Below are 56221 nucleotides of genomic sequence, written 5' to 3'. Positions count from 1 at the left end.
ACGTCGACGGTACCGCCGTGGACAGCACCGTCGTGGACGCCGCCTCCGTCAACCGGATCGTGCAGCAGGCCGCCGCGATGGGCCAGCGCATCTACATCCGGCCGGCCGACAGTTCGGCCTCGTAACACCTGACGTTGTGAAGACGAAGCGCCCCCGCACGGAACGTCCGTACGGGGGCGCTGTGGTGCGCGGGGGCGCGGAGGTCCGCCGGGGCCTCAGGCGTTCTGGATGACCTGGGTGACGCCGTTGATGATCTGCTGGACGGCGATGGCGGAGAGCATCATGCCGGCGAGCCGGGTCACCAGGACCACGCCGCCGTCCTTGATCACGCGGATGATGACCAGCGAGTAGCGCATGGTCAGCCAGAGCACCACGTGCATGGCGACGATCGCGGACCAGACCGAGAGCTGACCGCCCACGCCGTCGGCGTGCTGCACCGCGAGGATGACCGAGACGATCGCGCCGGGCCCGGCCAGCAGCGGCATGCCCAGCGGTACGAGCGCCACGTTGACGTCCTTGGTCTGCGTCGGCTCGTCCGTCTTGCCGGTCAGCAGGTCCAGCGCGATGAGCAGCAGCAGGAGTCCGCCCGCGATCATCAGTGCGGGCACGGAGACATGCAGATAGTCGAGGATCTGCTGACCGAGCAGACCGAAGACGGCGATCACACCGAACGCGACCGTGACCGCCTGGAGCGCCATCTTGCGCTGCACCTTGGCGGGGCGTCCCGCGGTGAGGGCGAGGAAGATCGGCGTGATCCCGGGCGGGTCCATGATCACAAATAGGGTGAGAAAAAGGGATCCGAAGACAGCGACGTCGAACACAGTGAGCCTTGCGAGAGAAGAGCGGGCGGTACGGAGGGGGCGCGGGTCCGGGCAGCGTCCGTCGCGGTGCGTCGAGCACGGCGGCGGCACGCACGGGGGTGCGCGGGGAGTGGGACGTGATGCGGTGGAAGCGAGTGGGCCCTAGCGGCGGCCGGCTCCACCGGCGCCCGGCACCGGGAAGGCTCCCGTGGCGCGCCGGGTGATCTCGCCGTAGATCTCGGGGTCGGTGGTGCACGCGCCGAGTTCGACGGTCTTCCGGCTGCCGTGGTAGTCGCTGGAGCCGGTCGCGAGCAGCCCCAGGTCGCGGGCGAGACCGCGCAGCCGGGCCCGGGCGGGCTCGTCGTGGTCCATGTGGTCGACCTCGACGCCGTCGAGGCCGGCCTCGGCGAGGGCGGCGATCGTGGACTCGGGGACCACGGCGCCGCGTTTCGCGGCGGCCGGGTGGGCGAAGACGGTGACCCCGCCGGCCGCCTTCACCAGGCGGACGGCCTCGAAGGGGTCGAACTCGTGCTTCTCGGCGTACGCCCGGCCGCCGTTGCCCAGCCACTCGGGCGTGAAGGCGTCGGAGACGGTGCGTACGACGCCGAGTTCGACGAGGGCGGCGGCGACGTGCGGGCGGCCGACCGAGCCGTCCCCGGCGATGCGGGCGACCTGCTCCCAGGTGATGGGGACGTCGAGGGCGCGCAGCTTGCGGACCATCTCCTGGGCGCGCGGCACGCGGTCGTCGCGGACGAGCTCCCGGGCGCGCTCCAGCTCGGTGTCGGCCGGGTCGAAGAGGTACGCCAGCAGGTGCATGCCCACGCCGTCGACGCGGCAGGAGAGTTCGGCGCCGGTGACGAGGGTGAGCCCGTCGGGCAGCGCGTCGATGGCCTGTTTGTGGCCGCCGACGGTGTCGTGGTCGGTGAGCGCGACGACGTCCAGGCCCGCGGCGGCGGCGTTCGCGACCAGCTCGGCGGGGGTGTCCGTGCCGTCCGACGCGGTGGAGTGGGTGTGCAGATCGATGCGCACGACGCTGGACTCCGGGGCTCGCGGGCGGACGGGGGGACCGCTCAAGGATAACCGTCGCAGACCCGGCATCGGGCCGGGAAAGCCCCCTGCCCCACGTGATCTAGCGCTCGCCCGACGCCTGCCGGGGCGGGGCGTCGGGGGCGGTGAGGAGGCGCGGGGTGAGCGCGCCGCAGGGCACCAGGTCCACCTCTCCCCCGGCGTCGCGCAGATCGGTCAGCACCAGCTCGTCGTACATCAGGAGCCCCGACTGCTCGGGCCACAGGATCGCCCAGAGCCAGAGCCCGCGCGCCTCGCCCGCGAAAACGGCGCGGTCCTCCGGGGCGTTCTTGACGTGCCAGAGCGGGGTGGGGCGGCCGGCGGCGTGCACCTTGGCGTCGGGGGCGGAGTCGATGTTCAGGTGGTGGCCGGGGTCAGGGCCCTCGATTCCGGCGTACCGGGCGCCGAGTCCGACGCCCAGCTCCTCGGCGACCAGCAGCAGTTCGCCCATCCCGCCCAGCGGACCGGGTCCGGAGCACGCCACGGCGCTCGCGCGTCCGCCGCTGCGGTCGTCGCCCGCGCTGGCGACGCCGGTGAACAGCCAGCCCACGGGGAGCGGCCAGGGCATCCAGACGGGGACCTGCGTGCGGTGCACCACCACGCCGAGGCCTTCGACGCTCGGCGGGATGACCGGCTGCATGGGGTGGACCTGGCCGTGCGCGGAGCACTGCCAGGCGTCGGCGAAGAGACCGGGCGCCCTGACCCGGCCACCGCACTTCGGGCAACTGGGTTCGCCCCTCATAAGGACCAACCGTCCTCCCCGCCGGTCCTCCCGTCAAGGACGATCACCCGTCCGCAGCGTGGCCCTGACCTCGGAAAATAGATGTAGTTTGCATTTATTAGATTGCCTAACTTATTCTGTGCATAACGCATCGACCTTGTGAGGCCGAAGGAGAAGGAGAGAGAGCCCATGCGGGAAGCGGATCCGTTCGACGAAGGGGCGACAGGGGCCGGCATCCTGCGCCAGCCGAAGGCCGTCTGGGCCACGGCCGGCGCCTCGGTGGTGGCCTTCATGGGGATCGGCCTGGTGGACCCGATCCTGCCGTCGATCGCCCGGGGTCTGGACGCCTCGGCGAGCCAGGTGTCGCTGCTGTTCACCTCGTACTTCCTGATCACCGCCTTCGCGATGCTGGTCACCGGCTTCGTCTCCAGCCGCATCGGCGGCCGCAGGACCCTGCTGGCCGGCCTCGCGCTCGTCGTCGTCTTCGCCGCGCTCTCCGGCACCTCCTCCTCCGTCGCCGAACTGGTCGGCTTCCGGGCCGGCTGGGGCCTGGGCAACGCCCTCTTCGTCTCCACCGCCCTCGCGGTGATCGTCGGAGCGGCGGCGGGCGGCAGCGCGGTGGCGATCCTGCTGTACGAGTCGGCGCTCGGCCTCGGCATGGCGTGCGGGCCGCTGCTCGGCGCACTGCTCGGGGACGCCAGCTGGCGCTACCCGTTCTTCGGTACGGCGGCGCTGATGGCGATCGGCTTCCTCTGCATCGCCGCGTTCCTCAAGGAGCAGCCCAAGCCCGCCGTCAAGACCTCACTGCTCGATCCGGTGAAGGCGCTGGGCCACGGCGGGCTGGCCTCGGTGGCGGCCTCGGCGTTCTTCTACAACTACGCCTTCTTCACGATCCTGGCGTTCACCCCGTTCGTGCTGGACATGACCCCGTACAAGTCGGGCGCGGTCTTCTTCGCCTGGGGCCTGCTGCTGGCCGTCTTCTCGGTGCTCGTCGCACCGCGCCTCCAGCGCCGCTTCGGCTCGCTCAAGGTGCTCGGGGCCTCGCTGGTGCTGCTCGCCGCCGACCTGCTGGTCCTCGGATACGGCAGCCACGGCACGGCGATCGTCGCCACGATCGTCTCCGGCGCGTTCATCGGCATGAACAACACCGTCTTCACCGAACTGGCCCTCGGGGTCTCGGACGCGCCGCGCCCGGTGGCGAGCGCCGGATACAACTTCGTCCGCTGGTTCGCCGCGGCGGCCGCCCCCTTCCTCGCCCCGAAGATCGAGGAGTGGACCGACCTCCACACCCCGTTCGTGGTGGCCGCGCTCGCCGCCCTCGTCGGAGCGGCCGTCGTGGGCGTACGGCGTACGGCGCTGACCCACGAGGCCGAGGAGCTGGAGCCGGTCCACGCGCAGGAGGACGGGGTGGCCGCCTTCGCCGACTGACGCCCCCTCAGGACGGTCGGTCAGTCCAGCGGTACGGACGTGCGCAGCGGGTCGCGCAGGTCCGTACCGTGCGTCAGCCACCGCTCCTGGAGCTCCTGCGCGCCACGCACCCGCTTCCAGGCGGCCTCGTTGTGCGTCATCGGCAGCAGCGGCAGGAAGCGCACCGGGTCCATCGGCTCGTCCAGCTCCAGGTCCTCCACCAGACCGCCGGACTCCGCGACCAGCACCGAGGTGAACGGCGCCCCGGTCCACAGCGGCTCGCCCAGGTCCAGCGAGGCGCCGGCGGCCACGATCAGCCCCTCGACCTGCGGGGAGGCGGCCAGCACGGCGAGCGGGCGCAGCACCTGGTCGGTGTCGGCGAGTCCGCCGCGCACGGACAGGATCAGCTCGGCACGGGGGCCCTTCACCGGGTCGGCGAGCGGGGAGGTGGGGTCGGCCATCGGCTGCCCGGACATGCCGAGCGTCGCGTAGCGCACGATGTCGCCGTCGAGGAAGCGCAGCACCTCGATGCGGTCCGTGCCGAGGAAGGTCACATCGGCGCGGGCGTCCGGTTCCCCGAGGGCGGAGATGAGCCGTGCCTCGACCAGAGCGAGAATTTCTGCCATGCGGCGAGCATAGATCGCGTAGGGAATGGGCAAAGTACGGGATTGGGCCTTGGGCGGCTGATAGCCTGGCCGCCGGTCGGGACAGCACGCAGAAGCGTCGCTCTTCTTCGTCCCGACGACACGTCGTCCCCCACGGGGGACCGGCCGGAGGAGGTGGGGACTGCTATGGATCCAAGTCGACCGTGCAGTACCGACCGCTCTTCCGCGCCTCGCCTTTCCCGTTGATCCGACGCCTCTCGTCGGTCGCCCGGAGCCGACATCGCCGTCGTGTCCGGACGACTCACCGACACCGGTGCGCGTGACGGAAGAGCCCTTCGTTCCTGCCTGCTTGTAGCGCCTTTTGCCTGTCTGTAGCGAACGCCGTCATCGCGCCCGCGCGGTGGAGCCCGCTTTGCGGACGTGAGCACACGTCCCCATTCCGGGCTGTTCCACGCCCTCGCCGACGGCCCTCCGTGAAGGAGCCAGCCATGTCGATGATCCGTGACCTGCGCGCCGCCGTGCGCCCGTCCCTGCGCCCGTCCCTCCGCAAGAACACCGCCCCGTACAGCGCGTACGACACCACCCGCGACCCGTCCGCCTCCTCCGCCGTCGTCGACTGCGCGGTCTACCGCGACGGCCGCCGGCTGGTGACGCCCGCCGCCCCGACGCCGCACGAGGCGATGCTCCAGGTACGGGAGGAGGGCGGCTTCGCCTGGATCGGTCTGCACGAGCCGACCGAGGCCGAATTCGCCGGTATCGCCCGGGAGTTCGGGCTGCACCCGCTGGCCGTCGAGGACGCCGTCCACGCCCACCAGCGGCCCAAGCTGGAGCGGTACGACGACACCCTGTTCACCGTCTTCAAGACGATCCACTACGTGGAGCACGCCGAACTGACCGCGACCAGCGAGGTCGTGGAGACCGGCGAGGTGATGTGCTTCACCGGCCGGGACTTCGTCATCACCGTCCGGCACGGCGGCCAGGGTTCCCTGCGCGCCCTGCGCCACCGCCTCCAGGACGACCCGGAGCTGCTCGCCAAGGGCCCCTCCGCCGTGCTGCACGCCATCGCCGACCATGTGGTCGACGGGTACATCGCGGTGGCCGAGGCGGTGCAGGACGACATCGACGAGGTGGAGATCGATGTCTTCTCCACCCCGGCCAAGGGCACCCCGCGCGGTTCGGACGCGGGCCGGATCTACCAGCTCAAGCGGGAGGTGCTGGAGTTCAAGCGGGCCGTCTCGCCGCTGCTGCGGCCCATGCAGCTGCTGAGCGAGCGGCCGATGCGGCTGATCGACCCCGACATCCAGAAGTACTTCCGCGATGTCGCCGACCACCTCGCCCGGGTCCAGGAGGAGGTCCTCGGCTTCGACGAACTGCTGAACTCGATCCTCCAGGCCAATCTGGCGCAGGCGACCGTCACCCAGAACGAGGACATGCGCAAGATCACCTCCTGGGCGGCGATCATCGCCGTGCCGACGATGATCTGCGGCGTCTACGGCATGAACTTCGACTACATGCCCGAGCTGGAGTGGAAGTACGGCTACCCCATCGTGCTGGGCGTCATCGGGGCGGTCTGTTTCTCCATCCACCGCATCCTCAAGCGCAACGGCTGGCTCTGAGCCCGCGCGCCGGGTCGCGGCCGGTCTAAGCTCGCGCCCATGACTGATGCCGCCGACCTGCTGGAGAGGGCCCTCGTCGAGGAGGCCACGAAGAAGTCCGGGCTCGTCTGGGTGCGGGGCACCGGGCCGGCCCGTGCCGTGTGGCACATCTGGCACGAGGGCGCGGCGCTGCTGGTCGGCGGGGGCCCCGGCGAGCAGCCGCTGCCCGAGGGGCTGGCCGACGGCGGCCGCGCCGAGGTGACCGTACGGAGCAAGGACAAGGGCGGCCGGATCGTCGCCTGGACCGCGACCGTGGACTTCCTGCCGCCGCGCTCCGAGGAGTGGGAGGCGGCGGTCGCCGAGCTGAAGGGCAAGCGGCTGAACGCGCCGGACGCCGAGTCGCTGACGGAGCGGTGGGCGAGCGGGTGCACGGTGGTGCGGCTGACGCCCGGAACGGTCGGCGTCGCGCTGCCGGACACCTCGCTGGCGGCCGTGCCGCTGCCGACCTCGGCCACCACCCGCCGGCCCGTCCCGGCCGCGCTCCCCCGGCTGCTGCTGAAGCGGCGCGGGAAGCGCTGAGCCGGATCCGGACCGGGGCTCCGGACCGGGGCTCCGGACCGGGGCTCCGGATCAGCCGGAGGACTTGGGGAGCTGGCCGCCGTAGTCGACGGTGTCGTCCTCCTGCGGGGCCTCCAGCGGGAAGGCTTTGCCCCAGTCGGCCAGGGTGACCGTGCCCCCGCCGCCGCCCCGGGCCACCCGTACCGGATACGGCTGCTCCTCCAGCGATACGTCGAAGGCCCCGCCCTCGCCCTTGCCGCCCAGGATCTGGATGGTGCGCTGCCCGGCGACCGTGTCACGGCCGCCCTTGTTGACCGTGCCGTGCAGCGCGAGGAGCCCGTCGAGCAGGACCTTCTTGTCGGTGAAGCCGCGCAGCTGGCGGTAGCTGGGGTCGCCCTCGGGGACCTTCACGTACTTGCCGCCCAGCTTGTCGGCGGCCGCCACATCGGCGGACCCGCCCGCCTCGGCGCTGCCCTCGTGGGACCAGAACTCGGCGGGCGCCTTGAGGAAGAGCTCGTCCTCGACCCGCAGCAGCGCGAAGCTCTGCTTCTTCGAGGTCACCGAGCCCATGCCGCCCCGTGCGTTGAGCTTCATCTCCAGCCGGTAGGTGCCGCCCTTGCTGACGAGCGTGCCCGACAGCCGTACGGCACTGGCCGCGTCGGCCGCCGCTCTGGCCTTCTTGTCGATCTCGGCGGCGGTGAGTCTGGCGACGCCGTTGGTCCCCTTGTCCGGGTCCTCCTCCGTGCCGCAGGCGGCCAGGGCCACGGTGAGCCCTCCGCACAGCACGAGAGCGAGGGCGGTCCGGCGATGGTTCCGCACGGCCGGGGCAAAAGAGGTCACGGGCGCACTGCCTCTCAACTGCGATCGGGGGTGGCAGACGGCAGCGTACCCGGGCGGAGCGCACCCTCCGGCGGCCAGCCGTACGGACGGGTCCGCCGGGGCGCGGTGCGGCGGCACGGGCTAGCCTGATCCCGGCGCACGACTGTCCGCGTACGGCGAAACGCGCTGGTCGCGGAGGCGGTCGCGGAGAAGCGCGAAGAAGTACGGAGAGGGAGGCGGCACATGGCGGCAGGAGCCCCCAGGGTCTTCGTCTCGCATCTCTCCGGGGTGCCCGTGTTCGATCCGAACGGGGACCAGGTCGGCCGGGTCCGGGACCTGGTGGCGATGTTGCGGGTCGGCGGACGGCCGCCGCGCATCCTGGGTCTGGTCGTCGAGGTGGTCAGCCGGCGGCGGATCTTCCTGCCGATGACCCGGGTGACCGGCGTGGAGTCCGGCCAGGTCATCACCACCGGTGTGGTCAACATGCGCCGCTTCGAACAGCGGCCCACCGAACGGCTCGTCCTCGGCGAGTTCCTCGACCGGCGGGTGCGGCTGGTGGACGGCCATGGCCAGGAAGGCGAGGAGGTCACCGTCCTGGACGTGGCCATCCAGCAGCTGCCCGCCCGCCGCGACTGGGAGATCGACAAGTACTTCGTCCGCAAAGGGCGCGGCGGGGCGCTGCGCCGCAAGGGCGAGACGCTGACGGTGGACTGGTCGGCGGTGAGCGGCTTCTCGCTGGAGGAGCACGGGCAGGGCGCGGAGAACCTGGTCGCCACGTTCGAGCGGCTGCGCCCCGCCGATGTGGCCAACGCCCTGCACCACCTCTCCCCCAAGCGCCGGGCCGAGGTGGCCGCCGCGCTGGACGACGACCGGCTCGCCGACGTCCTGGAGGAGCTGCCCGAGGACGACCAGGTGGAGATCCTCGGCAAGCTCAAGGAGGAGCGGGCCGCCGACGTCCTGGAGGCGATGGACCCGGACGACGCGGCCGACCTGCTCTCCGAGCTGCCCGAGGAGGACAAGGAGCGGCTGCTGACCCTGATGCGGCCGGACGACGCCGCCGATGTGCGCCGGCTGATGGCGTACGAGGAGCGCACGGCGGGCGGTCTGATGACGACCGAGCCGATCGTGCTGCGCCCGGACGCCACGGTGGCCGACGCGCTCGCCCGGGTCCGTCAGCAGGACCTGTCGCCGGCGCTCGCCGCACAGGTGTACGTGTGCCGCTCGCCCGACGAGACGCCGACCGGGAAGTACCTGGGCACCGTGCACTTCCAGCGGTTGCTGCGCGACCCGCCGTTCACGCTGGTCAGCTCGATCGTCGACAGCGATCTGGTGCCGCTGCCGCCGGACACCCCGCTGCCGACGGTGACCAGCTATCTGGCCGCGTACAACCTGGTCTCGGCGCCCGTCGTGGACGAGAGCGGTTCGCTGCTGGGCGCGGTGACCGTGGACGACGTCCTGGACCACCTGCTGCCCGAGGACTGGCGCGAGACCGATTTCCACGGCGAGGAGGGCATCCGGCATGGCCGGTGAGGAGCGGTCGAAGGCCGCCTCGACGGGCGCGTCCGGCCTGGTGCGCCCGCCGCGCACCCGGCTCGACCAGCCGAAGGCGCCGGGGCTGAAGCTGCTGCCGGAGTACGACCCGGAGGCGTTCGGCCGGTTCTCCGAGCGGATCGCGCGGTTCCTGGGCACCGGACGGTTCATCGTCTGGATGACGCTGATCATCATCGTCTGGGTGGCGTGGAACGTCTGGGCGCCGAAGGATCTGCGCTGGGACGAGTACCCGTTCATCTTCCTGACCCTGATGCTCTCGCTCCAGGCCTCCTACGCGGCCCCGCTGATCCTCCTCGCGCAGAACCGGCAGGACGACCGCGACCGGGTCACCCACGAGCAGGACCGCAAGCAGAACGAGCGCTCCATCGCCGACACCGAGTACCTCAGCCGGGAGATCGCGGCGCTGCGGATGGGCCTCGGCGAGGTCGCCACCCGCGACTGGATCCGCTCGGAACTCCAGGACATGGTGAGAGACATGGAGGACCGGCAGATCCTCCTCACGTCCGAGAGTGACGAAGGCGACCGCTGAGGGGCTACCCGCCCGTAGGGCCCAGCGCCGTAACATCGTCGGTATGGCTACGGAAGACGCGGTGCTTGAGGCACTGTCGACAGTGAACGACCCGGAGATCCACCGCCCGATCACCGAGCTGGGCATGGTGAAATCGGTCGAGATCGATCCTGACGGTGTAGTCGCTGTCACGGTGTATCTCACGGTCTCCGGTTGTCCGATGCGCGACACGATCACCCGGAACGTGACCGACGCGGTCGCCCGGGTCGAGGGCGTCTCGCGGGTCGAGGTGACCCTCGACGTCATGAGCGACGAACAGCGCAAGGACCTGGCGAGCTCGCTGCGCGGCGGGACCGCCGAGCGTGAGGTGCCCTTCGCCCAGCCCGGCTCGCTGACCCGGGTGTACGCGGTCGCCTCCGGCAAGGGCGGCGTCGGCAAGTCCTCGGTGACGGTGAACCTCGCCGCGGCGATGGCGGCCGACGGGCTGAAGGTCGGCGTCGTGGACGCGGACATCTACGGGCACAGCGTGCCCCGGATGCTCGGCGCGGACGGCAAGCCCACCCAGGTCGAGAACATGATCATGCCGCCGTCCGCACACGGGGTGAAGGTCATCTCCATCGGCATGTTCACCCCGGGCAACGCGCCGGTGGTCTGGCGCGGTCCGATGCTGCACCGAGCGCTCCAGCAGTTCCTCGCCGATGTGTTCTGGGGCGACCTGGACGTCCTGCTCCTGGACCTGCCGCCGGGCACCGGCGACATCGCGATCTCGGTGGCGCAGCTCGTGCCGGGCGCCGAGATCCTGGTCGTCACGACCCCGCAGCAGGCGGCGGCCGAGGTGGCCGAGCGGGCCGGCTCGATCGCCGTGCAGACCCACCAGAAGATCGTCGGCGTGGTGGAGAACATGTCGGGCATGCCGTGCCCGCACTGCGACGAGATGGTCGACGTGTTCGGCTCGGGCGGCGGCGCGCGGGTCGCCGAGGGGCTGACGCGTACGGTCGGCGCCGAGGTGCCGGTGCTCGGCTCGATCCCGATCGACGTACGGCTGCGCGAGGGCGGCGACGAGGGCAAGCCGGTCGTCCTGTCCGACCCGGACTCCCCGGCGGGCAGCGCGCTGCGCTCGATCGCGCAGAAGCTGGGCGGCCGTCAGCGCGGCCTGTCGGGCATGTCGCTGGGCATCACCCCCCGCAACAAGTTCTGACCCACCCGGACACCCACCCGGCCCGTCCGGACGCCGCCAACCAGCCCGTCCGGACGCCCACCCAGCCCGTCCGGCGCTTGAGGACATCTTTTCCGCCCCAGCGCCGGACGAGGCCGAGCCCAACCAGCCCGTCCGGCGCTTGAGGACGTCTTTCCCGCGCGGCGCCGGACGAGGCCGAGCCCACCCAGCCCGTCCGGCGCTTGAGGACGAAGCGGCCCGCCGGACGCCCCCGGCCTACTCGTACGACGCGATGTCCTTGATCACCGCGAACCCCAGACCGTACGCGCTCATCCCCCGCCCGTACGCCCCGATGTGCACGCCCTCGTGGGCCGACCCGGCGAGCACCCAGCCGAACTCGGACTCGCGGTAGTGGAACTCCACCGGGACACCGTCCACCGGCAGGGAGAGCGTCGACCAGGGCGCGTTGCCGAGGTCGTCGGCGAGGGTGAACGCCGTCTCGGTCTGCTGGTCCAGCCAGTCGTCGCGCAGGGAGTGGTCCATCTGCGGCGGCCAGGTGTACGCCAGCAGTCCGGAGCCCGCGAGCCAGGCCGCCGAGGACACGGTGGTGGCGTCCAGCACACCCGTACCGTCACCGCTGCGTCTCACCGGGCTCGCGGCCACGGTGATCACGGCGGCGAACCGCTCCTTGTCGGCGGAGCCGTCCGTCTTCACGGAGGGCTCGTCGCCGTGCCCGACCGCCCCGTGCTGCACCGTGCCGTCCGCCGCGGTGCCGACCTGCATCAGCCAGCGCGGGCCGGTGAAGGCCTCGTCCAGCCCGTACCAGGAAAAGGGCGCTTTCAGGTAGCCGTCGACGGTACGCCGGGCCGCCGGCACCTCCTCCGCCGTGGCCGTGCCCGGTACTCCGTCCGTATCAATCCGACTCGTCGTCTCCATCTGCGCGGCCGCCTCCTCGATCAGTCATGATCCGGAGCGGCCCGCCCCCCGCGGGCTTGGGCGTCCTCGCAACCGGACAGATGGAGAATAGCCATACCGTCCGGACGAGTCGGGATTGACCGGGGCCGGGTGGCGCGTCAGGTGGCGTCCGCGTCGAACGGCGGGCGCTCGGGCTGCGCCTGCGGCGGCGTCTTCTTCAGCAGGTCAGGAGCGGTGTCACCGGTCTTGGTGAGGCTGGTGGTGGCGCCGTCCGCCGACGCGCCCGCCGAGCCGTTCGCCGCACTGTTGGCGGTATCGGAGCCGGCCGGGGTACGCCCGTTGACCGCGTCGGTGACGTCGGCCAGGTCCTTGCGCAGGTCGAAGCTCTCGCGGATCTCCTTCAGCCCCAGGTCGTCGTTGCCGTCCATGAGCTGCTTGCGGACGAACGTCTTGGGGTTGAGGTCCTCGAACTCGAAGTCCTTGAACTGCGGGCCCAGCTCGGAGCGGATGTCTTCCTTGGCGCTGTCCGAGAACTCGCGGATCTTGCGGATGGTGCGCGTGACGTCCTGGATCAGCTTGGGCAGCTTGTCGGGGCCGAAGACCAGCACGGCCAGCACCCCGAGCGTCAGCAGCTCCAGTGCGCCTATGTCATTGAACACCTTGCTGCTCCTCGTGTTCTCCGCGTGTTCTCCGTGCGATCGCGGCCCGGGGCTCCCAGCTGCCCGGACCGCTCAAAGGTACCTGTCGAAGGTGTCCGGGCGGTACCTCGCGGTGCCGCGGGGCGGGCGGGCGTGCGACCACGGGCGCGGGCGGCCGGCGGAGCCGCATCAGCTGCCGCTCGCCGAGCCGAGCTTCAGGGTCACGGTCCGCTCCTTGCCGCCGCGGGTCAGCTTGAGGTCGAGGTCGTCGCCCGGACGGTGGGCCCGGATCTTCACGATCAGCTCCTCGCCGCTGTGCACCCGCTGGCCCTCGACCTGGGTGATGACGTCCCCGGACTTGATGCCCGCCTTGTCGGCGGGGCCGTCCTTCGCGACGGCGGGAGTGCCGTCGGCGCCCTTGGTGCCGACCTTGGCCCCGTCGCCGGTGTACTTCATGTCCAGCGTGACGCCGATGACCGGGTGGGTGGCCTTGCCGGTGCTGATCAGCTCCTCGGCGACGCGTTTGCCCTGGTTGATGGGTATGGCGAAGCCGAGGCCGATGGAGCCGGACTGGCCGCCCGCCTCGGGGCCCCGGCCGCTGTCGGCGGCGCGGATGGCGCTGTTGATGCCGATGACATGGGCCTGGGTGTCGACCAGGGGTCCGCCGGAGTTGCCCGGGTTGATCGGGGCGTCGGTCTGGAGGGCGTCGACGTAGCTGATGTCGCTGCCGTCGCCCTTCTCGCCGCCCGCGGTGATCGGCCGCTGCTTGGCGCTGATGATGCCCGAGGTCACCGTGTTGGACAGGTCGAAGGGGGCGCCGATGGCCACCACCGGGTCGCCGACCTGGACGTTGTCGGAGTTGCCGAGCGGCAGGGGCTTGAGGCCGGAGACCCCGCGGACCCGGACGACCGCGAGGTCGTAGCCGCTGTCCTTGCCGACCAGCTCGGCGGAGGCCGTCTCGCCGCTGCTGAACGTCACGGTGATGTCGCCGCTGGATCCGGCCGGGGCGACGACGTGGTTGTTGGTGAGGATGTGGCCCTGGCCGTCGAGGACGAAGCCGGTGCCCGTGCCGGACTCGGCGGTGCCGCTGACGTGCAGGGTGACCACGCTGGGCAGGGCGCTGGCGGCGATGCCCGCGACGCTCTCGGGGGCCCGGTCGCCGCTGTCGCGGGTGGCCTGCGGCAGCTCGACGGTGGTCAGCCCGCCGTTGCGCTCGATGTACGCGCCGACCCCGCCGCCGATGCCGCCGGCGACCAGGGTCAGCAGGAGCACCCCCATGAACGCCCCGCCCCGGCGCTTCTTCCTGCCGCCGGGCTCCATGCCCTCGGGAGGTCCGGGCCGGGTCAGCGGCTGCCCCGGAGCGCCCCACGGGTCGTACTGGAGCCACTGCGTGTGCTGCTGCTGCGCGGGCGCCGGCCCCGGGTGCGGCGGCGGAGGTGCGAAGGCGTCGTTGGGTGCGGGCTGCGGGGCTGCGAAGGCGTCGGCGGGCCGGGCGTGCGGGGGCGTGAAGCCGCCGGCGGGCGTGGCGCCCTGCGGGGGTGCGAAGGCGTCGGCGGGTGCGGGCTGCGGGGGCGGTGCGGCTGCCGGGGCGGGGGTCTGGGGGCCGGCGGCGTTCGGCGCGGCGTACTGCGGGGGCGGTCCTCCGGCGCCCGGCGGTACGACGGTGCCGTGGGCCGGGGTCGGCCGCTGCACCGGCGGAGCGGGCGCCCAGGGGCCGGGGCCGCCGTAGGGCGGAGTGCTGTACTCGTCGGGCTCGTGCAGCGGCTGCCCGGACGGGCGGGGGCCCGGGACCTCCTGGCCGTGCTCGTCCGGCCGCCCGGAGCCGTCGGAAGGCCGCGCCGGAACCGGAACCGGAACCGGGGCCGGGGTCTGGCTCCGGGCGGCCGGCTCGCGGTCCTCGACGGCCGGGCCACGGTCCTCGGCGACCGGCTCGCGGTCCTCCGCGGCCGGCGTACGGTCCTCGGCGGCCGGGCCGGCCGCCGAGGGGCGGCTCCACCACTTCGCCTGCGGCCCGGTGGGCTTCCCGTCGTCCATGCTCTCCCCGCAACTGGCCTCTGTACGCCCCACCGAGGCGTCCCTCACCGGAATTCAACCAGGTTTGCGAATCCCCGCGCAGGGTCCGGTCAGCGCCGGGGGGAAAGCGGGCTCGCCAGATCGTTGGTGGGCGAGCCCGGGGTCGGCCCCGAGGCGAGCGGGGAGGGCGTGGACTTCGGCACCGCACCGCCGCCGAGCGCCGCCGCCAGCAGCGGGGCCGCGGACGTCGTCGGGCGTATCAACGGCGGCACGGACACGTTCAGCACAGGAAGGGTGAAGGGGTGTACACCCGCGGCCGGGCCGCCGAACAGGTGCGGAACGGCCGGCGCCTGCCGGTTCGGCGGAGGGGTGACGGCCGGAACCACCGGGGTCGTCCCGGTGAGCGACGGGGGCACGCCGTTCAACCCGGCCATGGCCGTGCCGGACACGGGCCGCTCGGCCGCCGGGCCGTCGCCGGTCGCCGCGAGGGCGCCGCCGCCCCGGCGGCTGACCGCCGTGGCGCCGCTCTCGGCGCGGGTCTCGGCGTCGAGCGGGGTGACGGTGTTCCCGGTGCCCTCGGCGCGCAGGGGCGATTCGGGGCCGGAGTCCAGCGGCAGGGTGCCGCCCAGCGCGATGGCCGCGAGGGAGACGGCGCTGGCCGCGGCGAACGCGAAGCGCCGTCCCCGCCAGGGCGAACGGTCCGCGTCGCGGGCCACCTCGTGTATCCGGAAGGCCGAACCGGAAGCGGCGCCGCCGCGCAGCACGGCGGTGGAGCCGTGGGTGGCGGGGAGGTAGCCGAAGCCGTCCAGCGGGGAGGGCGCGGTGTCGGCGCGGGTGCTGCCGGCGGAGGGCCGCAGCCCGGGGAAGAACTCGTCGGCGAAGGGGCCCCGGCCGCCGAACGGTCCGCCGGAGCCGGTGTCGTCGCCGCCAGGACCCCCGGGAAGGCCCTGCAGGCGGGCCAGGAACCCCTCGGAGGGCGAGGGTGAGGCGGACATGGCGAAGGCGCTCTTGAGGCGGCGCTGGGCATCGGCCTCGGCCTTGCACTTGGCGCAGGTCGCCAGGTGGGCCAGGACCCGCTCGCGGGCGTCGTGTTTCAGCTCGCCGTCGACCAGCGCGGCGAGTCGGTCCCCCAGGTGTGCTTCCGCGGGGGTGGGTCCTGTGCCGCTCACGCCAGTCCGCCCTCCCCCGCCAGGACCGCGTCCGCCAGGGAGCGCTGCTCGGCGCGGGCCTCGGGCGAACGGTGCTTGAGCGCCTTGCGCAGATGCGAGCGGCCGCGGTGGATCCGGCTGCGGACGGTGCCGAGCTTCACCCCGAGGGTCGCGGCGATCTCCTCGTAGCTGAGACCCTCGATGTCGCAGAGGACCACGGCCGCACGGAATTCGGGCGCGAGGGTGTCCAGCGCCTGCTGCACGTCGGCGTCGAAGTGGGTGTCGTTGAAGACCTGCTGCGGGGACGGCTCACGGCTGGGCAGCCGCTCGGCCGCGTCGTCGCCGAGCGAGTCGAAACGGATGCGCTGCTTGCGCCGGACCATGTCCAGGAAGAGATTGGTCGTGATGCGGTGCAGCCAGCCCTCGAAGGTGCCGGGCGTGTAGGTCGACAGCGAGCGGAACACCCGGACGAAGACCTCCTGGGTCAGGTCCTCGGCGTCGTGCTGGTTTCCCGTCAGCCGGTAGGCAAGGCGGTACACGCGACCGCTGTGCGTGCTGACGATCTCTTCCCATGAGGGCGGGGTCCACGCCTGAGAATCCGCATCAGAGGCGAAGGTCGCGGTCGGTGCGGAGTCTTCGGAAGAACGGTCAGCAATGTTGGTCACGGATTTCGGCTCACCGGCCGACCTGAGCAGGCGCCTCAGCACCCCTCCCCGGTCCACAGGCGCAGCCGCACCTCCCCTATCGGCTCTGGTGGTGTCCAGTGGAGCCCCTACCATAGCCACCTCGCCCGTTAGCTCCGGATAAGCCTTTTTCCCTGATGGGGCCGGGCGTCACCCGGGACTTCGCCGCAGCTCGCCGGTCCGATCCGCGGACCCGGTCACTGCGCTTTCCCCACTCCTTGCACAACGCCCGGTCCCATCTGCGGGTTCCCGGGTCCAGCGGATACAGTCACCGTTGCGCCAACTACGGGGACAGGAGAGGGTCATTACCGCCAACCGGCAGACGAGCTGGGCGTTCGCCGACGCCTTTGTCGCCGAGGACGAAGCACTGCACGTGGCCCGGGAGCGGGCTCGCGAGCTGGGGCTTCGCCCGGTGTCACCGGGCACCGGCGCCGCGCTGCGCCTGCTGGCAGCCGCCGCGGACGCCAAAGCGGTGGCGGAGATCGGCACGGGCACGGGCGTGTCCGGCATCTATCTCCTGCACGGAATGCGGCCGGACGGGGTCCTGACCACGGTGGACCCCGAGCCCGAGCGTCAGCAGTTCGCCCGGGAGGCGTTCCGCGAGGCGGGCTTCGCCACCAACCGGGCCCGGTTCATCCCCGGCCGCGCCCTGGACGTCCTGCCCCGGCTCGCGGACGGCGGTTACGACCTCGTCTTCTGCGACGGCGACCGGCTGGAGAGCCTCGATGTGCTCGCTGAATCGTTGCGCCTGCTGCGTCCCGGCGGTCTGGTCTGCTTCGAGGGCGTCTTCGCGGACGGCCGCACCGTCGACTCCGCGGCCCAGCCGGCCGAGGTGCTGCGGCTGCGCGAGCTGCTGCGGGCGGTGCGCGAGAGCCAGGAGCTGATGTCGACCCTGCTGCCGGTCGGCGACGGACTGCTCTGCGCGGTCCGGCGCGGCTGAGCCGCGCGGGACCCGAAAACCACAGGCGGGCGAACGCACGACTGCCCGGCACGGAGACCGTGCCGGGCAGTCGTGAAGGTGATGGGCGTTCCGCGTCAGCCGACGACCTTCTTCAGCGCGTCGCCGAGGGCATCGGCCTCGTCCGGAGTCAGCTCGACAACAAGCCGACCGCCGCCTTCGAGCGGAACGCGCATGACGATGCCCCGCCCCTCCTTTGTCACCTCGAGCGGGCCGTCGCCCGTCCGCGGCTTCATGGCCGCCATGCTCGTTCCCCTTCCTGAAACCAGCTCATCGCAACCGGCGGCCCCATGACAGGCGCTGCCTCACCGGCATCGAACACATTGCTTCTTCGCCATTATCCCGCATCAAGGACCCCGATGACCAACATCGGTCTGCATCGCTTGCGCAACGCGCTCTCGCAAAACCACCCAATTCGGCGATCCGGCTGCGATACTGCGCCGCCCGGGCCCCCCAGGTGAGGGCCAATTGTTAGACGCAGGTCACATCCCTGCCCCGGTCCGCGTCGGCCATGCTTGCCTGCAAGGAGCAACGATGCCCGAGCAGCGAGGGGACACCGGAATGGCCGACGAGCAGGCGAACACCGTTCTGTACGACGTGAGCGAGGGGCTCGCGACGATCACGATCAACCGGCCCGACGCGATGAACGCGATGAACACCGCGGCGAAGGTCGCGCTGCGCGACGCGCTGCGGGCGGCGTCGGCGGACGCGGGCGTGCGGGCGGTGCTGCTCACGGCCACCGGGCGCGCCTTCTGTGTCGGCCAGGACCTCAAGGAGCACGTCGCCACGCTGACGGCCACCCGCGAGGCGGGCGGCGGGAACGCGCTGAGCACGGTGCAGGAGCACTACAACCCGATCGTGCGGGCGATCACGGAGATGGCCAAGCCGGTGGTCGCCGGGGTGAACGGCGTCGCGGCCGGGGCCGGATTCGGTTTCGCGCTGGCGGCGGACTACCGGGTGGTCGCGGACACCGCCTCCTTCACCACCTCGTTCGCGGGCGTCGCACTCACCGCGGACTCGGGCGTGTCCTGGACGCTGCCCCGGCTGATCGGGCAGAGCCGCGCCGCCGATCTGCTGTTCTTCCCGCGGTCGATCTCCGCGCAGGAAGCGCTGGAGCTGGGGATCGTCAACCGGGTCGTCCCGGCGGCCGAGCTGGCCGAGCAGGCGGCCGCGGTGGCCCGCACCCTCGCGGAGGGCCCCACGGTGGCGTACGCGGCGCTGAAGGAGTCGATGGCGTACGGCGCCGGGCACACGCTCGCGGAGACCCTGGAGAAGGAGGACGAACTCCAGACCCGGGCGGGCGCGTCGCAGGACCACACCATCGCGGTGGAGGCGTTCCTCGCCAAGGAGAAGCCGGTCTACCTCGGGAAGTAGCCGCGGGCTCAGCCCGGTGCGCTGCCGCCGCCGCGCGCCACGCAGTCCACGAGGTGGTCGTCGACCAGTCCGCAGGCCTGCATCAGCGCGTAGGCGGTGGTGGGGCCGACGAAGCGGATCGAGCGCTTCTTCAGCTCCTTGGCGAGCGCGGTGGACTCCGGGGTGACCGCGGGGACGTCCGACAGCGCGCGCGGGGCGGGGCGGCCGGCCGGGTCGGGGGCGTAGGACCAGATCAGCTCGTCCAGCTCCCCGGCCGGCCACCCGGCGAGCACCTTGGCGTTGGCGAGGGTCGCGTCGACCTTGGCCTTGTTGCGGATGATCCCCGGGTCGGCCAGGAGCCGCTCCCGGTCGGTGTCGGTGAACTTCGCGACCGCCCCGATCCGGAATCCCTCGAACGCGGTACGGAAGGTGGCGCGGCGGCGCAGGATCGTGAGCCAGGAGAGCCCGGACTGGAAGGCCTCCAGGCAGAGCCGTTCGAACAGGGCGTCGTCCCCGTGGACCGGGCGGCCCCACTCGGTGTCGTGGTAGGCGAGGTAGTCCTCGGTGGACAGGCCCCACGGGCAGCGCAGGCCGCCGTCGGGGGCGGGCAGGGCGGCGCTCATCGGCCGTCCTCCTCGGCGCGGTCCGGGCCCTCGCCCCGGTCCGCCGGCTCCGCGGGCCGGTCGCCGGGCTGCTTGAACAGGTCGGTGCCGCTCGTCACCGCGGCCGCCTGGGCTCCGGCCAGGGTGGACTCCAGCTCCGCGATCCGGGCGTCGCGCTCGGCCAGCTCGGCGCCGAGCCGGGACAGGGCCTCGTCGACGTCCGCCATGCGGTAGCCACGGGCGGCCATGGGCAGGCGCAGCGCCTCGATGTCCGCCCGGCCGACCGGGCGGCTCGTGGGCAGCGGGTCGGTGAACCGCTCGGGCGGGACGTCCTGGAGCACCGCGCTCCCCCCGCCGCCGACCACCGCGAGGGTGACCGCGGTGACGACCACGACCATCGTGAGCAGCAAGAACCAGAACACGCGCATCTCCCCGGGGGCGGAAACCTCGTCCGGCTCCGATCGTGCCATGCGGCACGGACAGTCGGGGCCGACCTCGGGAGGCCTTAGGGTCGCAGGCGGGCTATCTGAGGAGGAAACAGGGGATGCGAAGCGGTGCACTCAGGCTGGGGCGGCGGGAATTCGGGCCGCACGAGCCGGTGATCATGGCGATCGTGAACCGGACCCCGGACTCCTTCTACGACCAGGGCGCCACGTTCGGGGACGAGCCGGCGCTCGCCCGGGTCGAGCAGGCGGTGGCCGAGGGCGCCGCGATCATCGACATCGGCGGGGTGAAGGCCGGCCCCGGCGACGAGGTGAGCCCCGAGGAGGAGGCGCGCCGCACGGTCGGGTTCGTCGCCGAGGTCCGCCGCCGCCACCCGGACGTGGTGATCAGCGTCGACACCTGGCGGCACGACGTGGGCGAGGCGGTCTGCGAGGCCGGGGCCGATCTGCTGAACGATGCGTGGGGCGGGGTGGACCCGAAGCTGGCGGAGGTCGCGGCGCGGTACGGGGCGGGGCTCGTGTGCACGCACGCGGGCGGCGCGGAGCCGCGGACGCGGCCGCACCGGATCGCGTACGAGGACGTCATGGCGGACATCCTGCGGGTGACCGTGGGGCTGGCCGAGCGGGCGGTGGAGCTCGGGGTGCGGGCGGACGGGATCATGATCGATCCGGGGCATGACTTCGGGAAGAACACCCGGCACTCGCTGGAGGCGACGCGGCGGCTCGGGGAGATGGCGGAGACCGGGTGGCCGGTGCTGGTGTCGCTGTCCAACAAGGACTTCGTGGGCGAGACGCTGGACCGGCCGGTGAAGGAACGGGTCGTCGGCACGTTGGCGACGACGGCGGTCTCTGCGTGGCTGGGGGCGCGGGTGTATCGGGTGCATGAGGTGGCGGAGACGCGGCAGGTCCTGGACATGGTGGCGTCGATCGCCGGGCATCGGGCGCCGGCCGTGGCGCGGCGGGGGCTGGCGTAGTTTCTGGCCGCCTGCCCGGCGGGCGGGGCCTGGGGCGCTGCCCCTGGGCCCCGCTCCTCAAGCGCCGGAGGGGCTGGAACCGATGTCCTCAAGCGCCGGACGGGCTTGATTGTGGCGGGCCCGTCCGGGAGGTGCCGGTCTAAAGATGCCCTCAATCGCCGGGCAGGCTTGAGGGGGCTACCGGCCGACCTCCTTCGTCACCAGCATCACCGCTTCCTCCACGTCGTCCGTCACGTGGAAGAGCAGCAGGTCCTTCTCCGAGGCCTTGCCGCCGGCCACCACCGTGTCGCGGAGCCAGTCGACGAGGCCGCCCCAGTAGGCGGTGCCGAACAGGACGATCGGGAAGCGGGTGACCTTGCCGGTCTGGACGAGGGTCAGGGCCTCGAAGAGTTCGTCGAGGGTGCCGAGGCCGCCGGGCAGGACCACGAAGCCCTGGGCGTACTTCACGAACATCGTCTTGCGGACGAAGAAGTAGCGGAAGTTGACCCCGATGTCGACGTGCGGGTTGAGACCCGACTCGAAGGGCAGCTCGATGCCCAGGCCGACCGAGACGCCCTTCGCCTCCCGGGCGCCCTTGTTCGCGGCCTCCATCGCGCCCGGGCCGCCGCCGGTGATCACCGCGAAGCCGGCGTCGACCAGCGCCTTGCCGATCGCCACCCCGGCCTCGTACTCCGGCGATCCGGCCGGGGTGCGGGCCGAGCCGAAGACGCTGATCGCGCTCGGCAGTTCGGCGAGCGCGCCGAAGCCCTCGACGAACTCCGACTGGATGCGCATCACCCGCCAGGGGTCGGTGTGCACCCACTCGGAATCGCCCTCGGAGTCCAGCAGCCGCTGGTCGGTCGTGCCGGGCTGGACCTGCTCCCTGCGGCGCAGGACCGGGCCCAGCCACTGCTCCTCGGGGCTGACCGCTCCCTCGGGAACCTCCGCGCCCTCGGGGATCCGTGCGTCCTCGGCGTTGCCCATGTTCCGCTCCCTCCACCGACCCGCGTCGTGCTGGGTCGTGTCGTACTGCGTACGGCCAGCGTAGATCGGCGGAGGTTACGTACGGGGGAATGCGGGGCGTCCACCGGTCAGCCGGTCGACGCCTCGGCCCGTCAGCAGGTCAGCCGGTCAGCCAGGAGCGCAGGCGCGTCTCGCAGTGGGTGATCTTCTCGACCGCCACGTGCTCGTCGCGCTTGTGGGCGTACATCGGGTCGCCGGGGCCGTAGTTCACCGCGGGGACGCCGAGTGCGCCGAAGCGGGAGACGTCGGTCCAGCCGAACTTGGGCCGGGCGGTGCCGCCGACGGCTGTCATGAACGCCTGGGCGGCCGGGTGCGAGAGGCCGGGCATGGCGGCGCCGGAGTGGTCGTCGATGATCGTCTCGGCCACGCCGCAGTCGGCGAAGACCTCGCGGACGTGGGCGATGGCCTCCTCCTCGGTGCGGTCGGGGGCGTAGCGGTAGTTGACGACGACGGTGCAGGCGTCCGGGATGACGTTGGTGGCGACGCCGCCCTCGATGCCGACCGCGTTGAGGCCCTCGTGGTATTCGAGGCCGTCGATGACCGGGCGGCGGGGCTCGTACGCCGCCAGCTTCGCCAGGATCGGGGCCGCCGCGTGGACGGCGTTGGACCCCATCCAGCTGCGCGCCGAGTGGGCCCGCTCGCCCGTCGTCCGCAGGTGGACCCGGAGCGTGCCCTGGCAGCCGCCCTCGACCTCGCCGTCGGAGGGCTCCAGGAGGACCGCGAAGTCTCCGGCGAGCCACTCGGGGTGGGCTTCGGCGATGTGGCCGAGGCCGTTGAGGTGGGCGGCGACCTCTTCGTTGTCGTAGAAGATGAAGGTCAGGTCGCGGTTGGGCTCGGGGACCGTCGCGGCGATCCGGAGCTGGACGGCCACGCCGGACTTCATGTCGGAGGTCCCGCAGCCCCAGAGGATCCCGTTCGCGTCGAGGCGGGAGGGGACGTTGTCGGCGATCGGCACGGTGTCGATGTGCCCGGCGAGGACGACCCGCTCGGCGCGGCCCAGGTTCGTCCGGGCGACGACGTTGTTGCCGTGGCGGTCGACGGTGAGGTGGGGCAGGGCGCGCAGGGCCGCTTCGATCGCGTCGGCGAGGGCCTTCTCCTCCCCGCTGACCGAGGGGAAGTCGACGAGCCGGGCGGTGAGCGCCGGTCCGTCCAGAGTGAGGTCAAGGGCGAGGTCAAGGGTGCTGTCGGCCATGGCCCCGACCCTAAGGGACTTGGGTATCGGCCCCGGGCGGGGCCTCCAGTACGGTGGGCCCGTGCCCAGGACAGCCAGCCCCACCCGTCGCAGCCGCCTCTTCCGGTTCGCGGCCGCCTTCGCCGTGCTCGCGGCCCTGGGCGGCTATGTGGCCGTGCAGTACTCCTCCTCCGGCTCGAAGAACCCGCCGCGCTGCGTCGTGGAGGCCACCGGCGAGGACGGCGGGGCGTCGCACACGTACGAGATGAGCCTGGCCCAGGCGGTGAACGCGGCGACGATCTCCGCGGTCGGCACCACCCGGGGCATGCCCGAGCGGGCGGTGACGATCGCGCTGGCCACCGCGCTCCAGGAGTCCACGCTCCGCAACATCGACTACGGGGACCGGGACTCGCTGGGGCTGTTCCAGCAGCGCCCGTCGCAGGGCTGGGGCACGCCCGAGCAGCTCATGGACCCGGTCTACTCCGCCGGTGAGTTCTACGACCATCTCGCCGAGGTCCCGGGCTACTCGCGCCTCCCGCTGACCGTGGCCGCGCAGCGCGTGCAGCGCAGCGGTTTCCCGCAGGCGTACGCGAAGCACGAGCCGGATGCCGCGCTGCTGGCCGCCGCGCTGACCGGGCGCAGGCCGGCCTCGCTGAACTGCACCCCGTCGACGGCCACGGCGGACGGTCCGGGGGACGCCGGGCAGGTGCGGGCCGAGCTGGTGCGGGCGTTCGGCAAGGAGGTGCTGCCCACCGCGAAGGCCGCGGGCGCGTCCGCCGCCTCGACCGTCTCGGTGCCCGTCCCGGCGACCTCGGCGCGGACCGAGGACAAGGCGTCGCCGCGGCGCGGCTGGGAGCTGGCGCACTGGGCCGTGGCCCAGTCCGAGGCGCTGCGGATCGAGCGCGTGAGCTACGCGGACCGGGTCTGGGACGCCGGTACGGGCTGGCGGACGGAACGCTCGAAGGGGACGGAAACGGGCACGTCCGCGGTCAAGATCAGGGTCGTTCAGTAGTACGGCCCGTCACCCGTTCGGACCCTGCGGGCCACGCCCCGGGACCCTTTCCGCACCACTCCTCCAAGCCTCGCCGACCTGCTCCGATTCCCTTGCCGCGCAAGGGAAGTGACGGTTCATCGGACTCCGGCGGTATGGATTGTTTGCCCGGGTTCTTCCGCTGCGGATTATCGGACGCATTGCTCAGCCTTTACCTTCGCCCACCGCAACCTTCCCCTCCCCCGAAGCGGTTGTCAGTGCGTCCGATCACCGGACAGACAGATTCGTGCACAACCCGCTGAAGGAGCATCATGTCCCTCCCCCTGACCCGTCGGATCGCTCGTGCCGCGCTGCTGATCGCCGCAGGCGCAGCCCCCGTGGTCGGTGCGGCCGGCGCCGCGAGCGCCGCAGATCTCCCGGCGACCCCGGACCTGGGCGGCCTGACGGCGCTGGACGGCGCCGGGCTCGGCAACACGGTGGACAGCGCCGCCCAGCAGGGCACCCAGGCGGCCGGTGAGACCGGTGGCCGGCTCGTCGGCACGGCGCTCCCGGCCGCGGGCCAGACCGTCGGCAAGTCCGCCGCGGTGGCCGTCCCGGCCGCCCAGGAGACCGCCGGCCAGACCGCGGGCAACGCGGGCCAGGCCGTGGGCGGCGTGGCCGACGCCGCCGGCGGCGGTCTGCCCACCGACGCGCTCGGCGGCAGCCTGCCCACGGACGCCGTCGGCGGCGGTCTGCCCACCGACTCCCTCACCCAGGGCGGCCTGCCGCTGGGCGGTCTGCCGATCGGCGGCTGATCCGCCGCCGCACAGCAACGCGCCGAGGGGCCTCGGGAGTGCGCACTCCCGAGGCCCCTCGGCGCGTTGTGCCGCCGTCTCGGCGGCGGGCGGGGTCAGGACAGGCGCTTGACCGCCGACGCCACCCGCTCGTCGGTCGCGGTGAACGCCACCCGGACGAAGCTCGCGCCCGCCGGACCGTAGAAGTCGCCGGGCGCCACCAGGATGCCCAGCTCCGCGAGGTACGCCACGGTGTCCCAGCACGGCTCGTCGCGGGTCGCCCAGAGGTAGAGGCTCGCCTCGCTGTGCTCGATCCGGAAGCCGTGCGCCTCCAGGGCCGCGCGCAGGGCCAGGCGCCGGTCCGCGTACCGGGCCCGCTGCTCGGACACGTGGACGTCGTCACCGAGGGCGGCGACGGTGGCGGCCTGGACGGGGGCGGCCGTCATCATCCCGCCGTGCTTGCGGATCAGCAGCAGCTCGCCGAGGACGGCCGCGTCGCCCGCGATGAAGGCGGCCCGGTATCCGGCCAGGTTGGAGCGCTTGGAGAGCGAGTGGACGGCGACGATGCCGTCGTAGTGCCCGCCGCAGACGTCCGGGTGGAGCACCGAGACCGGCTCGGCGTCCCAGCCCAGCTCCAGGTAGCACTCGTCGCTGAAGACGAGGACATCGTGCTCGCGCGCCCAGGCGACGATCCGGGTCAGCTCGTCCCGGGACAGCACCTTCCCGGTCGGGTTGGACGGCGAGTTCAGCCAGAGCAGCTTCAGCCCCGCCGGGTCCAGCTCGGTCGGGTCGTCGTAGGCGACGGGCTCCGCGCCGCAGAGCCGGGCGCCGACCTCGTACGTCGGGTAGGCGAGCCGGGGGTGGGCGACCTTGTCACCGGCGCCGAGCCCGAGCTGCGTCGGCAGCCAGGCCACCAGCTCCTTGGAGCCGACGACCGGCAGCACGTTGGCGTGGGTCACGCCGACCGCGCCGAGGCGGCGCTCCACCCAGCCGGTGAGCGCGTCCCGCAGGGCCTCGGTCCCCCACACCGTCGGATACCCGGGGCTGTCCGCCGCGGCGACCAGGGCCCGCTGGATCAGCTCGGGGACCGGGTCGACCGGGGTGCCGACGGACAGGTCCACGATGCCGTCCGGGTGGGCCTGGGCCGTCGACTTGTAGGGCGCGAGCTTGTCCCAGGGGAAGACCGGCAGGCGGGAGGAGAGTGCGGACACGGGGCTCTGCTTTCTCGGGTTGCTCAGGCCGTTCCCGGCCGTACGGAAAACGCCTCGGTCCCGCACGGCGACACGCCGTACGGGACCGGGCAGCGCGCAGGGCGCCGTCGCCTACTGGTTCTGCGGCGGCAGTCCGGCGACGAACGCGTGGTCGCGCTCGATGAGTCCGAGCTTGGACGCACCGCCCGGCGAGCCGAGGTCGTCGAAGAACTCGACGTTCGCCTTGTAGTAGTCCTTCCACTCCTCGGGAGTGTCGTCCTCGTAGAAGATGGCCTCGACCGGGCAGACCGGCTCACAGGCTCCACAGTCGACACACTCGTCCGGGTGGATGTACAAGGACCGCTGGCCCTCATAGATGCAGTCGACGGGGCACTCTTCGATGCAGGCCTTGTCCTTCACGTCGACACAAGGCTGCGCGATGACGTAGGTCACGCTGTCGTTCCTCCTCGGTAGGGCGTTGGCTCTCGCGCGGGAGCGCGGCGTCGTCGATGCCCGCCCCTAGTATCTCCGTTCTCGGGCACGATCCGAACAGGAGGGGCGGAGAGAGCTGTGGAATTCACCATCGGCGGACGGCTGGAAGTCCGCATCACCCCCGCTGACGTGGGCAAACGCGTGTCCGTGCGGCGCCGGACGGACGGCGGCGGCACGGGCGCGGAGTTCACCGACACGGTCGGGGTGCTCACATCATGGGACCACGGTGTGCTCGCGATCACACGAAAGAGCGGGGAGTCCGTCCACATCGTGGAATCCGCGCTCGTCGCGGGCAAGGTCGTGCCCGCCGCGCCGGCCCGCCGGCGGGGCCCCGCCGCCTCCTTCGAGGAACTGGCCGCCGTCACGGCGCGCGCCTGGCAGCCCGTGGAGAGCGAGCCGCTGGGCGACTGGCGGCTGCGCGCCGCCGGGGGCTTCACCCGGCGCGCCAACTCCGCTCTGCCGCTCGGCGATCCGGGCCTGCCGCTCGGCGAGGCGCTGCGGCGGGTCCGCGCCTGGTACGAGGAGCGGGACCTGCCCGCGTACGTCCAGACGGCGACCGGGGCCGAGGGCACGCAGGAGCTCCTGTGCGCGGAGCTGGAGCGGCACGGCTGGCGGCGCGAGGTCTCGGCGGAGGTGCGGATCGCCGCGCTGGCGCCGGTCGGTGACGTGGCCGCGGACATCGCGGCGGTCCGGCTGAGCCGCGAGCCGGACACGGACTGGCTCGCCCGCTACCAGCGTTTCTCGACGCCCGGTCCGCATGTGCTGCGGGTGCTGGGCAGCGGCCCCTCGGTCTGGTTCGCCACGGTCCCCGGGGAGTCCGCCGCTCCGGCCGCGATCGGGCGGTGCGTCGTGGACGGGCGGTGGGCCGGCTTCATGGCCGTCGAGGTCGACCCGGAGCAGCGGCGGCGCGGGCTCGCCACCACCGTGATGACCGCGCTGGCGCGCCGGGCGCTGGACGAGGGCGCGTCGGCGGCCTGGCTCCAGGTGGAGGAGGACAATGAAGGGGCGCGGGCGCTGTACGACGGCATGGGCTTCGCGGCCCACCACCGCTACCACCACTACCGCTCGGCGTGAGGAACCACGCGATGAGCCACCGGGACGTGGGTCGGAAGGACAGGGGCATGGGTCGCATATGAGCGCGCTGGAATCCGGGACGGCCGAGCGGCGGCGACAGTTCGCCGAGGAGGCCCGGTCCGAGCGGCCGGACCTCGCCCTCCTCTGTCTGCTGCTGGGAGCGGAGGCCGGACCGGTGGGCCCGGCCGAGGTCCGCCCGGTGGTTCCGGGAGAGGCCGATCCCGACCCGTACGGCATCGACGCCGCGCAGATCGAGCTGGACCGGCTGGCGGGGCTGCTGCCGTACGGCTCGCGCTCCGCCGCCGGCTGGGCCTCGGCGCTGGCCGAACTGCTGGGCGAACGCTGCGGCTTCGGGGGCTCGTCGGTGGACTACCAGCGACTGGACTCCTCGCTCCTCCAGCAGGTGCTGCGCCGCCGCCGGGGCCTGCCGATCCTGTTGTCGGTCGTCTGGATCGAGGTCGCCAGGCGGGCGGGAGCTCCGGTGTACGGGGTGGCGCTGCCCGGCCACTTCGTCGTCGGCTTCGGCGGCCCGGAGCACCCGGTGCTGGCCGACCCGTTCGCCGGGGGCGCGCCGCTGACCGGGCAGGACGCGGAGCTGCTGGTCACGGGGGCGACCGGGGCGGCGCTCGAGCCGTCGATGATGGTGCCCGCGCGGCCGCTGGAGATCGTGCTGCGGATCCTGAACAACGTACGGGCGTGGGCGGCGGCCCGGCCCGAGCGCACCGACGTGGCCCTGTGGGCGGTGGAGCTGTCGCTGCTGCTGCCCTCGCATCCGGCCAGGCTCCGCTACGAGCACGCCCAGCTCCTCGTCCAGCGCGGTGAATTCCTGCGCGGGGCGGCGGAAATGGAGGAATATGCGGCCGTCCTCGACGGAATCGAGCCGACGACGGCCGAGAACATCCGGCGCAAGGCCCACGCCGCACGCGCCCTGCTGAACTGAACCGGCCCTCCGGCGAGCGATCCGCGACATCCGACCCGCACCGGCCGTCCGAACACCCTTGTGATGGCGAGACGGATGGGTCCGTGGGCGATGTGCGCTCCCGATTTACATCCGAACGCCCCCATCCGCGCCCACCGGACGCGCTTTTCGGCCCGTTCGTCCGCGTACGCGAATGCCCATGCGCTCAACTGGAAACCCGTCACCGGATGCGCACAGCCCGTCGCATTCCGCGTCCGGCGGGCCGGAAGAGAAACCTGGGGGCAGATCGATGACGACCGTGCTGTTGGTCCACACCGTGCCGTTGTGGCGCGCTTCGCTGGCCTCACTCCTCGGCACGGGGCGGGGCATAGAGGTCCGCACCGCCGAACACGGTGCGATACGCGCCGCGCTGAGCGGGCCCGGGCCCGATGTGCTCCTCACCGACCTCGACTGTCCGGGCGTACTGGACGTCCTGGACGAGGTGCGGACGATGACCGCACCGCACGGCGGGCCGTATCCGCTCGCCGTGCTCACCCGCAGCGACCGGCCGCGCGGGCTGCGGCGGGCGTACGAGGCGGGGGCGCTCGGCTACATCGACAAGTACCGCCCGGTGGACGACCTGTCCGAGGTGATGCACAAACTGGCGGACGGCGGACGGCATATCGACGAGTCGCTGGCCTTCAGCCTGCTTCAGGTGGCCGACATGCCGTTGTCCCCACGGGAATTGAGTGTGCTCTCGATGGCCGAAGGGGGTGACACCGTGGCCGGAATCGCCGCTCGACTGCATCTGACGCCGGGGACGGTCCGCAATTATCTCGCCGCCGCCATACGGAAGTCCGGGGCGCGCAATCGGCTGGACGCGATCAGACGGGCGAAGGAGGCGGGGTGGATCTGATGCCGTGCCCCTCGCCGTGCCGCTCTTCCTCCGGCTCCCAGAAGCCTGCCAGGTCCCGGTAGAGGGCGCTGGAGCGCAGGAGTTCGGCGGGGGTGCCGCACCGGGTGCGCGGGCCGTCCATCACCAGGGTCCGTTCGGCGCGGTGGGCCGAGCTGAGCCGGTGGGCGACGACGACCAGCGCGCCCGGCAGCGCGGCGAACGCCAGCTCGGCGCGGGTCTCGGCGGCCGGGTCGAGCCGGCTGGTGGCCTCGTCGAGGATCAGCAGCGGCGGGGCGGCGAGGTAGGCCCGGCCCAGGGCGACGAGCTGCCGTTCGCCCTGGGAGAGCCGGTCCGGTGCGAGCACCGCGTCCAGCGAGCCGAGCCGGGAGAGCAGCGTGTCCAGGCCGAGCGCGTCCGCCATGGCCGCGATCTCCCGGTCGCGGGCGTCGGGCCGGAGGTAGCGGAGGTTGTCCCGCAGCGAGCCGCTGAACACATGGGCGTGCTGGGGCAGCAGGACGCGTACGGAGGTGGCGTCGGCCGGGCGCGCCGGCCGCCCCCGCCACCGCACCGCTCCCCCGGTCGGCCGCTCGGTCCCGGCGAGGACGGCGGCCAGGGTCGACTTGCCGCTGCCGCTCGGGCCGACGACCGCGAGGTGCTCGCCCGCCCCGATCGTCAGGGAGAGCCGGTCCAGGACGGGGTGGGCTCCGGGCCCGTACGCGAAGGTGACCTCGTGGAGTTCGGCGACCGGGGTGCCGCGCGGCGGCGGGGTGGCGGCCCGGGCGGGGAGCGGCGGGTCGTCGGCGGGCGGGGGCGGTGCGTCCGTGAACCGGTCCAGGACCACGACGAGCCGGCCGCCGACCGTGCCCAGCATGGTCATCAGCGCCTGGACGGCGGGGGCGAGGGCCTGGGTGAGGTAGGTCAGCGCGCCGACCAGCGCGCCCGGGGTGAGCCCGTTCCGCAGCAGCCAGGGCGCGGCCAGGAGCAGCAGGATCGGGGGGAACCGGCCGCAGACGGCGAGGGCCAGCACCCTGACGGCCGACCAGCGGGCCAGCGAGCGGGAGGCGGCGAGCTGGGCCCCGGCGAGGGTCCGGGACTCGGCCACCGTCCGCCCGGCGGTTCCGGCGGCGGCGATGTCGCGTACGGAGGCGGCGAGCCGGCCCGCGTGGGCGGCGTACGCCTCGTCGGCGGCGAGGTAGTCGCGCTGGCGGGCGGCCATCGGCGGCAGGGTGCCGAGGAACAGGGCGGCCCCGAGGGCGAGCGGGGGCAGCACGGTCAGGAGGAGGGCGGGCGAGAGGGCCAGCAGGCCGGTGACGGCCCCGGCGGCCGTGAACACGAACGAGCGCAGGGTCAGGACGAGGCCGGCCCAGCCGTCGCGGGCTATTTCACTCTGATGGGTGACCTGGGAGAGGGACCGGGTGCTGACGTCGCCGGACGGTTGGGCGAGGGCCTCGGACATCGCCCGGGACACGGCGCGCCGGACCAGCCCGTCGCGCAGCGGCTCCACCAGATCGGCGAGCCGCCCGAACACCCCGCGTGCGGCGAGCACGGCGGGCAGTACGGCGACGGCGGCGACGGCCAGCCAGAGGAGACCGGTCAGCGGGCGGGCGGCGAGGAAGCCGTCGTCGAGCGCGCGGGCGACGCCGTACCCGCTGAGGAAGGTCTGCGCGAACTCCAGCAGGGACCAGCCGGCCAGCCGCAGGATCACGCCGGTGCGGGCCCGCAGGAAGGGGCGCGCCTCGCGGACGACCCGGCGGAGCGGGGCGTCACGCGGTGCCTCACGTGAGGCTTCACGCGGTGCCTCGGTCGAGGCTTCACGCGGTGCCTCACTTGTGGCGTCGCGTGGTGCCTCACTCGTGGTGTCGCGTGGTGCCTCACTTGTGGCGTCGCGTGGTGCCTCACCTGGTGTGGATGCCTTGCCTGGCACGAGGGCCTTGCGCAGGGCGTCGTGTTCGGGGCGGGTCTCGTCGTGCGTCATCGGGTCTCCGCCTCCGCTCCGGACCGCTCCGCGTGCTCGCCCGGTGGGGTGCCGCGGAAGACCGCGCGGTAGTCCGGGTCGGCCCACAGCTCCTCGTGGCGGCCCGTCGCGCGGAGCCGGCCGTCCTCCAGCCAGGCGACCCGGTCCGCCCGCGCGGCCGAGGAGAGCCGGTGGGCGACGATGATCCGGGTGCAGCGGCCGGCCCGGGCGTCCAGGGCGCGGCGGACGTGGTGCTCGGTCACGGTGTCGAGGCTGGACAGCGCGTCGTCCAGGATCATCAGGCGGCCCGGGTGGGCGAACGCACGCGCCAGGCCCAGGCGTTGGCGTTCGCCGCCGGAGAGCGGCGCGTCGGCGACCGGGGTCGCGTAGCCGTACGGGAGCAGCGCGACGAACCCGTCGGCGCGGGCCGCGCGGGCGGCTTCGCGTACGGCTTCGGGCGACGCGGTCCCGGGTCCGTACGCGATCGTGTCCTCGACGGTGACGCCGAGGAGGGCGGGGCGGGCGAAGGCGTACGCCACCTCTCGGCGCAGCCGGGCCGGTTCCATGGCGTCCAGCGGCACGCCGTCCAGCAGCACGCTGCCGGTGTCCGGGTCGAGCAGCCGCCCGGCGACCGCGGCGAGCTGCGACTTGCCGGAGCCGGAGCGCCCGACGACGGCGAGCGACGTGCCGCCGGGGACGGTGAGGTGGACGCCGGTCAGCAGCGGGCCGCCGTCCGACTCGACGCCGACGTCCCGGAGTTCGAGGTGTCCGGGGGCGTCGGGCACCGGGCCCAGGCCGCGGTGCGGCAGCGGGGCGAGGGTGAGGAGGGGGCCGAGGCTGCGGGCGGCGGCGCGGCTGCGGGCGAGGGAGCCGAGCGCGCCGGTGAGGGCGCCGATGCCGACGGCGAGGCTCGCGTAGCGGGACGCGGCGACCAGGTCGCCGACGCCGATCGCGCCCGCGCCGAGCCGGAGTCCGGCGACCGCGAGGACCAGCAGCATGAGCAGGGGCAGCAGGAGCCCGCTGCGGCCGACGGCCCGCCCGTACACCGTCCAGGTGCGCCGACCGTGTTCGGCGAGCGCGGTCAGGGGTTCCAGGACGCGGCGGTGCTCCCGGGCGCCGGTGCGGGCGGCGCGGATGGTGTCGGCGCCGTCCAGGGCCTCGGTGAGCCGGTGGGCGATGAGCGACTGGGCGCGCTGGTAGTCGGCCCCGGCGTCGGCGGTCCGGCGGGTGAAGGCGCGCAGCAGCGCGACGAGGAGGGGGGCGCCCAGGAGGAGCGCGGCGGCCGTCCAGACGTCGATGAGGAGGAGGCCGACGATCGCGCCGAGCGGGAGCAGGACGCCCGCGACGGCTCCGGCGGCGGTGACGGGCGCGGCGGCGGCGTCGGCGGTGCGGGCGGTGAGCCGGGCGGTGAGGTCGCCGGAGGGCAGCGCGAGGGCGCGGCGGGGTTCGGCGGCCAGGAGCCGGGCGGCCGTGCGGGTGCGCAGGGACGCGGTGAGTTCGGCGGTGGTGGTCGTGCCGGTCACCGCGGCCGCCGCGTCGAACCCGGTCTCGGCGAGGGTCAGGGCGGCGCAGAGCAGCAGCCAGGTCCAGGGCACGGGGCCGCCGGTCACGAGCCGGTCGACGGTGTGGCCGAGGGCGGCGGGCAGGGCGAGGGCGGCGAGCGCCCCGCCGGTGGAGCAGAGGAGGAGCCCGAGGAGGGCGGCCGGGTGGAGCCGGGCGAGCCGCCGGGCGTCGGCGGCGGACGCCGTGCCCGGGCGTGGGTGCTGCCGCACGGGGTCGCCTTTCCTGTTCCTGCGGGCACGTGGCCGGCCGGCCCGCCGGTGAGGATCACCCGCGGGCCGGCCGGAGCGGGTCACGGGGTGCAGAGGACCACGCTGAGGGAGCTGTACTCACAGACCAGCAGCGAGACCTGGCTGCCCGTGGCGAGCTCGCCGAAGGAGTCCTCGGCCGGGGTGTCCATCGCCTGGAGGTCGAGAAGCGCCATGATGTGTCCTTTCGGGGACGGTTGGTGGTGCTTGGCGGTGGTGCTAGAACGACCCCGGGTGGGGCCGGTCCGACGACCCCTGGCGGGGCCGGTTCAGGGGGCCGCTCGCGCGGCCGGGGTGCGCCGCCGGAGCGGCGGGCGGGACAGGTGGTCCGGCGGGCAGGAAGGGCAGTCCGGTGGGTCGCCCGGACGCGGCGCCCAGGGCGAGCAGCGCGCCGGCGGTCCCGGTCGCCAGGTCCATCGACAGCCGCATCAACTGTTCGCCGGGGAAGGCGAGTCCGTCGCCGTACGCCACGGCGTGGCTGCCCAGCAGCTCGGTGTGGCGGGCGGTCGCGCGGGCCCGGTCGGCCGCATCGCACAGCGGGGTGGCCGCGAGGTGCAGCAGGAGCCCGGCCGAGCCGCGGAGCAGCCCGGGCTGGACGTAGAAGGCGGAGCGCGCGGCCGGCAGGAGGGCGCGGCCCGCCGCTTCGAGCACGGGGTCCGGGCGGTGGGCGAGGTAGGCGTCGATGACGGCCGCGATCCCGGCGCTGCCCGAACCGAGGTACGGCATCAGCCGCTTGCCCTCGACGACGAGGAGTTCGCCGTCGTCCCCGGCCCGGCACCGTTCCACGTCGCGGCGCAGGGCGGTGGCCGCCAGGCCGAGCAGGGCGGCGTCGCCGGTGGTCGCGTACCGGCGTATCAGCAGCAGGGCGATGCCGCTCGCGCCGTGCAGCAGTCCGGTGCGGGGTGACGGCGGTCCGTCGACGAGCGCGCGGACGGCGAGGGCGGTGCAGCGGGCCGCGGCGGCGGACAGCGCCGGGGCGTCGGCGGCGCGGGCGGTGCGGGCCAGGTCGTCGAGGGCGAGGCCGATGCCCGCGTACCCGTTGTGGAGGCCGGGTGCGAGGCCCTCCAGCGGCTGGTCGAGGATGATCCGGAGGAGGTCGGCGGCCTCGGCGGTGCGGCCGGTCCGGTGGAGGGTCCAGGCGATGCCGGTGAGTCCGTCGTAGAAGCCGAGCGGGCTGCCGGAGGCCGGGTCCTTGGCGTGCCGCAGGAGCCAGTCCTCGGCCGGTCCGCACGGTGGGGCGCCCGCCTCGTGGAGGGCGTAGAGCACGCCGGCCGCGCCGTACGCGAAGGACTGGCCGCCGGTGGCCGTGGCGAACTGGGCGATGTCGCCGGGGAAACAGCGGTCCTCGCGCTCGGGTGTGCAGGAGGCGGTGATGGCCCGGACCATCGCGTCACGGCTGCGCGGCCAGTCACCGAGGTCGGGTACGGAAGCGGAACCGCGCCCGGAAGCGGGGGCGGAAGTGCGAACCGAAGCAGAAGGCCGGGCGGCGGGCTCCCCCGTGTCGCGCCCCGTGTCGCGCAGGATCTCCTCGACCGCCGGCCGCAGCGCCTCCTCCGTGACCGGGAAAGCGCGGGCGATGTCCCGTGCGAGCCCGGCGGCCTTCGTACGGTCGATGCCGAACAGCGTGGTGAGCGGCAGATACAGGGCGAGCCGCAGACAGGCGAGTGCGTAGCGGTCGATGTCGGGGCCGCGCCGGTCGGGCGGGGCGACGAAGGCCGGGTTGGCGACGATCTGACGGCGGCGCTCGGCGGCCGGGGAGGCGGCCTCGAAGTCGAGCAGGACGATCCGCCCGGCCTCCTCGTCGACCATGACGTTGCTCATGTGCAGATCGCTGATGACGATGCCCCGGGCGTGCACCGCCTCGACGGCGCGTTCGACCTGCCCGTACAACTCCTCGGCCCAGGCCGCGTGTTCGGCGAGCAGTTCGGGCGAAGGGTGCTGCCGGGCGAGCGGGAAGCGGCGGGCGAAGGCGGTGTTGAGGGTGGTGCCGGGGATGTACTGGAGGACCAGGAAGTGATGGTCGCCGACCTCGAACACGTCCCGGACGGCCGGTACACAGTCCAGCCCGGCCAGTTGCTCCAGCGCGGTCCGCTCCCGCTCAAGACGGGCCACGGCGTCCGCCCCGTCGGCGGCCAGACCGGCGTACGGGCGGGCCTCCTTGAGGACGACCTGCTCGCCGGTACGGGTGTCGCGGCCGAGGTAGACCCCGCCGCCGTTGGAGAAGTGCAGCGCCTTCTCCACGGTGTACGGGAGGTCCGCGAGGCCCACGGCGGAACGGGCCTCCAGGTGCGGCATCAGGAAGCCGGGCGGGGTCACCCAGGAGGGGACGCGGAAGGCCGGGCCCCGGTCGTCGGGGACGAGCCGGCCCTGCGGATCGGCGACGGCGGGCACGGGCCGCCCGTCCGGACCGGAGCAGAAGCGGGCGGCGAACGCGCCGTACCGGGTGTGCACGGGACCGTTCCCGCAGCGCAGGTCGCTCAGGATGTAGGGGCCGTGCTCTCCGTCGAGCAGCACCGTCAGGGCGGTGCACACCTCGGGGAACGCCTCGTCGGACGGCGGGTAGACGGTGATGAACTTGCCGCTGCCCGCCCGGTCGGCGTACTTGGCGTTCCGCAGGGCCAACAGCCCGGGCTTCGGCAGGCACTTGAAGGCCAGCCGGTGTTCCAGGCAGTGGGCGACGACCCGGTCGAGCACGGAGGACGCGTTGTCGAGGGCGGCCGAGACATGGATCTTCCAGCCCTGCGGCGGCAGGCGCAGCCCGTCGGGGCTGTACGCGAGCCAGTCGCCGCGCCGGGAGCGGGTCCACCCCTGGGGTACGGGGCCACGGACGGCCGCGTAGAACGAGCTCTCCTCGTCGACGGCCCCGTCCGGTCCGGGGGAACGGTGAGGTGCGTCGTAGAAGCGGCGGTCCGCCTGGCAGTACGCGGCGTACTCCGGATTCACGCACGGTCCCCTCGCTCGGTTCGTTCGCGGCGAGAGAGAAATTGTCACAACGACGAGGGCTGCCCATAGTCACTGTTGTCACGACTCGTACATGCGCTCACCTGCGCACCGGGCATGCGGAGTGCACCGTACTCATGTGCGCTTGCGCTGATCGCCCAGCTGCGGACGGGTGTGGGCCCGGAGCGGCCGGGGGCGTGCGCGGGGCGCTTCCAGCCCCCGTCAACGGGCTCCGCGCACCACCACATCCCCCGCCTCCGTACGGAAATAGAGCACGGAGCGGCCCGCCCGGCGGCGGCGCACCAGCCCGGCGTCCAGCAGGATCCGCAGATGGCGGCCGACCGAGCCCAGCCCCTGGCCGGTCAGGGCGACGAGCTGCGTCGTACTGAGCGGAGAGGCCAGCAGCACCAGGACGGCCGCCCGCGCCGGGCCGATCAGCGCGCCCAGGGCCGCGGGCGCGGGTGCGGGCCCGCGTCCGGTCTCGGCGAGCGCGCCGGAGCACGGGTACACCAGCCCGTACCGGTACGGAATGTCCCAGCAGACCCAGCACCGGTACGGGGTGACGGGGATGAACAGCAGCTGTGCGCCGCCCAGTTCGCGGGGCGGGTTGTCGTGGGTGTTGATCTGGAGCCGGCTGTCGCCCAGCCAACGGACGCCGGGGCTCATGCCGTTCAGCGCCTCGGCCCAGCCGCCGCGCCCCAACTGCGCGGCGCGGGCGATCACATCGGCCTCCAGGATCCGCCGCCGCCTCGGCCAGTCGGGCAGCACGGTGTGCGTCCAGACCCACTCCACGAGGTCGGCGGCGCGCTCGGCCAGGTCGTCCCGGTCCAGCGCGGCGGGCAGCGGTCCGCCCAGCGTCTCGGCCAGGTCGGCGCGGGCCCGGGCGGACGGGGTGGCCCGGATCCGTGCGAGCTCCTCGGCGAAGGAGGACGGGGGCCGGCCGGGCGGGGCGGGGTCGGGCGCGGGGACGAGGAAGTCGGCGGTCCAGCGGGGCGCGAGGGCGGAACGGACCACCAGCGCGGAGACCGGCTCCTCGGCGGTCCGCCTGCGGTACGCGGGCAGATGGGCCTCCAGCCAGGCCCGCTCCCCCGGGTGCGCGGCGGCGGCCCGCTCCAGGACCATCAGGCTCGCGACGGCCTCCGCGAGCGGCGAGACGACGAACCGGCTGTTCGCGAGCGTGTCCGCACCCACCTGCCACCACCCCACACGCCCCACCGCCCCGTCGTTCTCCGCCCGCGCGCCGGCCTCGCCGGACCCACCGGACCCACCGGACCCACCGGCCAGGGGACCCCAGCCCCACCGCCCCGCCCCACACTTTCGCGTCCGCGCGAAACAGTAACGGCCCCGGCGGCGGCCTCCGGAGACTCCGCACCATGCGCACCTACCGCGAACTGTTCCGGACCCCGGAGTTCACCCCCTTCTTCGCGGCCGTCTCCGTGCAGACGGCCGCGAGTACCGCGACCGGCCTGGCGCTGGGCACCCTCGTGTACGCGCGGACCGGCTCTCCGCTGCTGTCGGCGCTGGCGATGTTCGGGCCGTCGCTGGCCCAGGTCGCCGGGGCGCTCACCCTGCTGTCGGCGGCGGACCGGCTGCCGCCGCGCGCCGCCCTGACCGCGCTGGCGTTGCTGTCCGCGGCCGCCGCCTGCGTCCAGGCCGCGCCCGGGCTGCCGCTGTGGGCCGCGTTCGCCGTCCTGCTGGTGGTGGGCACGGCCGCGGCACCGGGCGGCGGCGTACGGTACGGGCTGCTCAACGAGATCGTCCCGCGCGAGGGGTTCCTGCTCGGCCGCTCCGTGCTCAACATGACGGGCGGGGCGACGCAGATCTGCGGGTACGCGGTGGGCGGGCTGCTGGTGACGGTGTTCTCGGCGCGCGGCACGCTGCTGATCGGGGCGGCCCTGTACGTCGTCGCGGCGACCGTGACCCGGTTCGGACTGACCGCCCGGCCGCCCCGGGCCGCCGGGCGCCCCTCGGTCCGGGAGACCCGCCGGACGAACGCGCTGCTCTGGTCGTCCACGCCGCGCCGGTACGTGTTCCTGGCGCTGTGGGTGCCCAACGGGCTCGTCGTCGGCTGCGAGTCGCTGTACGTGGCGTACGCGCCCGGGCACGCCGGGCTCCTCTTCGCCGCCGGGGCCCTGGGGATGCTGGCCGGGGACACGCTGGTCGGGCGGTTCGTCGCGGCCCGGTGGCGGGCCCGGCTGGGGGCTCCGCTGCGGCTGCTGCTGGCCGCGCCCTATCTCCTCTTCGCCCTGCGCCCCGGGCTGCCTCTCGCACTGGCGGTGGTGGTGCTGGCGAGCGTGGGCTTCGCCGCGAGTCTGCTGCTCCAGGAACGGCTGTTGGCCCTCACCCCGCAGGAGCTGAGCGGCCAGGCGCTCGGGCTGAGCAGCTCGGGCATGCTCGCGATGCAGGGGGTGGGCGCGGCCGTGGCGGGCGGCATCGCCCAGCTGACCTCCCCCGCGACGGGCATGGCGGCGGTCGCGGGGCTCTCGGTGGCGGTGACGCTGGCGCTGGCCCCGGGGCTGCGTGATCGTGACGAAGCCGACAGGGGCAGACTGCTCGGAGCGGACGGATCACCGCGAGCGTCCCGCACACCCAGCACACCCAGCACACCCAGCACACCCAGCACACCCAGCACGGAAGAGACGACATGAGCGACGAGACCAGGCCCAGCCAGAAGGAAGCCATGCTCTCCGGCGAGCTGTACATCGCCGACGACCCCGAGCTGGCGGCGGAGGCACTGCACGCGGCCGTCCTGAGCGAGCGCTACAACGCCACGTCGGCCGCCGACCCCGAGGCCCGGCGCGCCGTCCTGGCCGAACTCCTCGGCGAGGTGGGCGAGGGCGTGGAGGTACGGCCGCCGCTGCGGGTCGACTACGGCTACCAGACCACCATCGGCCCCCGGACGTTCATCAACTTCGGCGCGGTCCTCCTGGACGTCGCCCGCATCACCATCGGCGCGGACGTCCAGATGGGCCCGAACGTCCAGCTGCTCACCCCGACCCACCCGGTCGACCCGGAGCCGCGCCGCGCCAAGTGGGAGGCGGCACAGCCGATCACCATCGGCGACAACGTGTGGCTGGGCGGCGGTGTGATCGTCTGCCCCGGGGTGAGCATCGGCGAGAACACGGTGGTCGGCGCGGGGGCGGTCGTCACGAAGGACCTGCCCGCGAACGTGGTGGCGGTCGGCAACCCGGCCCGGGTGATCCGGAAGATCGGCGAGGCGGAGGCGTAACCCCCGGCGCTCCGCGCACCAGCGCACCCGCCGTACACCCGCGCTCCGCGCATCCGCCGTCCGCCGCGCTCCACGCCGTACGTGCGAGTGCTCCGCACCCCCGTGCGCTACGCCGCCCGCCAGGCGTCCGTGACGCACGAGACCTCGAAGTGCCACCAGCCCTCGTCCCGGCCCCGGGCCAGCAGCGCCTTGACCCCGCGCAGGTCCGCGCCGCCGGGCACGGTCAGGGCGACCAGCGGGAACTCGGCGCTGAAGACCTCGCCCGTGAGCCCGAAGCCGGCGAGCCGCTCGTGCACGGCCTGTGCGTCGTGCCCGAGCGGACCGTCCGGCACGGGCAGCACCCGCACCGTGCAGTTGCCCGACTCCGCCACCCGGCCGGCGGCCCAGTGCACCCCGTCCTCGTCCGTCCGGAACCGTACGGTCTCGCCCTCGGCGACCCCGTCCTGGAGGAAGGGCACGTTGTCCACCCGCGCGGTGTCCGGGCCGAGCCGCGTCGCCCACAACCCCTCGGTGTCGTACGGCAGCCAGTCCTCCCGCGGGACGAAGCGGAACCAGACCTTGATCTGATCGGCTTCACGAGGAGGGCGCTGCGGACCGGCGGGGGAGCTCATGGCCCCATGGTCCCCCGCGGGCGGCGCGCCCGCCTGTCCACGGCCACGGGCACCACCATGACCGGGCACGACATCAGCTTCTGAAGTCAGCGGCCGCTCGCCACCGCGCCAGGATCGCCAATTTCCCGACATTCAGGGTCAGTTGTTGGATTCAGTGCCATCTTCCGAGGCTCCTGACGCACACCTCTTGACGCGTACAGGCCCACGGGGGAAACATCACCGTAACGAGAGAGCGCTCTCCCAGCGCCTCCCCCCAAGGCTCTCTCGTCCGTTCGTCGTGCACACGTACCACGACCCAGGAGACGTACCCCATGCATGCTCCCCCCACCGCACCACGCACGCGCCGCCGCACCCGGGCCCTCGGATTCGCCGCACTCGCCGTGGCGATGCTCATGTCCGTGCCCACCGCGCAGACCGCCTTCGGCGAAGAGGTCCAGGCGGTGCCGGGCGGCGGCGACCTCGGTCCCAACGTCCATGTCTTCGATCCGTCCACGCCCGACATCCAGGGCAAGGTCGACGAGATCTTCAAGAAGCAGGAGTCGGCGCAGTTCGGCAGCGACCGCTACGCGCTGATGTTCAAGCCGGGCACGTACGACAACATCAACGCGCAGATCGGCTTCTACACGCAGATCGCCGGTCTCGGCCTCAACCCGAACGACACCACGTTCAACGGTGATGTGACGGTCGACGCGGGCTGGTTCGACGGGAACGCGACCCAGAACTTCTGGCGTTCGGCGGAGAACCTGACGCTGAACCCCGTCTCCGGCACCAACCGCTGGGCGGTCTCGCAGGCCGCGCCCTTCCGCCGGATGCACGTCAAGGGCGGGCTGAACCTCGCGCCCGACGGTTACGGCTGGGCCAGCGGCGGCTACATCGCCGACTCCAAGATCGACGGCGAGGTCGGACCGTACTCCCAGCAGCAGTGGTACACCCGCGACAGCTCGGTGGGCGGCTGGGGCAACGGCGTCTGGAACATGACGTTCTCCGGCGTCGAGGGCGCACCGGCCAACAGCTTCCCGGAGCCTCCGTACACCACGCTGGACACCACCCCGATCTCGCGCGAGAAGCCGTTCCTCTACCTCGACGGCGACGACTACAAGGTCTTCGTGCCGGAGAAGCGTGAGAACGCGCGCGGCGTCTCGTGGGCCAACGGCACACCGGCCGGCGAGTCGATCCCGCTGGACCAGTTCTACGTCGTGAAGGAGGGCGCCGACGCGGCCACCATCAACGCGGCCGTGGAGCAGGGCCTGCATCTGCTCTTCACGCCCGGCGTCTACCACGTCGACGAGACGATCAACATCAACCGCGCGGACACCGTGGCCCTCGGCCTCGGCCTGGCCACGATCATCCCGGACAACGGGGTGACCGCGATCAAGGTCGGTGACGTGGACGGGGTGAAGCTCGCGGGCCTCCTGGTCGACGCGGGCCCGGTGAACTCCGAGACGCTGATCGAGGTCGGCCCGGAGAACGCATCGGCGGACCACTCGGCGAACCCGACGTCGCTGCAGGACGTGTTCGTGCGGATCGGCGGCGCGGGCCCCGGCAAGGCGACCACCAGCATCGTGGTGAACAGCGACGACACGATCATCGACCACACCTGGGTGTGGCGTGCGGACCACGGCGAGGGCTGGGGCTGGGAGACCAACCGGGCCGATTACGGTGTCCGCGTCAACGGTGACGACGTGCTGGCGACCGGGCTGTTCGTGGAGCACTTCAACAAGTACGACGTGGAGTGGTACGGCGAGCGCGGCCGCACGATCTTCTTCCAGAACGAGAAGGCCTACGACGCCCCGAACCAGGAGGCGATCCAGAACGGCGACACGAAGGGCTACGCCGCCTACCGGGTCGACGACTCGGTCGAACAGCACGAGGGCTGGGGCATGGGCAGCTACTGCTACTACAACGTCGACCCGACCATCATCCAGGGCCACGGCTTCAAGGCCCCGGTGAAGCCCGGCGTGAAGTTCCACAGCCTGCTCGTCGTCTCGCTCGGCGGCAACGGCCAGTACGAGCACGTGATCAACGACGTCGGATCCCCCACATCCGGCCCGGACACGATCCCCTCGCAGGTCGTGAACTTCCCGTAGTCCCCGACACGGAGACGTACGGGAGAGGTACGGGAGCGGGGCCCGGCTGCTGATGAGCGCCGGGCCCCGCTCCGCCGTTGGCGGGACGCCTCCTACGTGTGCAGCGCCACCGCCCCGTGCGCCGGGACCGTGGCCGTCGCCGTGCCGTCGTCCGCGACCGTGACCTCGTTGCCGTCGCAGGCGTCCGGGGCCGCGGCGACCACGTTGCAGTACGTGCCCGCGGGCAGCGTCGTCGTGAAGGTGCGGGTCAGCTCCGCGTCGCCGTTGTTGAGGGCGACGAAGCCCTTGCCCGCGCGGGCGAAGGCGAGGGCCGATGAGCCGTCGTCCCACCAGTCGGTCAGCTCCGCGCCCGCCGTGGCGTTGTGGAAGCCGACCATGCCGGTGACCGTCTGCTGGGCGTGGACGCAGGTCCAGGCGTCGGAACCGCAGTCCGCAGCACCGCCGTTGGGCGGGCCCGCGTCCTTGTCGGACCAGGTGTAGCCGGAGAAGACGTTCGGCGATCCGTAGGGCGAGGCGAGCATGAAGACGTTGGCCAGGGTGTGGGCCGCGCCGTCCTTGTAGGTGAGGGTGGAGCCGTTGCGCTCGGTGTCCCAGTTGTCGACGAACGTACGGGCCGAGCCGCCGGGCAGTTTGCCGTCGGCGATCGACTTGAGGCCGGACAGACCGCCGCCCTGGAAGGCGGACTTGAGGTGGCCGCCGTAACGGAACTCGTCGACGTCGCCGATCGCGGTGTACTCCTCCGGCTGGACCGCCTCTCCCCCGCCGTGGATCACCTCGGTGACCCAGAAGCCGGGGTCGTCCATCTTGCCCTTGATCGCGGCGACGTCGTCGGCGGACATGTGCTTGGCGGCGTCGATGCGGAAGCCGTCGACGCCGAGCGAGCGGAGGTCGGAGAGATAGCCGGCGATCGTCGTGCGTACGGCGTCGCTGCCGGTGTCCAGGTCGGCGAGGCCGACCAGTTCGCAGTTCTGGACGTCGTCGCGGTCGCCGTAGTTCGCGATGTCCTTGCGGCAGCCGTGGAAGTCCTGGTCCTGGAAGGTGCCCGGGTAGTCGTACTTGGTGTACGACGTGCCGCCCGTCCCGGTGCCGGACCCGGCGGCCATGTGGTTGATCACGGCGTCCGCGACCACCTTGACCCCGGCGCTGTGACAGCTCTCCACCATCGCGGCGAAGGAGTCCCGGTCACCGAGCCGGCCGGCGATCTTGTAGCTGACGGGCTGGTACGAGGTCCACCACTGGTCGCCCTGGATGTGCTCGGTGGCGGGCGAGACCTCGACGTAGCCGTAGCCGGCCGGGCCCAGGGTGTCGGTGCAGGCGGCGGCGACCGCGTCGTACTTCCATTCGAAGAGGGTGGCGGTGACGGTCTTCTCGCCCGGTGGGGTCGCCTGGGAGGACCAGGGGGCGAGGACCGCGAGGCCTCCGGCGGCGAGCAGGCCCGCCAGGGTTGCGCGTGCGGCGCGGGAACTCAATTGCGGCTCCTTCGGTCGCGGGTACGGGGCGTTCGCCCGTACCCGGCGTGGGCAGCCACGCGCCTGGCTGCCGTGGGGGGAGTTCGGAGCCTGCCCGTTCGGCTATGGACACGTCAAGGCATCCGCAACGGTTTCCAGATTGTTTCTGAAAGTTCTTACGGAGTGGGCGAGTTCCCTCACGGAGTGGGGAACCCGGGGAGGTCGTCCCGGTTCCCGCCCGGCCGCCGACGACTCCGCCCCCGGCCGGAGACGTTCCCGGGCGGGGGCGGAGGGTGGAGCGGGTGGGGAGCGACTGCGGTGCCGGGCGTCAGCCCTGGCCGGTCAGGTCGATGGTGACCGTGCGCTCGGCCGGGGTCTTCCCGGCCAGGGCGGTCTTCATCGCCTGTGCCACGTCGTCCGGGCCGACCTGGTGCTCCTTGCCGTCGCCCTTGACCGCCATGATGCCGTCGAAGACGCCGTCCAGGAGCGTGTCGATCGCCTTCTTGTCGTAGACGTCGACCAGCCGGCCGTCCACGGCCTTCATGGAGAGGATCTGCGGCAGCGACCGGGCGGGGCCGAACTGGATCTGCTTGGGACCGGCCTTGATGGTGATCAGACCGGACATCGCGGGCTCGGCGAACTCCCTCATCGCCCGGTCCAGTTCGGCCTTGGTGATGGTGGGCTCGCTGGTGGTGACGGGGAGTTCGACCAGCCGCTCCTGCCCGGTCTGTACCTGGGCGCGGTAGGCGTCCCGGACCGAGATCAGGGACTGGCCGGCGTCCAGCGTCTTGCCCGGCTTGCCCGGCACCGCCACGGCCTTGTTCGGCTCGAAGCGGATGGTGCCGTCGCTGGCGGAGCCGGAGGCGCCCGCCAGGTCGGTCAGCGCCACGCCGAGCTTCTCCTCGTCGACCGGGATCACCGGGTCGGCGGGGCGCTCCCCGCCGAACAGCGAACCGATCACCGAGACGGGGTTGTAGTCGCTGCCCGCCGCGCCGCGCACGGTCTCCTGGCTGTCCAGGGTGAGACCGGCCTTTGCCGGGTCGAGCTGCTCCTCCTTGCCGTCCACCGACAGCTGGAGCGGCTTCTTGGCCCGCTCGCCGAGAGCGGCGTCGAGCTTGGCGACCGCCTCCTCCTTCGTGCCGCCGCCGATGTCGACGCCGAGCACCGTGGTGCCCTTGGGGACCTCGGCGTGGTTCAGCAGGAGGCCCGCGCCGTACGCGATGCCGAGCAGCACGACCGCGGCCACCCCGAGCAGGACCAGTTTGGAGCGGCCCTTCTTCGCGGGGGCCGGGGCCGCCGCTGACTGCTGGGCCGGACGCGGGGCCGCGGGACCGGGCGCGGGAACACCGGGTCCGCCCGGACCGCCGGGACCGCCCGCCGGCGGGCCGCCGGGGGTACCGGGACCGCCCGGGAACGGGGTGCGGGGCTCGCTGGGCACCACGGGGATGCCGCTGGTCAGCGTGGAGCCCGAGACATGTCCGCCGGGGCCGGGCTCCGGTGCCGGGGCCTGCGGCGTGAGGATCGCCGTGTCGTCGGACATCCGGGGCGGTACGCCGCCGGGGACGCCCGGGACCATCGGGCCGGGGCCGCCGAGGCCCGGGACGCCGTCGAGGTTCGGGGTGAGCGAGGAGGTGCCGGTGACCGGTCCCGTGGTGGGGCCGGACGGACCGGGCGTACGTGCCCCGGGGCCGGGGGCGTCGGCGCCGAAGGCGTCGAGCGCGCTGCGGCCGGGGCCGCCCGGAGCGCCGCCGGGCTGCGGGGCGTCCGAGAAGTACGGCAGGTCGGGACGCGAGCGGCCCGCGTCACCGCCGGGGCCGGTGGGGTTGCCCGCACCGGGGCCGCCGAGGCCACCCGCTCCCGGGCCGCCGGGGCCGCCCGTGCCCGGGGCGCTTCCGGGCCCGCCGGGACCGGAAGGCGCGCCACCGGGGCCGCCGGACGCACCGGTGCCCTGAGCGGCCGCTCCCGCTCCGCCGGCCGGAGCCTTGCGCGGGGCGAACCAGTCACTGCCGCTCTTCTCCCGGGCCGGCTTCTCCGCGGGCGTCGGGTCGGCCGACGGGCCGCCGTCCCGGGACCGGTCCGCGGGCGCTCCGCCGTCCGGGCCCGCGGCGGAACGGACGGAGGGACCCGAGCCGCCTCCGACTCCGGCCGCGGGTGCCGGCGGAGGCGTGCCGGGGCGCGGGGTGGCGCCGGTGCGCTCCGCGTCGGAACGGCCGCCGGCGATGTCGCTCTCCGCCATCGGCGTACGCATCACGACCGGCGGGATGGGACGGGACCCGGGGATGTTGATCCGGATGCGCGTCGTCAGCGTCGTCTCGGTCTTCGGTTCCTCGGGCCGGGGCGGATCCACGGATTCCGGGTTCTCGTCAGAGCCGTCCTGCGACGGGTGCGGCGACGGATACTGGCGGGATCCGTACGGCGGCGTACCCGACGGGTACGCGGCACCGCCGCGCCCCTGGGGCCCGGAGGACGAACTGTCAGTTTCACGACTCAAAGCAGGTTCTCCCGATTGGCTCCGCCGCCCGTACTTCCCCCATGCCGCAGGCCAGGGGACGGCTCGGCGCGCGCACCACCATACTGGCCGCCGCCGTCGGACACTCCGCGACCGGGGGAAACCTCCACCCCTGCATCACACCTGTGGGGGTCACGGCGGACCCGGACTTGGCACTTCACGTACCGGACCGGCCGCTGCGGATGGCTGATTGCGGCACCTTGGAGGTGGTGGCGCAGATCACAGCGGCGGCCGTCCCGCCGAGGACGAAGAGCGCCAGGCCGAGTTCGTCGCCGAAGACGTAGTCGCCCTCCGACGTGCCGCTCAGCAGAACGAACACCGTGACGAACCAGCCGGCCGCCGGGGCGAGTGCGCCGAGCTGGGTGCCGACCAGGATCCGGCCGCCGTAGAAGAGGCCCGCGCAGGCCAGCAGCGCGATGATCAACCCGCCCGGGAACCAGGCGGCTTGGAGGAGCGTTCCGGCGAGGGCGACGAGCACGCCGAGCACACCGAAGCCCAAGTAGGCGGCGATCCGGGCCGGGTTCGGACGTGCGAGGAGGCCGGTGGGCCGCTCGGGCGGCCTGGGCGGCGCGTTGCGCAGCGACGCGCGGGCGGACTGCGCGCGCTCACGGCCCTTCCTGCCGGCGTTCCCGCTCACTCGGCGCCCCCTGCGGCCCCTGTGACACCCGTGACGCCTGCGGTGCCCGTGGCGTCCGGCAGGCCCGCGAACAGGTCGTCCTCACGCGCGCCGTCGGGCCCGCCCGGTACGCCCCGCACCAGTTGGTAGCACTCGGACGTCAGCAGGGGCTGGCCGAGGTCGTTGGAGAGGGCGAAGAAGGGGCCGTCGACCGCGATCTGGGTGGCGTGGGCGCGCATCGCCGCCGACTTCGCCCCGGCGTACGCCGATCCGTCGATCTCGGCGGTGATCCGCTCCCCGTCGGTCACGCCCGGGACGTCGTCCACGGCGGCGATGCCGGGGAAGGCGTCCGGCGCGGTGGTGCGGAGGCGGTCGAAGGCGGCCTCCAGCACGGTCCGCTCCACCCGGTTCCAGTAGATCTTGGCGATGGTGTGCGGTGCGCCGGAGCCGTACGCCGGGTCGGCGGCCAGGTCGGCGGCGCGCATCGCGACGCGGTGGGCCTGGATGTGGTCGGGGTGGCCGTAGCCGCCGTCCGGGTCGTAGGTGACCAGGACCTGGGGGCGGACCTCGCGGATCACCTCGACGAGGTGGGCCGCGGCCTCGTCCACCGGGGTGGACCAGAAGGAGCCGGGGCGGCCGTTCTGCTCGGCGCCCATCATTCCGGAGTCGCGGTAGCGGCCCGCCCCGCCGAGGAAGCGGTGGTCGGCGACGCCGAGTTCCTTCATCGCCTCGGCCAGCTCGCCCACGCGATGGGGGCCGAGCACGTCGTCCCGGTCGGCGGTGAGGCGGGCGAGCGGGGGCGGGATGACCTCGCCCTCCTCGCCGAGCGTGCACGTCACCAGGGTGACGTGGGCGCCCTCGGCCGCGTACCTGGCCATGGTGGCGCCGTTGTTGATCGACTCGTCGTCGGGGTGCGCGTGCACCAGCAGCAGACGGCGGGCGGGGAGGTCCTTCATGGGGACCACCCTACGAGCCCGGAGGCCCCCCGTGCCCCCGCGCCCCTGTGCCCGCCGCTCGCCCCGTGCCGCGCGCCGCCCGGGTCAGAACTTGATGCTGCTGATCATCCCCGCCACGTTGGTCGTCAGATCGGAGATGGTCGGCGCGATGGACGAGCTCGCGATATAGAACCCGAGCAGCATGCAGACCACCGCGTGCCCTCCCTTCAGTCCGGATTTCCGGATCAGCAGGAAGACGATGATCGCCAGCAGCACTACCGCCGAAATCGAGAGCGCCACGGCGGTTCACCTCCATCAGTACGGTCGGGACGGGAGCACACGCGGAGTCAGCAGGTTCCTACCCACCGAGCGCTACGGATCATAACTATCCGTGCCAACGCATTGATCGGGGCACAGCAGCACGAGGGGCGCACGAACCGTGCCGCGCGGCCGAGTTCGGGACTAGGTTCGGAGCCATGACCTCGCAGAAGCTGTCCTTTCCCCGCCAGCAAGCACGGACCCAGCGCTTCACTCTCGGCGCACCTCGCGCCTTCACCGTCTCACCGGATGAGACACGGGTGATCTTCCTCCGGTCGACGTCCGGAACGGACCGGACCAACCGGCTCTGGGTGCACGACCCGGCCACCGGCGAGGAGCGCGTCGCCGCCGATCCCGAAGTCCTGCTGGGCGGTTCGGCGGAGAAGCTGTCGGCGCAGGAGCGGGCCCGGCGCGAGCGGACCCGGGAGGGTTCGTCGGGCATCGTCTCCTACGCGGTGGACGCGGCGGCGGAGCTGGCGGCGTTCGCCCTGTCCGGAAAGGTGTACGTGGCCGAGCTGCGGGCCGGAACCGCGCGGGCGCTGCCGGTGCCGGGCCCGGTGATCGACCCGCGCCCCTCCCCCGACGGCCGGCACATCGCGTACGTGGCCAAGGGCGCGCTGCGGGTCGTGACGGCGGGCGGCGAGGAGGACCGGGCGCTGGCCGAGCCGGAGGACGCCCATGTCACCTACGGTCTGGCCGAGTTCATCGCGGCCGAGGAGATGCACCGCTACCGCGGCTTCTGGTGGTCGCCGGAGTCGGACCGGCTGCTGGTCGCGCGGGCCGACGACAGCCCCGTACAGCGGTGGTACATCGCCGATCCGGCGCATCCGGAGCGCCGGCCCGCCGAGGTCGCCTATCCGGCGGCGGGCACGCCCAACGCCGAGGTGCGGCTCTTCGTCATGGACCTGGCGGGGGCCCGTACGGAAGTGGTCTGGGACCGGGCCGCGTTCCCGTATCTGGCCCAGGTCCACTGGTCCTCCGCGGGCGCCCCGCTGCTCCTGGTGCAGGCCCGTGACCAGCGCAGTCAGCGGTATCTGGCGGTGGACCCGGAGACCGGTGCGACCCGGATCGTCCATGTCGACGAGGACCCGGTGTGGCTGGATCTCTTCCCCGGGGTGCCCGCGTGGGCGCCGGACGGGCGGCTGGTGCGGATCGTGGACGAGGGCGGCGCGCGGGTGCTGGCGGTCGGGGACCGGCTGCTCACCGGGGCGCAGTTGCACGTCCAGTCGGTGCTGGACATCGGCGATTCGGACATCCTGGTCTCGGCGGTGGCCGGTGAGGACGCGGTCGAGCCGGAGATCGGGCAGATCCATGTGTACCGGGTGAACGAGCTGGGAATCGAGCGGATTTCCGAAGGGGTGGGTGTGCACTCCGCGGTCCGCTCGGGCGGTCTCTCGGTGGTGGTGTCGGCCGTTCCCGAGGAGCCCGGAGCCGCCGCGTGGGTGGTGCGGGACGGCAAGCGGCTGTCCCGGATCGGGAGCTTCGCCCAGGAACCGGTCATCGCCGCCCGCGTGACGCTCACCGAGGGGGGCGCACGGCGGATTCCGTGCGCCGTCCTGCTCCCCTCGGACTACCAGGAGGCGGATGGTCCCCTTCCGGTCCTGATGGACCCGTACGGTGGTCCGCACGGCCGCCGGGTGGTCGCCGCCCACAACGCGCACCTGACCTCGCAGTGGTTCGCGGACCAGGGCTTCGCGGTGGTCGTGGCGGACGGGCGGGGCGCGCCGGGCCGTTCGCCCGCCTGGGAGAAGGCCGTACGGGACAACCTCGTGCTGACCATGGAGGACCAGGTCGAGGCGTTGCACGGGCTGGCGGACCGCTTCCCGCTCGACCTCTCCCGGGTGGCGATCCGCGGCTGGTCCTTCGGCGGCTATCTGGCGGGGCTCGCGGTGCTGCGGCGGCCCGACGTCTTCCACGCGGCGGTCGTGGGCGCCCCGGTGACGGACCAGCGGCTCTACGACACCCACTACACCGAGCGCTATCTCGGCGACCCGGCGCGGCAGCCCGAGGTGTACGCGTACAACTCGCTGCTCACCGACGACGGCCTCTCCGAGCCCGCCGCCGAGGTCCGGCCGATGATGATCGTGCACGGTCTGGCCGACGACAACGTGGTGGTCGCGCACGCCCTGCGGCTGTCCTCCGCGCTGCTGGCGGCCGGGCGGCCGCACGAGGTGCTGCCGCTGAGCGGGGTGACCCACATGACGCCGCAGGAGCAGGTCGCGGAGAACCTGCTCCTGCTCCAGGTGGACTTCCTCAAGCGGTCGCTGGGGCTGACCGGGGCCTGAGCCCCGCCCGCCCCGGACTCCCCGTCACCGGATCACCGGCGCGGCGGCGGGGAGGAGGGCGGCGGCCCGAACCCGCCGCCCTGCGGAGGCCCGAAGCCGGGGGTCGGCGGCTGCTGACCGGGTGCCGCCTGCGGAGGCGGGTAACCAGAGGGCTGGGCGCCCCACGGGCCGCCGCCGCCCCACGGGCCCGGGGCGCCGCCCACGGGGATCCGCTGGACGCCCTTGCGGGCGAGGAGGACGAGCACGGCGACCCCGGCGATGAGCGAGGCGACGAAGCTCAGCATGTTCAGCTGCGTCTCGATGTCCTGGGAGGTGAACCGCTCGTACAACTCGAAGCGGATGCCCCGCCCCACGCCCAGCACCCCGGACGAGAGCAGGAAGCCGCCCGCGATCAGGCCGAGCGGGCGCGCGTAGGCCGCTCCGGCGACCGCGCCGACGGCCGCCACCAGGAACGTCGGGATGAGCAGCACGTTCATCCAGCCGGGCGGTGCCTCGGTCAGCGGGATGACCATGGGCCTCCCACCCATGAACCACGCGGGATACAGCCCGTCCGGCAGGACGAAGGTCTGCCGGATCTCCCAGCCCGTGAAGGCCACCGCCTGGAAACCGAGGAGCAGAAACGCGGCCACCCCGGCCCCCCGGCCCGGTCCCGCGGGCCGCTCCTCGCCGTCCGCCACCGGGCGGCGGCCCGCCGTCCCGACGACGACCATGGCGAGTCCGGCCAGCAGAGTCGCGTACGTGGTCAGCAGCGCCCGGTCGCGCAGTTCCTCCGGGAACGGGGAGTCGGCGATGGTCCAGACACCGGGCAGCCGCACGGCGAACGTGACGATTCCGGTGATGATCAGAGCCGGAGACGCTTGGGCGGACCGGAGCACCGCGACGGCGGTGGCGGCATGGACGACCAGCAGGATGAGAGTGGTGGCGGTGGTGGCGAGCGACGGCATGCCCCAGGGGTTCGCGGATCCCGCCCAGATGTCCCAGAGCATCTCCGGTCCGTCGACCACCCGGAAATCCCGTACCAGCCAGGCGATGGCCATCAGCGCCGGAACCGCGCACAGAACGGCGCCGGTGATTCTTGCTCCCCGTGTGAGTGTCACCCGCTGATACTCCATTGCCCCGAACGGATGAACAAGTGCGTTCGGGGATCGGGGCGGTGGCGGCGGGCAACCGGCCGGAGCGACAAGACGACGCTCCGGCCGGTCCACGGCACCCGCACGGCCGTACGTTGTTCAGCATGGGGTGTTCGTATATCGGTGCGGCGACGGCGGAGTTGCTTACTTGTTAACGATGCTGACGCCGGTTCATGACGTTTCGTCCTCACCGGACCTGGAGATCTTCCCCGGCCCGGAGACCTCCCCGGGCCCGGATGCCTCCCCGTCCCCCGGTGCCTCCGCGGGCCCCGGGACATCCAGCTCGCCCTCCGGCGGCACCACCCGCTTCTCCTCCGCGAAGTGGCACGCGGAGTCGTGCCGGGCCGGGGTGTCGGCGAGCCGGAACTCCGCCGGGACCGCCAGCAGCGGGATCTCCAGTTCGCACCGCTCCTGCGCCTTCCAGCAGCGGGTGCGGAAGCGGCAGCCCGAGGGGATGTTGGCGGGCGAGGGGACGTCGCCGTGCAGGATGATCCGTTCCCGGTGCTCGCGGGCCGTCGGGTCCGGCACGGGCACGGCGGAGAGCAGCGCCTGGGTGTACGGGTGGGTGGGGTGGTCGTAGATCTCCGCGTCGGAGCCGATCTCCACGATCCGGCCGAGGTACATCACGCCGACCCGGTCGGAGATGTGCCGGACGATCGAGAGGTCGTGGGCGATGAAGACGAAGCTGAGGCTGAATTCGGCCTGGAGCCGGTCCAGCAGGTTGACGACCTGGGCCTGTACGGAGACGTCGAGCGCGGAGACGGGTTCGTCGGCGACGATGATCTCCGGGTTGAGGGCGAGGCCGCGGGCGATGCCGATGCGCTGGCGCTGGCCGCCGGAGAACTGGTGCGGATAGCGGTTGATGTACTCCGGGTTGAGGCCGACGACGTCCAGCAGGTCCTGCACCTTCTGGCGGCGGCTGCCCTTCGGGGCGACCTCGGGGTGGATCTCGTACGGCTCGCCGATGATGTCGCCGACCGTCATCCGCGGGTTCAGCGAGGTGTACGGGTCCTGGAACACCATCTGGATGTTGCGGCGCACCGCCTTCAGGGCCCGGCCGGACAGCTTGGAGATGTCCTCGCCCTTGTAGCGGATCGCGCCGGCGGTGGGGCGTTCCAGGTGGACGAGCATCTTGGCGACGGTCGACTTGCCGCAGCCCGACTCCCCGACGATGCCCAGCGTCTCGCCCGCGTACAGGTCGAAGTCGACGCCGTCGACGGCCCGGACCGCGCCGACCTGCCGCTTGAAGAGGATGCCCTGGGTGAGCGGGTAGTGCTTGGCCAGGTCGCGGACCTGGAGGATCGGGTCGCCCTCCGTGTAGGGCGTGACGGCGTCCTCGCGGGCCTTGGAGAGCAGCGTGGAGCCGGCCGCGCCACCGCCGGTCCCCGCACTCTCGTCGCGGTCAGCGTGCATCGAGCGTCTCCTTCCAGAAGTGGCAGGCGCTCCGGCGCTGCTCGTCCACCTCGTAGAGCGGCGGCACATCGCTGCGGCACACGTCCTGGGCCATCGGGCAGCGGGGGTTGAAGGCGCAGCCCGGCGGGATACGCGTGAGGTTGGGCGGCAGGCCCTTGATCGCGTAGAGCTCCTGGCCCTTCTGGTCCAGGCGCGGGATCGACCGGAGGAGGCCCTTGGTGTACGGGTGGGCCGGGGCCTTGTAGATCTCGTGGACGGGGGCGGTCTCGACGATGCGGCCCGCGTACATCACGGCGATCTTGTCGGCGACGTCGGCGACCACGCCGAGGTCGTGGGTGATCAGGATGAGGCCCATGTTCAGCTCGCGCTGGAGCTCGGCGAGCAGGTCCATGACCTGGGCCTGGACGGTGACGTCGAGGGCGGTGGTCGGCTCGTCGGCGATGATCAGCGACGGTTCCAGCGCCATCGCCATGGCGATCATGATGCGCTGGCGCATACCGCCGGAGAACTGGTGCGGGTACTGGCCGACGCGTTCCTTCGCGGCGGGGATGCGGACCCGGTCCATCAGCTCGACCGACTTGGCCTTCGCGTCCTTGCGGGACATGCCGCGGTGCACGACGAACATCTCGCCGAGCTGCTCGCCGACGGTGAGGACCGGGTTCAGCGAGGACAGGGCGTCCTGGAAGATCATGGCCATCTCCTGGCCGCGGATCTTGCGCCGCTCGTCGGCCTTGAGCTTCAGCAGGTCCTGGTCCTTGAAGAGGATCTCGCCGCCGGCGATCTTCCCGGGCGGCATGTCGAGGATGCCCATGATGGCCTGGGCGGTGACGGACTTGCCGGAGCCGGACTCGCCGAGGACGGCGAGCGTCTCGCCCTCGGCCACCGAGTAGTTGACTCCGTTGACGGCCTTGGCGACGCCTTCGCGGGTGTGGAACTCCACGTGCAGATCGCGCACTTCGAGCAACATGGCAACCGGCTCCTCAGCGCAGCTTGGGGTCGAGGGCGTCGCGCACCGCGTCGCCGAGCATGATGAACGCGAGCACGGTGACCGCCAGCGCTCCGGCCGGCCAGAGCAGCATGTGCGGGGCGTTGCGGATGTAGTTGGCGGCCGCGGAGATGTCGATGCCCCAGGAGACGGCCGGGTCCTTCAGGCCGACGCCGAGGAAGGAGAGGGTCGCCTCCAGCGAGATGTACGTGCCGAGCGCGATGGTCGCCACGACGATGACCGGGGCGATGGCGTTCGGGGTGATGTGGCGCAGCATCATCCGGGTGTTGGAGGCGCCCAGCGCGCGGGCCGCCTGGACGTAGTCGTTCTGTTTGGCGGTGATGACCGAGCCGCGGGCGATGCGGGCGATCTGCGGCCAGCCGAGCAGGACGATGAAGCCGACGACGGGCCAGACGGTGGAGCTGGTGACGACGGAGAGGAAGACCAGACCGCCGAGGACGACGGGGATGCCGAAGAAGACGTCGGTGAGGCGGGAGAGGACGGCGTCCCACCAGCCGCCGAAGAAGCCCGCGAGTCCGCCGAGGACGCTGCCGAGGAGCGCGACGCCGAGGGTGGCGCAGACGCCGACGGTGACCGAGGTCCTGGTGCCGTAGACGACCCGGGTGTACACGTCGCGGCCCTGCGGGTCGAAGCCGAAGGGGTGGCCCGGTTCGGAGCCCTTCTGGGCGTCGTCCAGGTTGGCCTGGAGGGGGTCGCCGCTCGCGATGAGCGAGGGCCAGATCGAGATGATCACCAGGAAGAGGATGACCAGCGCGGAAATGATGAAGACCGGGTTGCGGCGCAGGTCGCGCCACGCGTCCGACCAGAGGCTGCGCGGCTTTCCGGCCGGTCCGGTGCCGTCGGCGCCGCCCGGCGTCTTCTCCAGGCTGGTGCCCTCCTCCATCGCGAGGTCCGTCGCGCCTCCGGCGCCCGCCTGGGAGATCGCTTCGTCCGGGGTCTGCGGCTCAGGCATAGCGGATCCTCGGGTCGAGTACGGCGTACAGGAGGTCGACGATCAGGTTGGCGGCCAGGAAGACGAGGACGAGGATCGTGACGAAGCCGACGACGGTCTGGGAGTTCTGCCGCAGGATGCCCTGGTAGAGCTGGTAGCCGACGCCGTGGATGTTGAAGATCCGCTCGGTGACGATGGCCCCGCCCATCAGGGCGCCGACGTCGGTGCCGATGAAGGTGACGACGGGGATCAGCGAGTTGCGCAGCAGGTGCCGTACGACGACGCGGCGGCGGGGCAGGCCCTTGGCGACGGCGGTGCGTACGTAGTCGGCGCGGGCGTTCTCGGCGATCGAGGTCCGGGTGAGCCGGGTGACGTAGGCGAGCGAGACCGAGGCGAGGACCAGCCCGGGGACGAGGAGTTCGTCGAAGGTGGGGTCGGCGGAGACCGAGGGCTTGATGATGCCCCACTTGACGCCCAGGAGGAGCTGGAGCAGCAGACCGGTGACGAAGGTCGGGACGGCGATGACGACCAGCGTCAGGATGAGGACGGTGGTGTCGACGGGGCGGCCGCGCCGCAGGCCGGTGACGACGCCGAGGCTGATGCCGATGACGACCTCGAAGACGACCGCGACGATCGTGAGCCGGATCGTGATGGGGAAGGCGGTGGCCATCAGCTCGGTGACCTTCTGCCCGTTGAACGCGGTGCCGAAGTCGCCGGTGAAGACGTTGCCCATGTAGGTCAGGTATTGCTGCCAGACCGGCTTGTCGAGGCCGAATTCGGAGCGCAGCTGGGCGGCGGTGGCCGGGTCGCACTGGCGGTCGCCGCAGAGACCCGCGATGGGGTCGCCCATCACGTTCACCATGAGGAAGATCAACAGCGTGGTGCCGAAGAAGACGGGGATCATCTGCAGCAGCCGCCGGATCACATAACGTCCCATGAGGGGCTCCGGGGGTTGGGGCGAGCAGTACCGGGCGGAGGATGCGCGGGCGGAACGGAGTGTGCGGACGGCCGGGGCGCCGGTGTCGGGCGTCCCGGCCGTCCGCGTCGCTCAGCGCGTCACTTGACGGTGATCTCTTCGTAGACCGGGACGCTGAACGGGTTCAGCGCGACGTTGTCGACCCGGTCCGAGTAGCCGGCGCTGCCGTTCTGGTACCAGAGCGGGATGACCGGCATCTCCGTGACGAGGATCTTCTCCGCGTCCTGGAAGGTGGTGACGGCCTTGGCCTTGTCGCTCTCGGCGTTGGCCTTGTCGACCAGGTCGTCGAACTGCTCGTTGCTCCACTTGCCGTCGTTGGACGGGGCGTTGGTGTAATAGAGCGGCTGGAGGAAGTTCTGGATCAGCGGGTAGTCCATCTGCCAGCCCGCGCGCCAGGCGCTGGTGAGCTTCTGGGTGGAGACCTGGGCGCGGAAGTCGGCGAAGGTGCCGACGGGGCCGCCGACGCAGGCCTTGTTGTTGCCCATGACGTTGTTGATGCTGTTGCAGACGGCGTCGACCCATTCCTTGTGGGAGCCGGTGTCCGCGTTGTACGAGATCTTCAGCTGGCCGCCGGGGATGCCGCCGCCGTCGTCGATCAGCTTCTTGGCCTCGGCCTTGTTGTACGTGCACTCCTTGCCGCAGAGCCCTTCCTTGAAGCCGCCGTCCTCGCCGAGGACCGGGGAGGTCCAGTCGGACGCGGGGGTGCGGGTCTTCTGGAAGATCTGGTCGGTGATCTGCGGCCGGTTGATCGCCATCGACAGGCCCTGGCGGACCTTGCGGGCGTCGTCGGTGTCCCACTCCTTCTCGTAGAAGGGGAAGGCCAGGGTCTGGATGATGCCGGCGGGGGTGTTGATGTACCGGTCGCCCAGGTCCGCCTCGACGTTGCGGAGCTGGGAGGCGGGCACGTCGTCGACGAGGTCGAGGTTGCCCGCCGTCAGGTCGGTGTAGGCGGTGTTGTTGTCGGTGAAGACCTTGAGGTCCACGCCGCCGTTCTTCGCCTTGTCGTCGCCCGGGTAGTCGTCCCACT

General features: G+C 72.7%; 53 protein-coding genes (2 of these 53 running past the window's edge). 19 read left to right on the top strand and 34 right to left on the bottom strand.

Translation table 11 applies throughout. The features are described from left to right. Window positions 1-125: the 3' portion of a hypothetical protein gene (locus KV381_RS25065; RefSeq protein ID WP_007446805.1), read on the top strand. 28 nt of this gene lie to the left of the window's left edge; only the last 125 of its 153 coding nucleotides appear in the window; the start codon falls outside the window, past its left edge; the stop codon is at window positions 123-125. Window positions 126-215: 90 nt separating this feature from the next. On the opposite strand, the gene KV381_RS25060 is transcribed toward KV381_RS25065, so the two are convergent. From KV381_RS25060 to KV381_RS25050, 3 genes are all read right to left on the bottom strand, one after another. Further along, window positions 216-821 (bottom strand): MarC family protein, encoded by a 606-nt coding sequence (locus tag KV381_RS25060; protein ID WP_030087329.1) that lies wholly within the window; start codon window positions 819-821, stop codon window positions 216-218. Between the two features lie 141 nt (window positions 822-962). After that, on the bottom strand, window positions 963-1829 hold the full coding sequence (locus tag KV381_RS25055; RefSeq protein ID WP_218786353.1) for a PHP domain-containing protein: 867 nt from the start codon (window positions 1827-1829) through the stop codon (window positions 963-965). A gap of 100 nt (window positions 1830-1929) precedes the next feature. Continuing rightward, window positions 1930-2607, bottom strand: coding sequence for a DUF6758 family protein (locus tag KV381_RS25050; RefSeq protein WP_098026478.1), 678 nt, complete (start codon window positions 2605-2607; stop codon window positions 1930-1932). A 168-nt stretch (window positions 2608-2775) separates the two neighbouring features. Here KV381_RS25050 and KV381_RS25045 point away from each other — a divergent pair, with 168 nt between their 5' ends. Continuing rightward, a complete protein-coding gene (locus tag KV381_RS25045; protein ID WP_218786350.1) occupies window positions 2776-4014 on the top strand; it encodes an MFS transporter in 1239 nt (412 codons plus the stop codon). 20 nt (window positions 4015-4034) lie between these two features. Here the strand turns inward: KV381_RS25045 and KV381_RS25040 are convergent, their stop codons facing one another. After that, entirely contained in the window at window positions 4035-4619 is a 585-nt protein-coding gene (locus KV381_RS25040; RefSeq protein ID WP_103536418.1) for a suppressor of fused domain protein, read from the bottom strand. Window positions 4620-5086: 467 nt separating this feature from the next. Here KV381_RS25040 and KV381_RS25035 point away from each other — a divergent pair, with 467 nt between their 5' ends. Further along, the gene (locus KV381_RS25035; protein ID WP_030082911.1) at window positions 5087-6214 is read left to right on the top strand and encodes a magnesium and cobalt transport protein CorA; all 1128 of its coding nucleotides are present in this window, start codon (window positions 5087-5089) and stop codon (window positions 6212-6214) included. Window positions 6215-6253: 39 nt separating this feature from the next. Beyond that, the gene (locus KV381_RS25030) at window positions 6254-6772 is read left to right on the top strand and encodes a hypothetical protein (RefSeq protein WP_218786349.1); all 519 of its coding nucleotides are present in this window, start codon (window positions 6254-6256) and stop codon (window positions 6770-6772) included. Window positions 6773-6823: 51 nt separating this feature from the next. Here the strand turns inward: KV381_RS25030 and KV381_RS25025 are convergent, their stop codons facing one another. Then, complete coding sequence (locus KV381_RS25025; protein ID WP_030082907.1) at window positions 6824-7591, bottom strand: hypothetical protein; 768 nt, start codon at window positions 7589-7591, stop codon at window positions 6824-6826. A 222-nt stretch (window positions 7592-7813) separates the two neighbouring features. On the opposite strand from KV381_RS25025, the gene KV381_RS25020 reads away from it, so the two are divergent. From KV381_RS25020 to KV381_RS25010, 3 genes are read left to right on the top strand one after another with little or no spacing between them, the layout of a single operon-like run. Further along, window positions 7814-9100 carry a magnesium transporter MgtE N-terminal domain-containing protein gene (locus tag KV381_RS25020; protein ID WP_030631347.1) on the top strand — a complete coding sequence of 429 codons (1287 nt, stop codon included), beginning with the start codon at window positions 7814-7816 and terminating at the stop codon, window positions 9098-9100. Then, window positions 9090-9650, top strand: a complete 561-nt coding sequence (locus KV381_RS25015) for a DUF1003 domain-containing protein (protein WP_030082904.1) — start codon at window positions 9090-9092, stop codon at window positions 9648-9650. The genes KV381_RS25020 and KV381_RS25015 overlap by 11 nt, the downstream gene beginning before the upstream one ends. Before the next feature lie 43 nt (window positions 9651-9693). Further along, a complete protein-coding gene (locus tag KV381_RS25010; RefSeq protein ID WP_030082902.1) occupies window positions 9694-10827 on the top strand; it encodes an Mrp/NBP35 family ATP-binding protein in 1134 nt (377 codons plus the stop codon). Window positions 10828-11061: 234 nt separating this feature from the next. On the opposite strand, the gene KV381_RS25005 is transcribed toward KV381_RS25010, so the two are convergent. The 5 genes from KV381_RS25005 to sigE all read right to left on the bottom strand — a co-directional run bounded on the left by KV381_RS25005 (window position 11062) and on the right by sigE (window position 16278). Next, on the bottom strand, window positions 11062-11721 hold the full coding sequence (locus KV381_RS25005; protein WP_030082900.1) for a hypothetical protein: 660 nt from the start codon (window positions 11719-11721) through the stop codon (window positions 11062-11064). 137 nt (window positions 11722-11858) lie between these two features. Next, on the bottom strand, window positions 11859-12359 hold the full coding sequence (locus KV381_RS25000; protein WP_030082898.1) for a sec-independent translocase: 501 nt from the start codon (window positions 12357-12359) through the stop codon (window positions 11859-11861). Between the two features lie 168 nt (window positions 12360-12527). Further along, complete coding sequence (locus KV381_RS24995; protein WP_218786347.1) at window positions 12528-14372, bottom strand: trypsin-like peptidase domain-containing protein; 1845 nt, start codon at window positions 14370-14372, stop codon at window positions 12528-12530. 89 nt (window positions 14373-14461) lie between these two features. Continuing rightward, window positions 14462-15520 (bottom strand): anti-sigma factor, encoded by a 1059-nt coding sequence (locus KV381_RS24990; RefSeq protein WP_218786345.1) that lies wholly within the window; start codon window positions 15518-15520, stop codon window positions 14462-14464. Then, the gene (gene sigE, locus KV381_RS24985; protein ID WP_170994517.1) at window positions 15517-16278 is read right to left on the bottom strand and encodes an RNA polymerase sigma factor SigE; all 762 of its coding nucleotides are present in this window, start codon (window positions 16276-16278) and stop codon (window positions 15517-15519) included. Before sigE ends, KV381_RS24990 begins: the two co-directional genes overlap by 4 nt. A gap of 178 nt (window positions 16279-16456) precedes the next feature. Here sigE and KV381_RS24980 point away from each other — a divergent pair, with 178 nt between their 5' ends. Beyond that, window positions 16457-17122 (top strand): O-methyltransferase, encoded by a 666-nt coding sequence (locus tag KV381_RS24980; RefSeq protein WP_078846036.1) that lies wholly within the window; start codon window positions 16457-16459, stop codon window positions 17120-17122. A 95-nt stretch (window positions 17123-17217) separates the two neighbouring features. Here the strand turns inward: KV381_RS24980 and KV381_RS24975 are convergent, their stop codons facing one another. Then, window positions 17218-17385 (bottom strand): DUF3117 domain-containing protein, encoded by a 168-nt coding sequence (locus KV381_RS24975; RefSeq protein ID WP_003966491.1) that lies wholly within the window; start codon window positions 17383-17385, stop codon window positions 17218-17220. 316 nt (window positions 17386-17701) lie between these two features. On the opposite strand from KV381_RS24975, the gene KV381_RS24970 reads away from it, so the two are divergent. Beyond that, window positions 17702-18514 (top strand): enoyl-CoA hydratase/isomerase family protein, encoded by an 813-nt coding sequence (locus KV381_RS24970; protein ID WP_030631358.1) that lies wholly within the window; start codon window positions 17702-17704, stop codon window positions 18512-18514. Between the two features lie 8 nt (window positions 18515-18522). On the opposite strand, the gene KV381_RS24965 is transcribed toward KV381_RS24970, so the two are convergent. Next, a complete protein-coding gene (locus tag KV381_RS24965; RefSeq protein ID WP_030082886.1) occupies window positions 18523-19116 on the bottom strand; it encodes a DNA-3-methyladenine glycosylase I in 594 nt (197 codons plus the stop codon). Continuing rightward, window positions 19113-19523, bottom strand: coding sequence for a hypothetical protein (locus tag KV381_RS24960; protein WP_030082884.1), 411 nt, complete (start codon window positions 19521-19523; stop codon window positions 19113-19115). Before KV381_RS24960 ends, KV381_RS24965 begins: the two co-directional genes overlap by 4 nt. A 116-nt stretch (window positions 19524-19639) precedes the next feature. Between KV381_RS24960 and folP the strand changes: the two genes are divergently transcribed. Continuing rightward, complete coding sequence (folP, locus tag KV381_RS24955) at window positions 19640-20512, top strand: dihydropteroate synthase (protein WP_030631360.1); 873 nt, start codon at window positions 19640-19642, stop codon at window positions 20510-20512. A 177-nt stretch (window positions 20513-20689) separates the two neighbouring features. Here folP and KV381_RS24950 read toward each other — a convergent pair whose 3' ends face one another. Continuing rightward, complete coding sequence (locus tag KV381_RS24950) at window positions 20690-21475, bottom strand: TIGR00730 family Rossman fold protein (RefSeq protein ID WP_030082880.1); 786 nt, start codon at window positions 21473-21475, stop codon at window positions 20690-20692. Between the two features lie 139 nt (window positions 21476-21614). After that, window positions 21615-22706: a succinyl-diaminopimelate desuccinylase gene (gene dapE, locus KV381_RS24945; protein ID WP_030082878.1), complete on the bottom strand. Its 1092-nt coding sequence runs from the start codon at window positions 22704-22706 to the stop codon at window positions 21615-21617. Window positions 22707-22767: 61 nt separating this feature from the next. Here dapE and KV381_RS24940 point away from each other — a divergent pair, with 61 nt between their 5' ends. Both KV381_RS24940 and KV381_RS24935 read left to right on the top strand, forming a co-directional pair. Beyond that, entirely contained in the window at window positions 22768-23697 is a 930-nt protein-coding gene (locus KV381_RS24940; RefSeq protein WP_030631362.1) for a hypothetical protein, read from the top strand. Window positions 23698-23987: 290 nt separating this feature from the next. Then, entirely contained in the window at window positions 23988-24470 is a 483-nt protein-coding gene (locus tag KV381_RS24935; protein WP_218786344.1) for an ATP-binding protein, read from the top strand. Between the two features lie 95 nt (window positions 24471-24565). Here the strand turns inward: KV381_RS24935 and dapC are convergent, their stop codons facing one another. Then, window positions 24566-25660, bottom strand: a complete 1095-nt coding sequence (gene dapC / locus KV381_RS24930) for a succinyldiaminopimelate transaminase (protein WP_030082871.1) — start codon at window positions 25658-25660, stop codon at window positions 24566-24568. 111 nt (window positions 25661-25771) lie between these two features. Further along, entirely contained in the window at window positions 25772-26092 is a 321-nt protein-coding gene (gene fdxA / locus KV381_RS24925) for a ferredoxin (RefSeq protein WP_003966501.1), read from the bottom strand. Window positions 26093-26209: 117 nt separating this feature from the next. On the opposite strand from fdxA, the gene KV381_RS24920 reads away from it, so the two are divergent. The 3 genes from KV381_RS24920 (at window position 26210) to KV381_RS24910 (ending at window position 29019) form a co-directional block, all read left to right on the top strand. After that, the gene (locus tag KV381_RS24920; protein ID WP_103546886.1) at window positions 26210-27205 is read left to right on the top strand and encodes a GNAT family N-acetyltransferase; all 996 of its coding nucleotides are present in this window, start codon (window positions 26210-26212) and stop codon (window positions 27203-27205) included. A gap of 58 nt (window positions 27206-27263) precedes the next feature. Beyond that, window positions 27264-28145: a transglutaminase-like domain-containing protein gene (locus tag KV381_RS24915; protein WP_218786341.1), complete on the top strand. Its 882-nt coding sequence runs from the start codon at window positions 27264-27266 to the stop codon at window positions 28143-28145. A gap of 268 nt (window positions 28146-28413) precedes the next feature. Next, window positions 28414-29019 carry a response regulator transcription factor gene (locus tag KV381_RS24910; protein ID WP_030082865.1) on the top strand — a complete coding sequence of 202 codons (606 nt, stop codon included), beginning with the start codon at window positions 28414-28416 and terminating at the stop codon, window positions 29017-29019. On the opposite strand, the gene KV381_RS24905 is transcribed toward KV381_RS24910, so the two are convergent. The 5 genes from KV381_RS24905 to KV381_RS24885 all read right to left on the bottom strand — a co-directional run bounded on the left by KV381_RS24905 (window position 28988) and on the right by KV381_RS24885 (window position 36906). Further along, entirely contained in the window at window positions 28988-30721 is a 1734-nt protein-coding gene (locus tag KV381_RS24905; RefSeq protein WP_373461214.1) for an ATP-binding cassette domain-containing protein, read from the bottom strand. The genes KV381_RS24910 and KV381_RS24905 overlap by 32 nt on opposite strands. 248 nt (window positions 30722-30969) lie before the next feature. Next, window positions 30970-32724, bottom strand: coding sequence for an ABC transporter ATP-binding protein (locus tag KV381_RS24900; RefSeq protein WP_218786339.1), 1755 nt, complete (start codon window positions 32722-32724; stop codon window positions 30970-30972). Between the two features lie 80 nt (window positions 32725-32804). Next, entirely contained in the window at window positions 32805-32936 is a 132-nt protein-coding gene (locus KV381_RS24895) for a SapB/AmfS family lanthipeptide (protein WP_003966507.1), read from the bottom strand. Window positions 32937-32979: 43 nt separating this feature from the next. After that, window positions 32980-35703 (bottom strand): class III lanthionine synthetase LanKC, encoded by a 2724-nt coding sequence (lanKC, locus tag KV381_RS24890; protein WP_218786338.1) that lies wholly within the window; start codon window positions 35701-35703, stop codon window positions 32980-32982. A 219-nt stretch (window positions 35704-35922) separates the two neighbouring features. Then, a complete protein-coding gene (locus tag KV381_RS24885; RefSeq protein ID WP_218786335.1) occupies window positions 35923-36906 on the bottom strand; it encodes a helix-turn-helix transcriptional regulator in 984 nt (327 codons plus the stop codon). Between the two features lie 167 nt (window positions 36907-37073). Between KV381_RS24885 and KV381_RS24880 the strand changes: the two genes are divergently transcribed. After that, window positions 37074-38348 (top strand): MFS transporter, encoded by a 1275-nt coding sequence (locus KV381_RS24880; RefSeq protein ID WP_218786333.1) that lies wholly within the window; start codon window positions 37074-37076, stop codon window positions 38346-38348. Next, window positions 38345-38929 (top strand): sugar O-acetyltransferase, encoded by a 585-nt coding sequence (locus KV381_RS24875; RefSeq protein WP_030082855.1) that lies wholly within the window; start codon window positions 38345-38347, stop codon window positions 38927-38929. Before KV381_RS24880 ends, KV381_RS24875 begins: the two co-directional genes overlap by 4 nt. 107 nt (window positions 38930-39036) lie before the next feature. On the opposite strand, the gene KV381_RS24870 is transcribed toward KV381_RS24875, so the two are convergent. Then, window positions 39037-39540 carry a DUF4265 domain-containing protein gene (locus tag KV381_RS24870; protein ID WP_086780142.1) on the bottom strand — a complete coding sequence of 168 codons (504 nt, stop codon included), beginning with the start codon at window positions 39538-39540 and terminating at the stop codon, window positions 39037-39039. Window positions 39541-39851: 311 nt separating this feature from the next. Between KV381_RS24870 and KV381_RS24865 the strand changes: the two genes are divergently transcribed. After that, on the top strand, window positions 39852-41627 hold the full coding sequence (locus KV381_RS24865) for a coagulation factor 5/8 type domain-containing protein (RefSeq protein ID WP_086780141.1): 1776 nt from the start codon (window positions 39852-39854) through the stop codon (window positions 41625-41627). A 92-nt stretch (window positions 41628-41719) separates the two neighbouring features. On the opposite strand, the gene KV381_RS24860 is transcribed toward KV381_RS24865, so the two are convergent. The 5 genes from KV381_RS24860 to KV381_RS24840 form a co-directional block, all read right to left on the bottom strand. Beyond that, complete coding sequence (locus KV381_RS24860; RefSeq protein WP_030630919.1) at window positions 41720-43096, bottom strand: alpha-amylase family protein; 1377 nt, start codon at window positions 43094-43096, stop codon at window positions 41720-41722. Window positions 43097-43403: 307 nt separating this feature from the next. Further along, window positions 43404-45566 (bottom strand): hypothetical protein, encoded by a 2163-nt coding sequence (locus KV381_RS24855; RefSeq protein ID WP_218786331.1) that lies wholly within the window; start codon window positions 45564-45566, stop codon window positions 43404-43406. Window positions 45567-45741: 175 nt separating this feature from the next. Further along, complete coding sequence (locus KV381_RS24850; protein WP_218786329.1) at window positions 45742-46221, bottom strand: DUF6113 family protein; 480 nt, start codon at window positions 46219-46221, stop codon at window positions 45742-45744. Next, window positions 46218-47156, bottom strand: a complete 939-nt coding sequence (mshB, locus tag KV381_RS24845; RefSeq protein ID WP_218786326.1) for an N-acetyl-1-D-myo-inositol-2-amino-2-deoxy-alpha-D-glucopyranoside deacetylase — start codon at window positions 47154-47156, stop codon at window positions 46218-46220. Before mshB ends, KV381_RS24850 begins: the two co-directional genes overlap by 4 nt. Before the next feature lie 84 nt (window positions 47157-47240). Next, window positions 47241-47435: a hypothetical protein gene (locus tag KV381_RS24840; RefSeq protein ID WP_010063247.1), complete on the bottom strand. Its 195-nt coding sequence runs from the start codon at window positions 47433-47435 to the stop codon at window positions 47241-47243. A gap of 176 nt (window positions 47436-47611) precedes the next feature. On the opposite strand from KV381_RS24840, the gene KV381_RS24835 reads away from it, so the two are divergent. Further along, a complete protein-coding gene (locus KV381_RS24835; protein WP_218786324.1) occupies window positions 47612-49738 on the top strand; it encodes a S9 family peptidase in 2127 nt (708 codons plus the stop codon). A 32-nt stretch (window positions 49739-49770) separates the two neighbouring features. Here KV381_RS24835 and KV381_RS24830 read toward each other — a convergent pair whose 3' ends face one another. From KV381_RS24830 to KV381_RS24805, 6 genes are all read right to left on the bottom strand, one after another. After that, on the bottom strand, window positions 49771-50835 hold the full coding sequence (locus KV381_RS24830) for a hypothetical protein (protein WP_247595059.1): 1065 nt from the start codon (window positions 50833-50835) through the stop codon (window positions 49771-49773). 204 nt (window positions 50836-51039) lie between these two features. Beyond that, the gene (locus KV381_RS24825; RefSeq protein WP_030630909.1) at window positions 51040-52281 is read right to left on the bottom strand and encodes an ABC transporter ATP-binding protein; all 1242 of its coding nucleotides are present in this window, start codon (window positions 52279-52281) and stop codon (window positions 51040-51042) included. Next, window positions 52271-53248 carry an ABC transporter ATP-binding protein gene (locus KV381_RS24820; protein WP_030630905.1) on the bottom strand — a complete coding sequence of 326 codons (978 nt, stop codon included), beginning with the start codon at window positions 53246-53248 and terminating at the stop codon, window positions 52271-52273. Before KV381_RS24820 ends, KV381_RS24825 begins: the two co-directional genes overlap by 11 nt. Before the next feature lie 13 nt (window positions 53249-53261). After that, window positions 53262-54239 (bottom strand): ABC transporter permease, encoded by a 978-nt coding sequence (locus KV381_RS24815; RefSeq protein ID WP_030082828.1) that lies wholly within the window; start codon window positions 54237-54239, stop codon window positions 53262-53264. After that, on the bottom strand, window positions 54232-55155 hold the full coding sequence (locus KV381_RS24810) for an ABC transporter permease (RefSeq protein WP_030082826.1): 924 nt from the start codon (window positions 55153-55155) through the stop codon (window positions 54232-54234). The genes KV381_RS24815 and KV381_RS24810 overlap by 8 nt, the downstream gene beginning before the upstream one ends. Window positions 55156-55274: 119 nt before the next feature. Next, window positions 55275-56221 carry the 3' portion of an ABC transporter substrate-binding protein gene (locus tag KV381_RS24805; RefSeq protein WP_218786322.1) on the bottom strand. 691 nt of this gene lie beyond the right edge of the window, so the window shows 947 of its 1638 coding nt (coding positions 692-1638); its start codon lies off the right edge, out of view — the gene reads right to left on this strand; its stop codon occupies window positions 55275-55277.

The sequence above is a fragment of the Streptomyces sp. WY228 genome (genome assembly GCF_019287315.1).
In the GTDB taxonomy this organism is placed as follows: Bacteria; Actinomycetota; Actinomycetes; order Streptomycetales; family Streptomycetaceae; genus Streptomyces; species Streptomyces caviscabies.
Note: the sequence above shows the minus strand (reverse complement) of the source record. Positions and strands in the feature narration are given on the sequence as shown.

What these genes read in the sequence shown, in the direction of transcription:
- KV381_RS24935 (WP_218786344.1), top strand. Translation starts at nt 23,988, where the DNA reads ATGTCCCTCCCCCTGACCCGTCGGATCGCTCGTGCCGCGCTGCTGATC.
- KV381_RS24820 (WP_030630905.1), bottom strand. Translation starts at nt 53,248, where the DNA reads ATGTTGCTCGAAGTGCGCGATCTGCACGTGGAGTTCCACACCCGCGAA.
- KV381_RS24815 (WP_030082828.1), bottom strand. Translation starts at nt 54,239, where the DNA reads ATGCCTGAGCCGCAGACCCCGGACGAAGCGATCTCCCAGGCGGGCGCC.
- KV381_RS25020 (WP_030631347.1), top strand. Translation starts at nt 7,814, where the DNA reads ATGGCGGCAGGAGCCCCCAGGGTCTTCGTCTCGCATCTCTCCGGGGTG.
- folP (WP_030631360.1), top strand. Translation starts at nt 19,640, where the DNA reads ATGCGAAGCGGTGCACTCAGGCTGGGGCGGCGGGAATTCGGGCCGCAC.
- mshB (WP_218786326.1), bottom strand. Translation starts at nt 47,156, where the DNA reads ATGAAGGACCTCCCCGCCCGCCGTCTGCTGCTGGTGCACGCGCACCCC.
- KV381_RS24875 (WP_030082855.1), top strand. Translation starts at nt 38,345, where the DNA reads ATGAGCGACGAGACCAGGCCCAGCCAGAAGGAAGCCATGCTCTCCGGC.
- dapE (WP_030082878.1), bottom strand. Translation starts at nt 22,706, where the DNA reads ATGGCCGACAGCACCCTTGACCTCGCCCTTGACCTCACTCTGGACGGA.
- KV381_RS25030 (WP_218786349.1), top strand. Translation starts at nt 6,254, where the DNA reads ATGACTGATGCCGCCGACCTGCTGGAGAGGGCCCTCGTCGAGGAGGCC.
- KV381_RS24880 (WP_218786333.1), top strand. Translation starts at nt 37,074, where the DNA reads ATGCGCACCTACCGCGAACTGTTCCGGACCCCGGAGTTCACCCCCTTC.
- KV381_RS25005 (WP_030082900.1), bottom strand. Translation starts at nt 11,721, where the DNA reads ATGGAGACGACGAGTCGGATTGATACGGACGGAGTACCGGGCACGGCC.
- KV381_RS24825 (WP_030630909.1), bottom strand. Translation starts at nt 52,281, where the DNA reads ATGCACGCTGACCGCGACGAGAGTGCGGGGACCGGCGGTGGCGCGGCC.
- KV381_RS24910 (WP_030082865.1), top strand. Translation starts at nt 28,414, where the DNA reads ATGACGACCGTGCTGTTGGTCCACACCGTGCCGTTGTGGCGCGCTTCG.
- KV381_RS24835 (WP_218786324.1), top strand. Translation starts at nt 47,612, where the DNA reads ATGACCTCGCAGAAGCTGTCCTTTCCCCGCCAGCAAGCACGGACCCAG.
- KV381_RS24950 (WP_030082880.1), bottom strand. Translation starts at nt 21,475, where the DNA reads ATGGGCAACGCCGAGGACGCACGGATCCCCGAGGGCGCGGAGGTTCCC.
- KV381_RS24970 (WP_030631358.1), top strand. Translation starts at nt 17,702, where the DNA reads ATGGCCGACGAGCAGGCGAACACCGTTCTGTACGACGTGAGCGAGGGG.
- KV381_RS24960 (WP_030082884.1), bottom strand. Translation starts at nt 19,523, where the DNA reads ATGCGCGTGTTCTGGTTCTTGCTGCTCACGATGGTCGTGGTCGTCACC.
- KV381_RS25045 (WP_218786350.1), top strand. Translation starts at nt 2,776, where the DNA reads ATGCGGGAAGCGGATCCGTTCGACGAAGGGGCGACAGGGGCCGGCATC.
- KV381_RS24865 (WP_086780141.1), top strand. Translation starts at nt 39,852, where the DNA reads ATGCATGCTCCCCCCACCGCACCACGCACGCGCCGCCGCACCCGGGCC.
- KV381_RS25035 (WP_030082911.1), top strand. Translation starts at nt 5,087, where the DNA reads ATGTCGATGATCCGTGACCTGCGCGCCGCCGTGCGCCCGTCCCTGCGC.
- KV381_RS24810 (WP_030082826.1), bottom strand. Translation starts at nt 55,155, where the DNA reads ATGGGACGTTATGTGATCCGGCGGCTGCTGCAGATGATCCCCGTCTTC.
- KV381_RS24995 (WP_218786347.1), bottom strand. Translation starts at nt 14,372, where the DNA reads ATGGACGACGGGAAGCCCACCGGGCCGCAGGCGAAGTGGTGGAGCCGC.
- KV381_RS25010 (WP_030082902.1), top strand. Translation starts at nt 9,694, where the DNA reads ATGGCTACGGAAGACGCGGTGCTTGAGGCACTGTCGACAGTGAACGAC.
- KV381_RS25015 (WP_030082904.1), top strand. Translation starts at nt 9,090, where the DNA reads ATGGCCGGTGAGGAGCGGTCGAAGGCCGCCTCGACGGGCGCGTCCGGC.
- sigE (WP_170994517.1), bottom strand. Translation starts at nt 16,278, where the DNA reads ATGGTAGGGGCTCCACTGGACACCACCAGAGCCGATAGGGGAGGTGCG.
- KV381_RS25050 (WP_098026478.1), bottom strand. Translation starts at nt 2,607, where the DNA reads ATGAGGGGCGAACCCAGTTGCCCGAAGTGCGGTGGCCGGGTCAGGGCG.
- KV381_RS24915 (WP_218786341.1), top strand. Translation starts at nt 27,264, where the DNA reads ATGAGCGCGCTGGAATCCGGGACGGCCGAGCGGCGGCGACAGTTCGCC.
- KV381_RS24870 (WP_086780142.1), bottom strand. Translation starts at nt 39,540, where the DNA reads ATGAGCTCCCCCGCCGGTCCGCAGCGCCCTCCTCGTGAAGCCGATCAG.
- KV381_RS24965 (WP_030082886.1), bottom strand. Translation starts at nt 19,116, where the DNA reads ATGAGCGCCGCCCTGCCCGCCCCCGACGGCGGCCTGCGCTGCCCGTGG.
- KV381_RS24895 (WP_003966507.1), bottom strand. Translation starts at nt 32,936, where the DNA reads ATGGCGCTTCTCGACCTCCAGGCGATGGACACCCCGGCCGAGGACTCC.
- KV381_RS25040 (WP_103536418.1), bottom strand. Translation starts at nt 4,619, where the DNA reads ATGGCAGAAATTCTCGCTCTGGTCGAGGCACGGCTCATCTCCGCCCTC.
- KV381_RS24975 (WP_003966491.1), bottom strand. Translation starts at nt 17,385, where the DNA reads ATGGCGGCCATGAAGCCGCGGACGGGCGACGGCCCGCTCGAGGTGACA.